The sequence below is a fragment of the Arthrobacter sp. 05L417 genome (assembly GCF_056397865.1).
Map to the genome: position 1 here is coordinate 1 of NZ_JBFTOG010000020.1, position 57,671 is coordinate 57,671.

Sequence of the window (57,671 nt, forward strand, 5' to 3'; positions counted from 1 at the left end):
GGACGCCGGCTCGCGTGCGGGTGGGTGGGTTTAAATGGTTCAGGCCCCGACGTGTGTCGGGGCCTGAACGTGAATGGTTGTCCGGCGGTGTCCTACTCTCCCACACCCTCCCGGGTGCAGTACCATCGGCGCTGTGGGTCTTAGCTTCCGGGTTCGGAATGGGACCGGGCGTTTCCCCCACGCTATGACCGCCGTAACCCTGTTACCCGTCCCCCGCACSGGGTGCGGGGTGGGAAGATACGTGGTTACAACTTGTCCGGACCCGGTGAAGGGTTCGGTGGTGTTGTTATTCAGTTGTTGGTTCCTGGGAGCAACAAGCCGTGGCGGGTTGTTGTTCGGGAACCACATAGTGGACGCAAGCAGTTGATCGTGTTTGTGTGGTGTAAGTTATCGGCCTATTAGTACCGGTCAGCTTCAACAGTCTTTAGTCCTGTCTTCCACATCCGGCCTATCAACCCAGTGGTCTGGCTGGGGGCCTCTCACACACGAGGTGTATGGAAATCTCATCTTGAAGCGAGCTTCCCGCTTAGATGCTTTCAGCGGTTATCCCWTCCGAACGTAGCTAATCAGCGGTGCACTTGGCAGTACAACTGACACACCAGAGGTTCGTCCGTCCCGGTCCTCTCGTACTAAGGACAGCCCTTCTCAAATTTCCTGCGCGCGCAGCGGATAGGGACCGAACTGTCTCACGACGTTCTAAACCCAGCTCGCGTACCGCTTTAATGGGCGAACAGCCCAACCCTTGGGACCTACTCCAGCCCCAGGATGCGACGAGCCGACATCGAGGTGCCAAACCATGCCGTCGATATGGACTCTTGGGCAAGATCAGCCTGTTATCCCCGAGGTACCTTTTATCCGTTGAGCGACGGCCATTCCACAATGTACCGCCGGATCACTAGTCCCGACTTTCGTCCCTGCTTGAGATGTCTCTCTCACAGTCAAGCTCCCTTGTGCACTTACACTCGACACCTGATTGCCAACCAGGCTGAGGGAACCTTTGGGCGCCTCCGTTACTTTTTAGGAGGCAACCGCCCCAGTTAAACTACCCATCAGGCACTGTCCCTGACCCGGATCACGGGCCGAAGTTAGATGTCCAAAGTGACCAGAGTGGTATTTCAACGATGACTCCACCCCCACTGGCGTGAGGGCTTCAACGTCTCCCACCTATCCTACACAAGCCACTCCGAACACCAATACCAAACTATAGTAAAGGTCTCGGGGTCTTTCCGTCCTGCTGCGCGTAACGAGCATCTTTACTCGTACTGCAATTTCGCCGAGTTTATGGTTGAGACAGCGGGGAAGTCGTTACTCCATTCGTGCAGGTCGGAACTTACCCGACAAGGAATTTCGCTACCTTAGGATGGTTATAGTTACCACCGCCGTTTACTGGGGCTTAAATTCTCAGCTTCGCCTTGCGGCTAACCGGTCCTCTTAACCTTCCAGCACCGGGCAGGAGTCAGTCCGTATACATCGTCTTGCGACTTCGCACGGACCTGTGTTTTTAGTAAACAGTCGCTTCCCCCTGGTCTCTGCGGCCCCGATCCCCTCCCACCAGCAAGTGGTGTTCAAGGTTGGGGCCCCCCTTCTCCCGAAGTTACGGGGGCATTTTGCCGAGTTCCTTAACCATAATTCTCTCGATCGCCTTGGTATTCTCTACCTGATCACCTGTGTCGGTTTGGGGTACGGGCGGCTGGGACCTCGCGCCGATGCTTTTCTAGGCAGCATAGGATCACCGGATCCCCCCAWGACGGGGGTCCCATCAGATCTCAGGATCGTCATCCAAGACACAGCGACGGATTTGCCTATCGCTGACCCTACATCCTTAGACCGGGGCAACCATCGCCCGGCCCGGCTACCTTCCTGCGTCACACCTGTTAATACGCTTACCTCCCGGGATCAGGTCCCGCGCTCGGCCAAAACCCGCACACCACAAGGGTGATTGGGCAGGCTCCGGGCGGTTAGTATCCCCCGCTTGGCATGGGCGGTCCTTCGCCGGTACGGGAATATCAACCCGTTGTCCATCGACTACGCCTGTCGGCCTCGCCTTAGGTCCCGACTTACCCAGGGCAGATTAGCTTGACCCTGGAACCCTTGATCATTCGGCGGACGGGTTTCTCACCCGTCTTTCGCTACTCATGCCTGCATTCTCACTCGTGTAGGCTCCACCGCTGGTTTACACCGCGACTTCACCGCCCACACGACGCTCCCCTACCACTCCAGACGACTGAACCACGAAGGCTTGTCTACTATCTGAAATCCACAACTTCGGCGGTGTACTTGAGCCCCGCTACATTGTCGGCGCGGAATCACTTGACCAGTGAGCTATTACGCACTCTTTCAAGGATGGCTGCTTCTAAGCCAACCTCCTGGTTGTCTTCGCAACTCCACATCCTTTCCCACTTAGCACACGCTTAGGGGCCTTAGTTGGTGGTCTGGGCTGTTTCCCTCTCGACTATGAAGCTTATCCCCCACAGTCTCACTGCTGCGCTCTCACTTACCGGCATTCGGAGTTTGGCTGACGTCAGTAACCTTGTAGGGCCCATCGGCCATCCAGTAGCTCTACCTCCGGCAAGAAACACGCAACGCTGCACCTAAATGCATTTCGGGGAGAACCAGCTATCACGGAGTTTGATTGGCCTTTCACCCCTACCCACAGCTCATCCCCTCCATTTTCAACTGAAGTGGGTTCGGTCCTCCACGACGTCTTACCGTCGCTTCAACCTGGCCATGGGTAGATCACTCCGCTTCGGGTCTAGATCACGCCACTACACTCGCCCTGTTCAGACTCGCTTTCGCTACGGCTACCCCACACGGGTTAACCTCGCGACGTAACACTAACTCGCAGGCTCATTCTTCAAAAGGCACGCCGTCACCAGAATCAGACTGGCTCCGACGGATTGTAAGCACACGGTTTCAGGTACTGTTTCACTCCCCTCCCGGGGTACTTTTCACCTTTCCCTCACGGTACTGGTCCGCTATCGGTCATTAGGAAGTATTTAGGCTTATCAGGTGGTCCTGACAGATTCACACGGGATTTCTCGGGCCCCGTGCTACTTGGGATCCTCTCCAGGCGGCACACAACATTACGGTTACGGGGCTAACACCCTCTCCGGCCGGCCTTTCAAGACCGTTCACCTATGCTCAYGCTCTCACCCCACCGGTCCGGCAGAACCAGTACGGAAAGTCCCACAACCCCGCCCATGCAACGCCCGCCGGCTATCACACATGGAACGGTTTAGCCTCATCCGCGTTCGCTCGCCACTACTAACGGAATCACTCTTGTTTTCTCTTCCTGCGGGTACTGAGATGTTTCACTTCCCCGCGTTCCCCCCACGCACCCTATGTGTTCAGATGCGGGTCACCAGATCACGCAAAACGCGTCTGGCGGGGTTTCCCCATTCGGACATCCTGGGATCACCGTTCGGTTATCAACTCCCCCAGGCTTATCGCAGATTCCTACGTCCTTCTTCGGCTCCTAATGCCAAGGCATCCACCGTGTGCCCTTAAAAACTTGACCACACAAGATCAAAAAACTTCTCGAGAGAACCAGACCCCCAAAAAGAGGGCCGGGTTCATAAAAAGAAATTGCTGTAAGACACGAAACAAACCCCAAGGGCCTGCCCGTGCCTAGATGCTCGCGTCCACTATGTAGTTCTCAAACAACAACCCCGTACCACACACCCCCGCACCACAACCACCCCCGAAAAGGGACAGCCRTGCACGCACGAAGACCATGCAGCCAGGAAACCAGAAACACCCAAACCCGCCAGGAAAAACCACGCAAACCACACAGGCCACGCACCCTCCCCGACGGCCCTGTTGCCTCAGGACCCAACAGTGTGCCAAACACGAAAACCGGACAACCCCCTACCCGCACCGTTCCAAAACACCCACCACAAAAGTGAAGGCATCCGTACTGGACACAGGAAAAGAACCAACCGGCCGCTATCTGCTGATATTCCACCCATGAGCACCCACCGCAGAACAGACGCCTGCGCAATGGGCTTTGCTTCCACACACCCCCAACCAACCATGCGGAAGGAAGAAGGGCGATAATGGTGCTCCTTAGAAAGGAGGTGATCCAGCCGCACCTTCCGGTACGGCTACCTTGTTACGACTTAGTCCCAATCGCCGGTCCCACCTTCGACGGCTCCCCCCACAAGGGTTAGGCCACCGGCTTCGGGTGTTACCAACTTTCGTGACTTGACGGGCGGTGTGTACAAGGCCCGGGAACGTATTCACCGCAGCGTTGCTGATCTGCGATTACTAGCGACTCCGACTTCATGGGGTCGAGTTGCAGACCCCAATCCGAACTGAGACCGGCTTTTTGGGATTAGCTCCACCTCACAGTATCGCAACCCTTTGTACCGGCCATTGTAGCATGCGTGAAGCCCAAGACATAAGGGGCATGATGATTTGACGTCGTCCCCACCTTCCTCCGAGTTGACCCCGGCAGTCTCCTATGAGTCCCCGCCATCACGCGCTGGCAACATAGAACGAGGGTTGCGCTCGTTGCGGGACTTAACCCAACATCTCACGACACGAGCTGACGACAACCATGCACCACCTGTAAACCGACCGCAAGCGGGGCACCTGTTTCCAGGCGTTACCGGTTCATGTCAAGCCTTGGTAAGGTTCTTCGCGTTGCATCGAATTAATCCGCATGCTCCGCCGCTTGTGCGGGCCCCCGTCAATTCCTTTGAGTTTTAGCCTTGCGGCCGTACTCCCCAGGCGGGGCACTTAATGCGTTAGCTACGGCGCGGAAAACGTGGAATGTCCCCCACACCTAGTGCCCAACGTTTACGGCATGGACTACCAGGGTATCTAATCCTGTTCGCTCCCCATGCTTTCGCTCCTCAGCGTCAGTTAATGCCCAGAGACCTGCCTTCGCCATCGGTGTTCCTCCTGATATCTGCGCATTTCACCGCTACACCAGGAATTCCAGTCTCCCCTACATCACTCTAGTCTGCCCGTACCCACTGCAGAACCGGAGTTGAGCCCCGGTCTTTCACAGCAGACGCGACAAACCGCCTACGAGCTCTTTACGCCCAATAATTCCGGATAACGCTTGCGCCCTACGTATTACCGCGGCTGCTGGCACGTAGTTAGCCGGCGCTTCTTCTGCAGGTACCGTCACTTTCGCTTCTTCCCTACTGAAAGAGGTTTACAACCCGAAGGCCGTCATCCCTCACGCGGCGTCGCTGCATCAGGCTTGCGCCCATTGTGCAATATTCCCCACTGCTGCCTCCCGTAGGAGTCTGGGCCGTGTCTCAGTCCCAGTGTGGCCGGTCACCCTCTCAGGCCGGCTACCCGTCGTCGCCTTGGTAGGCCATTACCCCACCAACAAGCTGATAGGCCGCGAGTCCATCCAAAACCGCAAAAGCTTTCCACCACCACCACATGCGTGGAGCGGTCGTATCCGGTATTAGACCCAGTTTCCCAGGCTTATCCCAGAGTCAAGGGCAGGTTACTCACGTGTTACTCACCCGTTCGCCACTAATCCCCCCAGCAAGCTGGAGATCATCGTTCGACTTGCATGTGTTAAGCACGCCGCCAGCGTTCATCCTGAGCCAGGATCAAACTCTCCGTTGAAGTAAAACAAAAACAGACACAACCACAACCACCGGAAATAACGGCAGAAGAGCTGCACAAAATTTGAAACCAGCACACAATCCGATTACTTCTCGGAACAAATTCAGTTGAATTCGACGTTCCGCATTTCCTCGCTGCGATGTTTCTACTTTATTTCATTCATTTCAACTTTGCAAATCCAGGATTTCTCCGGAAATTCACCCAAGCGAATCGAATTTCCCCACAGAGTCTATAAATCGTCCGATTTCCAGACTTTTGGTCTAAACCGGATTATTCACATTCAATGGGATTTTGTCGCAATTTATCCGCTTCAGCGGCAGCAACTCAGAAAACGATACACGCTCCCCCGGAGCCGCGCAAGTCGGCTTCGGAGGAGCGTGCAATAGGGCGTGCAACACTCCGTCTGGCGCGCCCACACCGGAACACGCCATGGAGCTACATAAGCGTCAGACGGTCACTTCGACAGTAGCCAGGTTCTTCTTTCCACGGCGCAGCAACAGGTAACGGCCGTGAAGCAGTTCCGCCGGGTCGATGACCGCGTCGGGGTCAGTCACCTTGCTGTTGTTCACATAGGCGCCGCCCTCCCCCACGGTACGTCGAGCAGCGGACTTGCTTTCGGAAAGTCCGGACGCAACCAAGAGGTCGATGATCCCCAGGCCATCCGCGCCGATCGAGGCAGACGGCAGCTCGGCAGTTGCGGACGCCAAGGTCATTTCGTCCAGAACCGAGAGGTCGCCGTTGCCGAACAACGCAGCCGAAGCGGCGATCACTTTTTCGGTCGCGTCCACACCGTGCACCAGCGAGGTGACCTCGAAAGCGAGCCTGCGCTGGCCTTCGCGTGCGAACGGGCGCTCGGCAACAGCGGCTGCGAGTTCCTCAATCTCGGCGCGGCTAAGGAAGGTGAAAACCTTGAGGCGGTCAACGACGTCGGCATCAGCGGTGTTGACCCAGAACTGGTAGAAGGCGTAGGGGCTGCACATGTGGGCGTCGAGCCAAATGGCGTTGCCTTCGCTCTTACCGAACTTGGTGCCGTCCGAGTTGGTGATGAGGGGCGTGCCCAGGGCGTGGACAACCTTGCCGTCGACCTTGCGGATGAGCTCCGTGCCACTCGTGAGGTTGCCCCACTGGTCCGAGCCACCCGTCTGCAGCACGCAACCGTAGTCGCGGTTGAGCTGGAGGTAGTCCATGCCCTGCAGGATCTGGTAGCTGAATTCGGTGTAGCTGATGCCCTCGTCGGAACTGAGACGGGAGGCAACTGCATCCTTGCGGAGCATGGTGCCCACGCGGAAGTGCTTGCCGATTTCGCGCAGGAAATCGATGGCGCTCAGGGGCGCGGTCCAGTCAAGGTTGTTCACCATGCGTGCGGCATTGTCGCCCTCGAAGCTGAGGAAGCGTCGGACTTGGGCCTGAAGGTAGCCGACCCACTCCGAAACGGTGTCCTTGGTGTTCAAGGTGCGTTCCGCCGTCGGGCGCGGATCGCCGATCAGTCCGGTGGAGCCGCCCACCAGGCCGAGCGGCTTGTGGCCGGCCAACTGCAGACGGCGCATGAGCAGGAGCTGGACAAGGTTGCCAAGGTGCAGTGACGGAGCCGTGGGGTCGAAGCCACAGTAATACGTGATCGGGTCCCCGGCGAGCAGCTTTTCCAGTTCCGTTTCATCAGTGGAAACGTGGATAAGGCCGCGCCATTTGAGCTCTTGCCAGATATTGGCAAAGCCCGGGTCGTTGTGCTGGGACTCGAGGTTGTTTACGTGTGACACGAGTTCTAAGTTAGCAGGATTGCCGATCAGCTTGCGTACATGGCTCAGCGCTCGATACCCGCAGGCAACGGCGCCGCGGTGATGAGGCGCAACCGCTGCGTCGGACGGGTCATGGCAACGTAGAGATCGCCCACCTTGCCGTGTTCGTGGTTCAGCATGGCAGCGGGCTCAAGGACCACCACTCCATCGAACTCCAGGCCCTTGGCTTCCCGGGGGCTGATGACCACGATGTCCTGGGAGTAGCTGCCCGCTCCAGTGCCTACGCGGTGGCCATAGACCCCACGGAGGGCTGCTGCAGCCCGAGGCAGGAGGGCGCCGTCGGCAATCACGGCGAGGAGGCCGCCGTCGATCGCTTCCAGTTCTTCCGGGAGGATCTCAACGAGCCGGTCCACCATCCCGGTTTCGTCCACGCGGTCCACGATGGGCGACCATTTGCCTTCGCGCACGGCCTTGGGAGCCGAGACAACCAGGCCCGCGCGGTTCGCCATGCGGACCGCCGCTTCGGCGATCTGCGAGGGGGTGCGGTAGTTGACGGTGAGTTCTTCGAGCTGCCAGCGGTCCCCGAACGACGGCGCGAGGGCACTGTGCCAGGAATTCGCACCGGCGGAGGAACTCGTCTGGGCGATGTCGCCAACGATGGTGAAGGACTTCAGGGGGCAGCGGCGGACCAAAAGGCGCCATTGCATGGGCGAGAGCTCCTGGGCTTCGTCCACCACGATGTGTCCGAACGCCCATGAACGGTCGCTCGTGGCACGTTCTGCCGCGGTCAGCCGTGTTTCGCGTTCCTGGTTCTGGTCCGCCAGCTCCTCGGCCGTCATCAACACGTCGACGCCCATGGCCTCCATGTTGACGAGGGTCTGCTTGGCGTTGGCGATGTCACGGGCACGGTCGTGCTCTTGTTGCGCCAGTCCCCTGCCGGCGGCAGGATCCAGCTCGCCGAGGAGCTCAGCGGCCTCGTCGAGCAGCGGAACATCGGCTTCTGTCCACGGGGCATCCGCGGGGCGAAGCAGCAGGGCCCGCTGCGACGGCGTGAGGTGCGGGGTGCAGGCCTCCAGGATGGCTGGCTTGCTGAAGAGCTCGGAAACGAGCTTCTCGGGAGTCATGGGCATCCAGCACAGGTTCAGGACGATCCTGACGTCGCGTGCCGAGCGGACGTCTTCGGCAAGGTAGGAACGGTCGGCATTGTTGCCGATGTTCGATTCCTCGACGATCTCCGTCAGCTGCTCGGTGAGCTCGCGCAGCAGGATCTTCACGAACGACACGCGTGCTTCGTTGTGCGGCTTGCCTGTGGCGCGTGCCCTGTCCCGGGCGCGGCGGACTTGCCGCACGGACAGCGTGAGCTTGCGGGAGTCAACCTCGAGGATGCGGTCCTCGGCGGGAGTCCGCTGCCGGTTGGCCACAGCGTTCGCAATCACGTCGGCCATGTTCAGCTTGCCCTTGAGCGCTGCGACATCGGGATCCTGTTCAGGCACGGCATGGATCCCGGGCATGAGGCGGCCAAGGCTCGCCATGACGACGCCGGTCTCGCCGAGGGAAGGCAGGACCCGCTCGATGTAGTGCATAAACGACGACGAGGGTCCAACGAGCAGCACGCCCGCGGACTTCAAGCGGTCGCGGTGGGTGTACAGCAGGTAGGCGGCGCGGTGGAGCGCCACGGCTGTCTTGCCGGTGCCTGGACCGCCTTGGACAACCAAGGCACCCGACATGGACGAACGGATGATCCGGTCCTGCTCGGACTGGATGGTGCCGACGATGTCCGACATGCGGCCGGTGCGCTTGGAATTCAGGGCGGCAAGGAGTGCCCCCTCACCCTGGAGCGAGGCGTTGTCCGCCAGCATGCTGGCATCCAGGACATCGTCCTCGATCGCTTTGACTTCACGGCCCTGCAGGATCAGGTGGCGACGACGGCGGACGCCCTGCCGGTCGAAGGCGGTCGCCTGGTAGAAGTGGCCGGCTTCCGGGGCGCGCCAGTCGACCATGAGCCTCTGGAGATCCGCTGTGGACAGTCCGATGCGGCCGATGTACTGCGCCTCTCCGGTGTCCAGGTCGAGGCGCCCGAACACGAGACGGTCGTCGACGGCGTCGAGCTGAGCGAGGCGGTCCTCGTACAGTGCCGCGAACGCGTCCCTTTCGGAAACGTTCTGCATGGTGCCCACCGCTCCGGCGCGCCGGACCTGCGCCAGCTGTTGGCGCTTTTCCTCCCGCAGCTCATCCAGACGCGAGTAGAGACCGGCCACGTACTCCCGTTCGTGGATCAAATCAGCGTCGTGCATCGAAACGTTCCCCTATCGAAAAAGACGGACCGTCCATTCTACAGCGGTTTTGCTTGACGTGTGTGAAACTGCCCGCACGCCGGTGCGTCACGCAATGTTCACCCTGCGCTAACCTCCTGGGCTTTTCAGTCCGGCCCCGGTGGTGCTTCAATGCTGCAATGCAGCACGACGTTGCCCTGACCCGACACGGCATCAGCCTGGTCCCGCTCTCCCCCGCACATGCCGGTCCGCTCTTCGATTTTGTGGACTCCGGGATGTGGTCCGGCATGGCCGCTGAGCAGCCCTTGAGCGCCGCGGAACTGGCCGAACTCTTCGCAGCCCGCCTCGAAGATCCGGCAACCATACCGTTTGCCGTGGTCGAACAGCGCACCGGAGCGCTGCTCGGAACCAGCTCCCTGTGCGAGTACAGTCCCCGCCAGCAGCGCCTGGAAATCGGCGGCACTTTTTACGGCCGCCCGTTCTGGGGCAGCCACGTCAATCCGGCAGCGAAGCAACTGCTGCTGGCCTACTCGTTCGATGTGCTGGACGTACACCGGGTTGCTTTCCGCTGCGATGCCCGCAATACGCGCAGCGCCTCGGCCATTCAGCGTCTCGGGGCCAGCTACGAGGGCACGCTGCGCGGGCACCGATTCGCCCCCGACGGCAGCCGCTGCGACACGGCGGTCTTCTCGATCCTGCGCGAGGAATGGCCCCGCGTGCGCGAGTCGTTGCTTGGCCGCCTGGCGCCCTTCGAGGTGCCCGACAACCACTGTGCGTATGTCGCCGAGCCTGCCCGGACCGAACACGCCGCCTGACGGATTCCTCCTGGGCTCCTACAAAGGCTTCTCGGCGGCGCGACTTCGGCCCGGCTTGTAGCGGGACACCGTGGCATCCCCGGAGAGCCAGAACCGCCATGGGTAGTCGGCGGAACCGCCGTCGCCCGATACTCCTACGCGGAGACCGCTCGCGACTGCCGATGGCGCTGCCGGGGTGACCGGAAGTTCGAGGCCGAAGGGCTCGGCCAGGGCATCCCGGCCGCTGTCCGCCGTGGTCAGCCCCAGGGCGGACGCTAGCCGGGCGGGCCCGCTGGCAAGATCGGTCAGCGATCTCGACGCCGGACGGCGGGACTGTGCCAGGGCTTGGCCGGCCACCACCTCGCCTGCCCGCAACAGCAGCGCGGACGCAACGCCGTCGGGACCGCAGACAATGTTGGCGCAATAGTGCATGCCGTACGTGAAGTAGACGTAGAGGTGGCCTGCCGGACCGAACATTGGAGCGTTCCGGGCGGTGGGTCCACCAAAGGTATGGGATCCAGGATCGGGTTGGGCCGAGCCCCGCGGACCCAGATACGCTTCCACCTCGCTGAGCCGGACGGACACCGTGCCCTCGGGTGTCCGGTGGCTCAGCACGGCGCCGAGAAGCAAGGGGGCAACGTCGCGCGGATCTCCGGAAAGGAGGCGCCGGATGGCGTCCGGGGATGCACCCTGCGTTGTCATGCCCAGACCCTAGCAAAAAACCGCCAGCTGGGCCCGTCGTCGGCAATGTCCGATTTCCGCTAGGAAGTGCTTGCCGATGCTGAAAGGATGAAGTCATGGACTTTTGGCAACGCTACCGTGCCATCGATGCGCGGGATCCCCGGTTCGACGGCCAGTTCTTCACCGCCGTCCGCTCGACGGGCATCTACTGCCGGCCGTCGTGCCCGGCACGGACACCCAAGGCCGAAAACGTCACGTTCTACGAAACCTCGGCCGCGGCGCACGAGGCGGGGTACCGCGCGTGCAAGCGCTGCCTTCCGGAGGCCGTTCCGGGCACGCCTGCGTGGAACCTGCGCTCGGACATCGCCGGCAGGGCCATGCGGCTCATCAACGACGGCGCGATCTCCCGGGTCGGCGTCGAAGGACTCGCCACCAGGCTGGGTTACTCCTCCCGCCAGCTCAATAGGATCCTGAGCCATGAACTCGGCGCCGGTCCCCTGTCCTTGGCGCGGGCCAGCCGGGCGCAGACCGCCAGGACGCTCCTGGTCTCCACCTCGATGAAACTCTCGGACGTGGCGTTCGCTGCCGGGTTCAACAGTGTCCGCCAGTTCAACGACACCATCAACGAAGTCTTCACCCTGACTCCCACAGCACTCCGGGCCACCGCGAAGCCCTTAGGCCATCAAGGCAAGCAGGGCGAGGCCACTTCGTTGACCCTCAAGCTCCCGTACCGGGAGCCTTTCGACGCGGGGATTTTCGATTTCCTCGCGGCCCGCGCGGTTCCCGGCGTCGAACTGGCGAGTTCAACAAGCTATACGCGAACCCTCCGCTTGCCCCGCGGCAATGCGGTGTTCACGGTGGAGTACGACGCCGGGGCGCGCGGCGGAGCGCTGACCCTGGCCGTCAGCACCTTGGATCTCCACGACCTTACCGTCCTGTTGAGCCGGGTGCGGCGATTGTTCGATCTCGACGCCGATCCCGTGGCCGTGGACGAGGCGTTGGCCTCCGATGCCAGGCTCGGCCCATCAGTTCGCGATACGCCCGGGATCAGGGTCCCGGGGGCCGTGGATCCCCACGAGCTGCTGATCCGGGCGATGATCGGCCAGCAAATCACGGTAGCCGCCGCCCGGACCGCTTTGACCCAACTTTCCGATGCTGGAACCCGCCTGCCGGAAGGGCACGCAGGGCACGCACTGGGCCTGGACCGTTTGTTTCCCACGGCAGAGGAAATCGCCCGCTCAGGCCGGGAATTGCTGAGGGGCCCGCAGCGCCGCATCGATTCCGTGCTGGCAGCGGCAACAGCAATGGCCAGCGGGGAACTCGACTTCGATTACGGCGACGACCCCCAAACGCTCGCTGACAAACTGTTGCCCCTGCCCGGCGTCGGACCGTGGACCGTGGGCTATATGGCGATGAGGGTCATCGGCGATCCGGACGTCTTCCTCGCCAACGATGCAGCGGTCCGGAACGGCCTCAAGAATCTAGAGGCCGCCGAAGGCCTGCCTGCCGACTTCCGCAACGTGAGCCCATGGCGTTCCTACGCCACGATGCATCTGTGGCGGGCGGCGGCAAGCACGCGCGTCAGCGCTAGTTCGCCGCGGGAACGCTCGATGGCCACGGGAGAAGCTCCGGCAAGTCAACACCGTCCGCGTCGGCGGAGGCCCGCAGGCTCCCTAGGGTAGGCGTCCGGCCGGCGAGCCAGGCCGCGATATCCGTGATCATGCCGTTGATGGCGACTGACTGCCGCCCCGAGCCGATGACCAGCTGCGGGAGGCCCAGGGGCTGAAGCACGAATTTCTGGTCTGCCGGCACGCGGGCAGAGAGGAAATCGAAGAGGTGCTCGCAGAATTGCCGGCTCCAGGTTTCCGGGCCGCGACCGATTCCCAGATCCGTGACGTGGATGACCAGTTCGCGCCAGAGCGCCAGGCCGCCGTCGAGCACTGTTCCATTCCGGAAGCTGATCCGGCTGTTCCAGCCGGACTCCACGAGCCCGTCGAAGGCCCTCAGGGCCCGCGAGAGGGCCGCTTCGGTGGCGTCACGGTGTTCAGCGAGGCTGTGGCTCGCCGCCAGCTCAATCGCCTTCGTACGGCCCTCGTAGCCGCCGTCGTAGATGTCGATGGTCTCACCGCGCGCGGCGTATTCCAGCTGCCTGGCCATGGCGTTCGAGATGCCGGCAATGTGGGCCAGTACGTGGCCGCGGGTCCACCCGGGCAGCTCGGAGGGAGCAGCAACATCGGCGTCGTCGAGTTTGGCGACAGCGTCGGTGACAGTGCCGGCTGCTTTGTGGAGCTCGGCAAGAAGCGCTGAGGTAGTGATCTCGGTCATAGCGCCATAGTATCCGACAGAGTTAACGGCTGTTAACGACCATTAACTGACAACGGCCGGCAGTTCGCGGCGGTGTCTTTCGAAAACACCGCCGCGAACTGCCGGCGTGGGGCCTTGTTGTCAGGCCGCGTACGTCCGTACTGCTGCGAGCTCCGCTTCGAGGGCAAGCAGTTGGCGTTCGACGGCGGCCGGGGCCGTTCCGCCTTGGGAGTTGCGGCTGTTGAGCGAGCCTTCGGTGCTGAGCACGGTGCGGACCTCGGGGGTCAAGTGCTCCGAAATGCCCGCGTACTCTTCGTCCGTCAGGTCCCACAACTCAACGCCGCGTCCTTCAGCCAGCTTCACCGCGGCACCGGAGAGCTCGTGTGCCTCCCGGAACGGCACCCCCTGGCGGACAAGCCACTCGGCGATGTCCGTGGCAAGCGCGAAGCCCTGCGGTGCCAACGATGCCATGCGCCCGGTATTGAAGGTGAGCGTTGCGATCATGCCCGAGACGGCGGGGAGCAGCACTTCCAAGGTGTCCGCGGCGTCGAAAACCGGTTCCTTGTCTTCCTGCAGGTCGCGGTTGTACGCGAGCGGCAGGCCCTTGAGCGTTGCCAACAGGCCGGCCAGGTTGCCGATGAGGCGCCCCGCCTTGCCGCGGGCGAGCTCGGCGACATCCGGGTTCTTCTTCTGCGGCATGATCGAAGACCCCGTGGAGTACGAATCATGGAGCGTGACGAAGGAGAACTCCTTGGTGGCCCACAGGATGACTTCCTCGGAGACGCGCGACAGGTCCACGCCGATCATCGAGCAGATCCACGCGAACTCGGCGAAAACGTCGCGCGAGGCAGTGCCGTCGATCGAATTGTGGACCGCTGAGAAGAACCCGAGGTCCGCGGCGACGGCCTCAGGATCCAGTCCAAGCGAGGAACCGGCCAAGGCGCCGGACCCGTACGGCGAGACGCCGGCCCGCTTGTCCCAGTCCTGGAACCGCTGCACGTCGCGCAACAGTGCCCAGGCGTGGGCAAGCAGGTGGTGGCTCAGCAGGACAGGCTGGGCATGCTGCAGGTGCGTCCGTCCAGGCATGGCGACGCCCTGGTGGGCCTTGGCCTGATCAACAAGGGCGTCGATCGTGGCGAGCACACCGCGGGCGATGATGCGGGCGTGGTCGCGCAGGAACATTCGGCCCAAGGTGGCCACCTGGTCGTTGCGCGAACGGCCTGCACGGAGCTTGCCGCCCAGGTGGGTTCCCGCGCGCTCAATGAGCCCGCGCTCGAGGGAACCGTGGACGTCCTCATCGCTCTCGGCAGGCTGGTAGGCGCCGCTCGCGACGTCGTCATCCAGCTGGGTGAGCGCCGCGAGCATGCCTTCTAGTTCGGCGTCGTCCAGCAGCCCCGCCTTGTGCAGCACGCGGGCATGCGCCTTGGAACCGGCGATGTCGTATCGGGCCAGCCGCCAATCAAAATGCGTGGACTTGCTCAGCGCGGCAAGCGCGTCCGCGGGGCCGCCGGCGAACCGGCCGCCCCACAGTGCGCCAGTGTTCGTTGCTTCCGATTTCGTCCCCGAACGCTCCCCAACCTCGCTGCGCTCGGCCGGGGACCCCGGCGTCCGTGGGCCCACCGACGTCATTTGCCCGAAACCCGCAGGTCGCGGCCTGCGGCGACCTTGGAGGACATTCCCCACAGCTCGATGAAGCCCTTGGCCTGCGACTGGTCGAAGGTGTCGCCGGTGTCGTAGGTGGCGAGGTCGAAGTCGTAGAGCGAGGTGTCGGAGCGGCGTCCGTTGACGATGGCCTGGCCGCCGTGCAGGACCATGCGGATGTCGCCGGAGACGTACTTCTGGGTGTCCTCGATGAAGGCGTCCAGGGAGCGCTTGAGCGGGGAGAACCACTGGCCGTCGTAGACCAGCTCGGACCAGCGCTGGCCGACGGTGGCCTTGAAGCGGGCCTGCTCGCGCTCGATGGTGACGTCCTCGAGGTGCTTGTGGGCGGTGATGAGGGCCATCGCGCCTGGAGCTTCGTAGATTTCGCGGGACTTGATGCCCACCAGGCGGTCCTCGACGACGTCGATGCGGCCAACGCCCTGGGCACCGGCGCGGCGGTTCAGTTCCTGGATGACCTGGAGCGGAGTGCGCTTGACGCCGTCGATGGCCACCGGCACGCCGGCTTCGAAGGTGATGGTGACTTCGTCCGGTGCCGGCGGGAATTCCGGGGTGGCCGTGTAGTCGTAGATGTCCTTGGTGGGAGCGTTCCAGATGTCCTCGAGGTAACCGGTTTCGACGGCGCGTCCCCAGACGTTCTGGTCGATCGAGTACGGGTTCTTCTTGGTGGTCTCGATCGGCAGTCCCTTTTCCTCGGCGAAGGCAATGGCCTTGTCGCGGGTCAGGGCGAGGTCGCGGACGGGTGCGATGCACTTCAGGTCCGGGCCCAGGGTCTGGATGCCGACCTCGAAGCGGACCTGGTCGTTGCCCTTGCCCGTGCAACCGTGCGCAACGGTGGTGGCACCGAATTCGCGGGCGGCCTTGACGAGGTGCTTGACGATCACGGGGCGCGAGATCGCCGAAACCAGCGGGTAGTGGCCCTGGTAGAGGGCGTTGGCCTTCAGCGTGGGCATCGCGTATTCGTTCGCGAATTCGTCGCGGGCGTCGGCCACGTAGGCCTCGACGGCGCCGCAGCCGAGGGCGCGCTGGCGGATGGTCTCCAGCGACTCGCCGCCCTGTCCGACGTCGACCGCCACGGCGATGACCTCGGCACCGGTGGCTTCACCGATCCAGCCGATGGCTACGGAAGTATCGAGGCCACCGGAGTAGGCCAGAACAATGCGCTCAGTCACGAGAGTGCTCCTTTGTTGTTGCTTGGTTCTTTTGAGTCAAATGCTTGGGTCGGGCCGAAGGCCCGGGTGGAATAGTGCCGGAATGGTTCAGTTGCCGGCCTGGACTAGTTTCCCGGTCCGGCTTCCTGGGCCAGCTGGAGGAATCGGGCCGCCAGTTCCGCCCCGCCGTCGGGATCCCTGGCAACCAAAAGCAAGGTGTCGTCGCCTGCGATCGTACCCAATACAGACGGCATCACCGAGTGGTCGATGGCCAGGGCGAGGAAGTTGGCGGCACCGGGCGGCGTCCGCAGCACCACGATATTGCCCGAAGCCTCGGCGGTGACCAGCAGTTCGCCGCACAGTCGGGACAGGCGCGCGTCCAGGATTTCCTGGGTGACGCCGCTTTTTGCATTGCGGTCGCCACCCTCGCCGGGAACCGCGTAGACCAGGGCACCGTCCTTGCCGCGCACGCGAACCGCCCCAAGTTCCACGAGGTCCCTGGAGAGGGTCGCCTGGGTGACTTGTACGCCGTCGTCCGCCAACAAAGCGGCCAACTCCGCCTGCGAGCGCACCGACTGACCCGTCAGGATCGCGGTGATCCGCGCTTGCCGGGCAGTCTTGGTGGCGGGGCTGGCGCCTTGCGACGCAGGATGGGTGGACACTAGAACGTGCTCTCGCCAGCGCTTTTTCCGGGAGAAACGGTGCCCCCAACGGGGGAAAGACCGTCGACGAACGCGAGTCCCGACTTGTGCATCAGCCAGGCCATGAGCGCCTTCTGGGCGTGCAACCGGTTCTCGGCTTCGTCCCACACGATGGACTGGGGCCCGTCGATAACACCTGCGGAGATTTCATAGCCTCGGTAGGCGGGCAGGCAGTGGAGCACGACGGCGTCCGGTGCGGCGTGCGCCATGGCGGCCTCGTCCACGGAGTACTCGCGGAAGAGTTGCATCCGGGCTTCTTTTTCGGCTTCCTGGCCCATGGACACCCACGTGTCGGTGGCGACGACGTCGGCGCCGCGGAGGGCTTCCGTGGCGTCGGTGGTGATGAGCACGGAACCGCCGGTCTCGGCAGCGCGCTCTTCCGCTGCCGCCACGATGTCGGCCGCTGGCAAGTAGCCTTGCGGACCCGAGATCCTGACGTGCATGCCCGCCGTGACACCGGCCAAGAGATAGGAGTTGGCCATGTTGTTCGCGGCGTCGCCCAGGTAGGCCATGGTAAGGCCCTTGAGTTCGCCCTTGTGCTCCTTGACCGCGAGGAGGTCCGCCAGCAACTGGCAGGGGTGGTAGTCATCGCACAGGGCGTTGATGACGGGAACCTTCGAGTTTTCGGCCATGGCTACGAGACCGGAGTGCGCCGAGGTGCGCCACACGATGGTGGAGACCATGCGTTCGAGGACCTTTGCGGTGTCCTCAACGGATTCCTTGTGGCCGATCTGCGCCTCGCCCGGATTGATGATGAGCGCGTTGCCGCCCATGTCGGCGATGCCGGTGGCGAAGGAGACACGGGTACGGGTGGAGGTCTTGTCGAAGATGACGGCGACGGTCTTACGACCGTTGCCGTCAGCTGCGAACGGTTGGACGCTGTACGGGGCGGCCTTCATTCGCACGGCGAGATCGAGCACTTCGGCTTGCTCGGCCGGTGTGAGGTCCGTGTCCTTGAGGAAGTGACGGGTGGTGTTCACTGTGCGTCCTTAGCGGTTTGGGCTGCGGCCTGGATGATGCCGGGCAGCGCGTCGAGGAAACGGTCGGCTTGCTCGGTGGTCAGGATGAGCGGCGGAGCCAGCCGGATGGTGCGCGGGCCGGGGCTGTTGATGATGAACCCTGCATCGAGCGCAGCAGTCACCATGGCGGGCGCGATGTCGGCGTCAAGGTCGAAACCGATCAGGAGGCCTTCGCCCCGCACTTCGGTGACGGCGTCGACGTCGGACAGGCCGGCCCGCAGCCGCGCGCCGACGGTGCGCACGTTCTCCAGCACACCCTGGCTTTCGATGGCATGCAGGGTGGCGAGGGCTGCAGCCGTGGCTACCGGGTTCCCGCCGAACGTGGTGCCGTGCTGACCGGCTGTCAGGAGCGACGACGTCGGCTCCCCGAAGGTGATGAGCGCGCCGACCGGGAAGCCGCCGCCCAGGCCCTTCGCGAGGGTCACGGCGTCGGGGACGATGCCGGCGTCTTCGCTGGCCAGCCATTTTCCTGTGCGGCCGATGCCGGTCTGGACCTCATCCAGGATCAGCAGCGCGCCGGCGGCTGTGGTGGCTTCGCGGGCGGCCCGCAGGTACTCGACGCTGAGCGGGCGGACGCCCGCTTCGCCTTGGATGGGCTCAAGGAACACGGCCGCTGTGCTTTCGTCGACGGCGGCACGGAGCGCCTCGATGTCGCCGAACGGAATGTGGACGACGCCGCCGGGCAACGGCTCGAAGGGAGCCCTGTAGGCTTCCTTGGCGGTCAAGGCCAGGGCACCCATCGTGCGGCCATGGAAGGCGCCTTCGAGGGCAATGATCTTGGTGCGCTTGCCAGAACTGTTGCGCCGCGCCAGCTTGAACGCGGCCTCGTTGGCCTCGGTGCCCGAGTTGGCGAAGAACACCTTGGAGCCGGCAGGTGCCTTGGTGATGGCCAGCAGCTTCTCGGCGAGCGCGATCTGCGTGGGGCTCGTGAAGAAATTGGAGACATGGCCCAGGGTGGCCAGCTGGCTGGCGATGACCGACGTGACGAACGGATGGGCATGGCCCAGGGCGTTCACGGCAATCCCACCCAGGAGGTCCAGGTATTCCTTGCCGTCGGCGTCCCACACAAGGGCCCCCGCACCACGGACCAGGACCCGCTGCGGGGTGCCGAAGACGCCCATGAGCGAAGAAGAATAGCGGGCAAGCCAGTCGGCTCCACTACTTACCCCAGTCATGACGGAAGCTTTGGTGCTCGATCCGGCGATAGGGGCCCGGGTGTGGTCGGGCACCGCGAAGCGGGCGGGGCCCCTATCGCCGGTCGAGCGAGAACCAACAGTTTCGTTCATGCGTTCACTTCCTCGTCGGGAACAACCTGGGTTCCGATGCCCGCGGTCGTAAAGGTTTCCAGGAGCATGGAGTGCGGCAGGCGGCCATCCACGATGTGTGCCTGCTCCACTCCTTCATCGATGGCCTTCAGGCAGGCGGCCATTTTCGGGATCATGCCGGACTCCAGGCGCGGCAGCATCTCCCGCAACTCCGTCGCCGTAAGCGAGGAGATGAGCGAGGACTTGTCCGGCCAGTTGGCGTAGAGGCCCTCGACGTCGGTCAGGATGACGAGCTTGGATGCGCCTAGTGCTGAGGCGACCGCCGCTGCGGCGGTGTCTGCGTTGACGTTGAGGACCTGGCCTGTGGTGGAGCCCGTGCCGTCGCCTTCGTCAAGGATCTCGGGGGCGACCGTGGAAATCACCGGGATGCGGCCGGCTGCGAGGATGTCCTCGATACCCGTGGGATCGACTCCCACTACTTCGCCCACCAAGCCGAGGTCCACTTCTTCGCCGTCCACCACGGTGCCGGTGCGCACGGCACGCAGAAGTCCGCCGTCCTCCCCCGACATGCCGACGGCGTAAGGCCCGTGGGAGTTGATGAGGCCTACGAGTTCGCGGCCCACTTGTCCGGTGAGCACCATGCGGACCACGTCCATGGCCTCGGGGGTGGTGACGCGCAGTCCGCCCTTGAATTCGGATTCAATGCCGAGCCGGCCCAGCATCGAGTTGATCTGCGGGCCGCCCCCGTGCACCACGACAGGGTGGATACCCACGTGGTGGAGGAAGACGACGTCCTCCGCGAAGGCACGTCGGAGTTCCTCGTTGACCATGGCATTCCCGCCGTACTTGATCACCATGGTGGTGCCGGCGAAGCGCTGGATCCACGGCAGCGCCTCGATGAGGGTCGCGGCCTTGTCCTGGGCTGTTTTTGCCGAATCGGCGCCGATCGACGTATTTTCGCGGGTGTGCGCAGTCATGGTCATCCCATCTAGCTTGAGTAGGCGCTGTTCTCATGCACGTACTCGTGCGTGAGGTCGTTGGTCCAAATGGTGGCCTCGGCGTCGCCGGCCTGCAGGTCGATTTCCACGAGCACCTCGCGGGGTTCAAGGTCCACGAGGTTGCGATCGTCACCGATGCTGCCGTTACGGCAGATCTGGATACCGTTCATGGAGACGTTGAGCTGGTCCGGCTCGAAGATCGCGTCCGTGGTGCCCACCGAGGACAGGACGCGGCCCCAATTGGGGTCCTTGCCGAAGATGGCGGTCTTGAAGAGGTTGGAGCGGGCCACGGAACGGCTCACGATTTCGGCGTCGCGCTCGCTCGCCGCATTGAACGTGCGGATGGCGATATCGTGACTGGCGCCTTCGGCGTCACCGATCAGCTTGCGGGCAAGCTCGGCGCACACCTGGGTGATTCCGGCGCCGAGCTGCTCGGCGGACGGGATGGCCTCGGAGGCTCCGGAGGCCAGCAGCACGACGGTGTCGTTGGTGGACATACAGCCGTCCGAGTCCGTGCGGTCGAAGGTGACGCGCGTGGCGTCGCGGAGCACGACGTCGAGCTCTTCCGCCGGGACCTGGGCATCAGTGGTGAGCACCACCAGCATGGTTGCGAGGCCAGGAGCCAGCATGCCGGCGCCTTTAGCGATGCCACCTACCGTGAACGTGTTGCCCTCGGCATCGGTGCCCGTGAAGACTGCTTCCTTCGCCACGCTGTCCGTGGTCATGATCGCCGTAGCGGCCGCCGGACCGCCGTTCTCGGAAAGCTCCGCGTACGCCGCGTCGATGCCCGGGATGATCTTGTCCATGGGCAGTTGCTCACCGATCAGTCCGGTGGAGCAGACCACGACGTCGGAGGCGGAGATCCCGAGGACAGCCGCCACTTTTTCGGCGGTTGCGTGGGTATTTTGGAATCCCTGCGGACCGGTGCAGGCATTGGCCCCGCCGGAATTCAGCACCACTGCGTCAACGCGCCCGTCGGAGAGAACCTGGCGGGACCAGTGCACGGGAGCCGCGGCGACGCGGTTGGAAGTGAAAACGGCCGCTGCGGCTTTGAGCGGGCCGTCGTTGACAACCAGGGCGAGGTCGGGATTGCCCGATGCTTTGATGCCTGCTTTGACGCCGGCGGCCCGGAATCCCTGGGGGGCGGTGATGGTCACGGGGCAACTCCTTGGACGTTGAGGCCGGCGGATTCGTCCAGGCCGAGGGCAATATTCATGGACTGCACAGCGCCGCCGGCGGTCCCTTTGGTCAGGTTATCGATGGCGCACGTGACAATCACACGGCCGGAATGCTCGTCGAAGGCCAACTGCAGGACGGCGTGGTTGGAACCCTGCACCGATTTGGTTGTGGGCCATTGGCCTTCGGGCAACAGGTGGACGAACGGTTCGTCGTCGTACGCTTCAGCCCAGGCAGTGCGGAGTTCGGCAGCCGTGACGCCGGCCTTGACCTTGGCTGTTGCCGTGCTCAGGATGCCGCGGCTCATGGGCGCGAGAGTGGGAGTAAAGGACACAGTGACGGGTTCACCGGCCGCATTGGAAAGTCCTTGTTCGATCTCGGGGGTGTGGCGGTGTCCGCCGCCCACGCCATAGGGACTCATGGAGCCCATGACCTCTGAACCGATGAGGTTCACTTTGGCCGCCTTGCCGGCGCCGGACGTGCCGGAGGCGGAAACTATCACCACGTCGTCGGGCTGGAGAAGCTTATTGGCGAAGCCGGGCGTGAGGGCGAGGAGGGCCGACGTCGGGTAGCAGCCGGGCACGGCAATCCGTTTCGCCCCCTTCAGGGCGTCGCGCTGGCCGGGGAGTTCCGGCAGCCCGTAGGGCCAGGTTCCGGCATGGGCCGAGCCATAGAACTTTTCCCAAGCCGCGGGGTCTTCGAGCCGATGGTCCGCGCCGGCGTCGATCACCAGCGTGCCTTCCGGCAGCTGCGCCGCGATCTCAGCCGAGGCTCCGTGCGGGAGCGCGAGGAACACGACGTCGTGGCCCGCGAGGTTCTCCACGCTGGTGTCCTCGAGAATCCGGCTGGCCAAACCATGGAGATGCGGCTGCAACTCCCCTAGTCTGGAACCGGCATTGCTGTGCGCAGTGATGGCACCAATGGTCACGTCCGGATGGCCTGCCAGGAGGCGCAGCACCTCTCCCCCGGCATAGCCGCTGGCACCGGAGACGGCAACAGAAATAGTCATGGCAAGACTATACAGCAAAACTATTCATAGTTGCCGATATTTATGCACGTCTTTTTTTGGACCCTATCGGAGCATCTCGTCTCGGCACAGCCTCTTAGGGAGCGTATGCTGAATAGAGGGTGATCTAGACCGTGCAGCCGATCGTCGGCTGCAGCGTTGCCCGTTAATGTGTTACGGGGCAACTGCATATGTCACAGACCTCCACTACGGAACGTCCTACCAAGGGCGTCCGGCCACCCAACGCCGTCGTGCTCAGCTATTCCGAACTCCTCAAGACGGTCCGCGCGGAAGGGTTATTGAAGCGCCGCGTCGGCTTCTACATCAGCGTTTTTGCTTCCCTGGTCCTCTTGCTGACCGGCACCTGGTTCGGCTTCGCGCTGATCGGCCCCAGCTGGTACCAGCTTCTCATCGCGGCGGCCCTGGGCATCCTTTGCACCCAGTTGAGCTTCCTGGCCCATGAGGCCGGCCACCGCCAGATTTTTGCCTCGCGCAGGGCCAATGACTGGTCCGCCCGCATCCTGGCCACGTCGGTTGCCGGCATCAGTTACTCCTGGTGGGAACAGAAGCACGGCGCACACCACAACAACCCGAACGTGATTTCCAAGGACCCGGACATCAAGACCGGAGCCCTGGCCTTCCATGTTGAAGCCGCCGCAGGCAGGCAGGGACGCTTCGCGTTCCTCACGCGCCGGCAAGGCTGGTTCTTCTTCCCGCTCCTCATGCTGCTGGGCATCAGCCTGCAGTGGGAGTCGTTGATGTACATCTGCCGGCCCGGAGCCATCAAGCACCGCTGGGTAGAGACGCCCATCCTCCTGGCACGGCTTCTCGCGCTGCCGGTCCTCGCCTTCACCTTCCTTCCGCTTGGGATGGCATTTGCCTTCCTGGGCGTCCAGATCATGGTGTTCGGCTTCTACATGGGTGCTTCCTTCGCCCCGAACCACAAGGGCATGCCGGTCCTCCCGGCAGACTCCCGCGTCGATTTCCTGCGTCGCCAGATCCTGACAGCCAGAAACATCTCCGGCGGCCCCTTCATGAACATCCTCCTGGGCGGCCTCAACCACCAGGCGGAGCACCACTTGTTCCCGGACATGGCCCGCCCGCACTTGCGCCGCGCCTCGGAGATCGTTCGAAGCTACTGCGAAAAGCACTCCATTCCCTACACCGAAACCACGTTGATGCAGTCGTACGCCATCGTTGTGCGGTACCTCAACGAGGTAGGACTCGCCGCGGGCCGCGGCTTTGACTGCCCCGTTGCCTCCGCGCACGGCAGGGGCTGACACGCCCGGAAGACCCAGGGCACATTACGGCGAACCACGGCGCTAAACCGCTGACTGGACACTCGACGGACTCCGCTCCCTAGGATGGTTGTGTGAATGCGGGCACGAAAGTGCCTCGACGGAGAAGGAGACACATGACGCAAGCGATCATTGCCCGGCTAGCCGGAGGACCCGAAGTCCTCGAACTCACCGAAGCAGAGGTTCCGGTTCCGGGCCCGCGACAGCTCCTCGTCAAAGTTGCAGCCGCCGGAGTGAACTTCATCGACACTTATCAGCGCAGTGGCATCTACAAGGTCGAGTATCCGTTCACCCCCGGCTCCGAGTCGGCAGGCACCGTGGAGGCCATCGGCGCAGGCGTCGAGGACTTCGCCGTCGGGGACAGGGTCGCTACCGCTGAAGGAGCCCGCAGCTACGCGGGGTACACCCTCGTAGACGCCGACAAGGCGCTTCCGGTGCCGGACGGCGTCGACGACCACACAGCGGCGGCCCTGCCGCTGCAGGGAATGACCGCGCACTACCTGATCAACTCTTCCTTCCGCGTGGAACCGGGCCAGACCGTCCTGACCCATGCCGGCGCTGGCGGCGTCGGACTCATCCTGACGCAGTTGCTCAAGGCCCGGGGCGCCCGCGTCATCACCACGGTGTCCTCGGACGAGAAGGAAGCACTTGCACGGGAAGCCGGCGCGGACGAAGTCCTGCGCTACACCGGATTTGCGGACAAGGTCCGCGAACTCACCGACGGCGAAGGCGTAAACGTGGTGTACGACGGCGTCGGCAAGGATACCTTTGACGGCTCCCTTGCGAGCCTGCGCATCCGCGGCTCGCTCGTCCTGTTCGGCGCAGCATCCGGACCGGTGCCGCCGTTTGACCCCCAGCGACTGAACGCGGGCGGATCGTTGTCCCTGACCCGCCCGACCCTTGGCCACTTCCTGCAGAACCCGCAAGAGCGGCGCTGGCGTTCGGCCGAGGTCTTCGGTGCTGCCGCCAGCGGCGCGCTCAAAGTCCGGATTGGCGGAACGTACCCGCTCGCTGAAGCCGCCCAGGCCCATCGCGACCTGGAAGGCCGCAAAACCACGGGCAAGCTACTCTTAGTCCCATAATCGAAGCAACGGCCACGCGACCGCTGACACCTTCTGTTCACCTCAATCCGAGAAGCTTCGAACGTGACCCAGGAACATGAAATCCCGGCGGACAGCCTGGAACTCCAAATGGCGCATCTGCCCCAGCTGCAAGGCTCAGCAGCAGCGCCGCCAGCGCGCACGCTCATTGAGCTCCTCGAGGACACGGCCAGGACATTCCCGGAGGCCTCTGCCCTCGATGACGGGCAAAAGTCGCTGAGTTACTCCGAGCTCATGGCCCAGGTGCGCGGTTTTGCTGCCACGCTCAACGCAGCCGGACTGGGACCCGGAGACAAGATCGGCGTGCGGGTTCCCTCCGGGTCCAACGATCTCTACATTGCCATCCTCGCAATCCTCTCGATCGCGGCCGCCTATGTGCCCGTCGACGCGGACGATCCCGAGGAACGGGCACGGCTGGTTTTCGGAGAAGCCAAAGTGTCTGCCGTCGTCACAAAGGGCCGCAGGATCGAGGTATCCGGGGAGCGCCCAACACCGCACCCGGCTCCGCGTGCCCCAGGGCTGGATGACGATTCCTGGGTCATCTTCACCTCGGGGTCCACGGGCACGCCCAAGGGCGTGGCCGTGCAGCACCGTTCGTCCGCAGCCTTTGTTGACGCCGAGGCTCGGATCTTCCTCCAGGAAGATCCGATTGGACCGCAGGACCGGGTGCTCGCAGGCCTTTCAGTGGCCTTCGACGCTTCTTGCGAAGAGATGTGGCTGGCGTGGCGGCACGGTGCCTGCCTCGTCCCGGCCCCGCGCGCTCTGGTGCGTTCCGGCATGGACCTTGGGCCCTGGCTGATCAACCACGGCATCACAGTGGTGTCTACCGTTCCCACGCTCGCGGCGCTATGGCCCGCGGAAGCCCTCGAGAACGTGCGCCTGCTCATTTTCGGCGGCGAAGCCTGCCCTCCCGAACTCGCCGAGCGCCTCGCAGTGGACGGCCGCGAAGTGTGGAACACCTATGGCCCCACCGAGGCTACCGTCGTGGCCTGCGCGGCTCCCCTGGGCGGGGACGGCCCTGTCCGGATCGGACTGCCGCTGGACGGCTGGGACCTCGCCGTCGTCGATGCCGCCGGGGCTCCGGTCGCGGAAGGCGAAACAGGCGAACTGATCATCGGCGGCGTCGGACTGGCCCGCTACCTCGATCCGGCCAAAGACGCCGAAAAGTACGCCCCCATGCCATCCCTGGGGTGGGAACGTGCCTACCGCTCCGGCGACTTGGTCCGCTACGAGGAAGCCGGCCTCATCTTCCAGGGCCGCGCGGATGAACAGGTCAAGCTTGGTGGCCGGCGCATCGAACTCGGCGAAATCGACGCCGCCCTGCAGGCCCTCCCGGGAGTCGCGGGCGCCGCCGCCGCGGTCCGCACGACGGCGGCCGGGAACCAGATACTGGTCGGTTACCTGGCTCCGGCCGGACCCGAGGACATCGACCTCGCAGCTTCCCGCGGCTTGCTCACGGAAAACCTTCCCGCTGCTTTGATCCCCCTGCTGACTGTCGTGGACTCGCTTCCGACGAAGACCAGCGGCAAAGTGGACCGGCATTCCCTTCCCTGGCCGTTGGCGGGCGCGGGCGCCGCGGATGCCGACAAGGCACCACTCAACCTGCCCGAGGACGCCCACTGGGTGGTCGAGCAATGGGAAAGGATCCTAGGTTCCAGCGTCACATCGCTCGACGCCGACTTCTTCGCCTATGGCGGCGGCTCCCTCGCCGCGGCCCAGCTCGTCTCGGCCCTGCGCGTGCGGTACCCCACCATCACCGTGGCGGAAATCTACGCGACCCCGCGAGTTGGTGCCCTGATCGATGCCGCGCGGCAGTCACTGCCGGAAGGCGGCATCCTGGGGCCGGCGGCCGAACGCACGGTTCGCCCGACCTCCCGGAAATCGCAGATCTTCCAGACCTTGATGGGGATTTTCCTCAACATCCTGGTGGGCATGCGATGGCTCACCTACCTGATGGCCGCCAATCATGTGCTGGCCGACTTCGCCGGTTTCGCAGCCGCTCCCGTGGTGTCCTGGTGGTGGATCCTGGCATCCTGGCTCGTGTTCGTCAGCCCGCCGGGACGCATGGCCATCTCGATCCTTGCCGCGAGGACCCTCTTGCGTGGAGTTCGGCCCGGAACCTACCCGCGCTCCGGCAAAGTCCACTTGAAGTTGTGGCTTGCGGAACAGATCCAGGACCTCTCGGGAGCCATCAGCCTCGCCAGCGCGCCGTGGGTTCCGTACTATGCCAAGGCACTGGGGGCGAAGATCGGGAACAACGTCCATTTGCATTCCCTGCCTCCCGTCACGGGACTGCTTTCATTGGGCAGCGGCTGCAACATCGAACCCGAAGTGGATCTCTCCGCCTGGTGGATCGACGGCGACTACGTCCACATCGGCTCCATCCATGTAGGCGCCGGCGCCACAGTGGGCTCCCGCAGCACCCTCATGCCAGGAACCAGTATCGGCGCGGGCGCACGCGTGGAGCCCGGTTCCGCGGTGTTGGGCAAGGTCAAGGCCGGGCACCTTGTTGCCGGCTCCCCCGCCGAACGCCGTGGCAAAGCCAAGAACGGGTGGCCGGAGACCCCGTCGTCGCACCATCTGATCGGCCGGCTCTGGTTCGCGGCATTTGCTTCGGCTTCAGCACTGTTGGCGCTGATCCCCTACGTCTCGGCATTCGTCGGCGCTAGCGTGGTCCTGGCCTTCATCCAAGGCAAGAATTCCCTGCAGGATGCCTTCCCGGAAATCCTGCTTGCTATACCTCCGGCAGCACTGGCCTGGTTCCTCTGTAATCTCCTGCTGATCCTGGCGACAACCCGGATGCTGGGCATCGGTCTCGCCGAGGGGTACTACCGCGTTCGCAGCCGCGTCGGTTGGCAGGTTTGGGCCACTGAACGGGTCTTGGACATGGCGCGGGATCTGCTCTTCCCCATCTACGCCAGCCTCTTCACGCCTGTGTGGCTGCGCCTGCTGGGCGCCAAAGTAGGCCGTAACGTGGAGGCCTCCACGGTCCTGCTGCTACCACGCATGACGACCATCGGCGACGGTGCATTCCTCGCCGACGACACCATGGTGGCCTCCTATGAGCTCGGCGGCGGCTGGATGAAGATCGGACCGGCCAAGATCGGCAAACGATCGTTCCTCGGCAACTCCGGCATGACCGCCGCAGGGCGCAGCGTGCCCAAGAATTCGCTGGTCGCCGTGCTGTCCGCCACGCCGGCCAAGGCCAAATCGGGCACCTCCTGGCTGGGCAGTCCGCCCGTCCGGCTGCGCCGGACCGCCGTCAACGCAGATCAGAGCCTGACCTTCAACCCGCCACTGGCACTCAAGACCAAACGGGCACTTTGGGAATTGTGCCGGCTGGTGCCGGTCATCCTGACGGTGGGGATCGCCGTCGGCATCATGCTGGTCCTCGACTGGATCGCCACCGAGACCACCTACTGGCTCGCAGCCGTCCTGGGGGGCGTCGTGGTCCTCGCGGCAGGTGCCGTGGCCGCGGCAAGTTCAGTCGCCGCGAAATGGATATTGGTAGGACGCATCAAAGAGGGCGAGCATCCCCTGTGGAGCTCGTTCATCTGGCGCAACGAAGTGGTGGACACCTTCATCGAGATGGTCAGCGCTCCGTGGTTCGCACGTTCGGCATCCGGCACGCCTGCGTTGGTGTGGTGGCTCCGGGCGCTCGGCGCGAAAATCGGCCGGGGTACCTGGTGCGAAAGCTACTGGCTACCCGAAGCGGACCTCGTCACGCTTGGCGAAAGCTCCACGGTCAACCGTGGCTGCGTGGTCCAGACACACCTCTTCCACGACCGCATCATGAGCATAGACACCGTGGTCCTCGGAGATGGCGCCACGATGGGCCCGCACGGCGTCATCCTGCCGCGCGCCAGTATCGGGGCGGGCGGAACGGTTGGACCGGCGTCGCTCGTCATGCGGGGCGAAACTGTGCCCGCGGGCACGTACTGGATGGGCAACCCCGTCAGCCCTTGGTCGGGGCCGTAGCATAGATTGGCAAGAGGGCGTGAAATATAAGCCCACAATGACAGCAGCACGCCAAGCTAGACGGAGGCAGCCAGCGCACATGAGCCGCAGCGAACCCGGAACAACCCAAGCGCAGGAAACAACCACAACTGCCGCCGATCCGTACACCTTGCACCACGGGAGCACGGCATTCCAGGTGCTGAGGTATGAGCTGGACCTGGACTACAGCCTGGGCAGCAACCGGCTCAACGGCCGCGCGCTGCTCCGGTGCGTAGCGCTGGAAGACACGGCCTCCGTGATCCTGGACCTGGTGGGCCTGAAGGCTTCCAAAATCCTTGTCGACGGCAAGAAAGTGCCGAAGTTCAGCCCGCGCGGCGAGCACCTCGTGATCACCACAAAAGAGCAGTTGCGGGCAGGCCAGCACTTCACGGTTGAGCTCCGCTACGACGGGAATCCGCAGCCGCGCCGGGGCCTGTGGGGCGAAGTCGGTTGGGAAGAGCTCGAAGACGGCGTGCTGGTTGCCGGGCAGCCGAACGGCGCGGCGTCCTGGTTCCCGTGCAACGACCATCCGCGGCACAAGTCCAGCTACTTGATCAGCATCACCACCGACGACAACTACCGCGCCATCTGCAACGGCCGCCTCGTCTCCCACAGCAGGAAATCAAGCCGCGAAACCTGGGTCTACGAACAGGGCGAGCCGATGGCAAGCTATCTCGCCACCGTACAAATCGGGCGCTACCGGCTTCACCAGCTCAGCCCCGCCCTCGGCGGATTCCGCACCGGAACGGCCCATCATGCCGAAGCCCTGCGGCAGGCTCCGGTGCCCCAATTCGTTGCTGTCTCCCCCGGTTTGTTGACTGAGGCCCGCGAAGGCCTGGCACGGCAGGCCGACATGATGCGTACCTTTGTGGAGTGTTTCGGCCCGTATCCCTTTGCGGAATACACCGCCGTCGTGACCGAGGACGAACTGGAAATCCCCCTTGAGGCCCAGACCCTCTCGATCTTCGGCCGGAACCACATGGAGCAATCGTGGGACGCACAGCGCCTCATTGCCCACGAGCTGTCCCACCAGTGGTTCGGCAACTCGCTCACCGTGAGCAGTTGGCGGGACATCTGGTTGCATGAGGGCTTCGCCTGCTACGCGGAGTGGATCTGGTCCGAGGAAGCCGGCGTCATGTCCCTCGCCAACCGCGCAAGGGCCGCGTGGCGCAAGCTCGACATGGGCGCCCAGGACCTCGTGATCGGCGACCCCGGACCGGAGCATATGTTCGATGACCGCGTCTACAAGCGCGGAGCTCTTGCCCTCCACGCCGTCCGTCGTGCGTGCGGTGACGCAGCGTTCTTCGGATTGCTGCGGCATTGGACGGAGGCCAAGCGCCACGGCTCGGTGTCCACGGCGGAATTCATCGCTACGGCCAACACTTACGTCCCGGGACTCGACGCGGCCACAGTCCTGGAACCGTGGTTGTACCAGGCAAGGCTGCCCGCTTTCGGCTGACCCTGGAATTCAGGCAATCCAAGGATTCAGCGGGACGTTACCGCGAGGGCGGCAAGCAGTCCCGGCGGAAGAGCCCGGCCGTCAACGCTGGCCGGGAGATCCAGGTCCCACAACCCTGGCCTTTCAAGCACATCGAGGGAGTCCGGGCTCACCCTGAGCCCTTCGCCCGTCATCTTCAACCATGCTTCCTTGCGTGCCCACAATCGTGCGCGCTCATGGGCCCGGCGCCCGGGTTTGAGCGCGTCGAGATGGCGGTGCTCGCGCGCGGTCAGGGCAACGTCGTCGAAGCCGGCGAACTCTGTGCCCGCCGCGTTTTCCAGGTCGACGCCCACCCGGAGCCCAGGCTCGGGATGCACGACGGCGGCAAACAGCACCCAGCCCGATGACCGTGAGGCGCTGAGCGCCAGGGGTGCGCGGACGCCGTCGAGCACGTATCCGGGCCGTCCATGCACAACGTCCGGGCCAGAGCCGCAGTCCGGGCACTCATAGGCCGCCTGGAGCTTCGAGGCGGGAACACCCAGAAGGGTGGCCGCAAAGTCTTGCTGGGCCAGCCTGGATGCCAGGAACTCGAGGCGCAGGGCCGGTGCCATGGTGTTTCCCCTAAGGGTTTCGGCCGGAGACAGCAATTCCGCCGCGATCTTTTCGATGGCGGCGGAATCGGCAGGATCCAGGGACTGGATGTGAACAGCCAGCCCCTGGATCCCCGGGTTGATACTCGTCAGCGCTGGACTGCTCCGAATCGCTCTGCGGCGACGGCGACGGCGGCCTCGCGGGCCTCCGATGCCTCGTCGGCTGTCAAGGTGCGGTCCGTGGCACGGAACCGAAGCCCGAAGGCGAGCGACTTCTTGCCGTCTTCGATGCCCTGGCCCGCGTAGACATCGAACAAGGCGACGTCTTCGAGGAGTTCGCCGGCGCCTTCCCGGAGGGCGGCCAGTACGGCGTCTGCCGGAACATCCTGCGGCACCACGAGGGCAACGTCCTGCGTGGCCACCGGGAAACCGGAGATGTGCTTGGCAACGATGACGTCCGGAGCTGCGTCGAACAGTGCGTCCGCATTGAGCTCGAGGGCCACGGAGCGTGCCGGCATGTCATGGGCTGCAAGCAGCTTGGGGTGCAATTCGCCGGCGTAGCCCACGACGTCGCCCGAGCGAAGCGCCAACTGGGCGGCACGGCCCGGGTGGAACGCCTGGTGGCTGCCTTGGCGGACCACGAGTTCCACGCCGAGGACGTCGCCGACGAGCCGGGCAATATCCAAGGCGTCGGCCCAGTCCCAGGCACGCGGAGTGTGGGCCGCGGCGGCCGGGGAATCATGGCCGGTCAAAACAGCGGCGATGTGCAGCGGCTGGTCCGGGACGCCGTCGTACAGTCCGTCAAGGACCTCGTCGGAAGGCTTGACGCCCAGCGGCGGGATGGACGCCGTACCCAGCTGACCGTCGGGAAGGAACACCGAGCCTGCCTCGAAGAGGGCGAGGTCGCGGAACCCGCGGGAGTGGTTGCGGCGGGCAACCTCGATCAGGCCGGGAAGCACCGAGGTACGAAGGTAACCGTGTTCCTCGCTGATCGGGTTGGCCAACTTGAGGGCGGTCCGTGCCGCGCCTTCCTCGGCCACGCCGAAGGTATCGTTGGCCGACTTGGAGACGAACGGATAAGAGAGGACCTCGGTGAGCCCGGCGTCGGCGAGGGCCTGGACCACACGGCGCTTTTGCTGCTGGGTACGGGTCAGGCCGCGGCCTGGAGGGGCCACGGGCAGGGTGGCCGGGATGTTGTCGTAGCCAACGAGCCTCGCGATTTCCTCGGAGAGGTCTTCCTTGGTTTCCAGGTCATTGCGCCAGCTCGGTGCCGTGACCACATAGGAGCCGCCCACTTCGTCCTTCAGGACAATGGCGCCCAGGTCCTTGAGGGAACCCGTGATCTGTTCTTCCGTGAAGTCGATCCCGATCCGGGAGGCCGCGTAGCCTGCCGGAAGCTCGATGGTCACGGCGTCGGGCGCCGTCCCGACGTCGGTACCGGCTTCGTCCGCCGTCCCGCCGGCAAGTTCAACCAGAAGGTCAACGACGCGCTGGGCAGCCACGTTGGCGACCTGCCAATCCACTCCGCGTTCGAAGCGCTTGGACGCCTCTGACGGCAGCTTGTGCCTGCGGCGCGAGCGCCCGATCGACACCTCGTCGAAGTGCGCTGCCTCGACCAGGATGTTGGTGGTCGAATCGGAAACCTCGGTGTTCGCTCCGCCCATGACGCCGGCGATGCCGATTGCGCCGGAGTCGTCGGTGATCAGGAGGTCTTCGACGTCGAGCGCACGCACTTTGTCGTCGAGGGTGGTGATCTTCTCACCCGCGACGGCGCGGCGCACCACGATGTCGCCCGAAAGCTTGTCGAGGTCGTAGCAGTGGTTCGGCTGGCCGAGTTCGAGCATCACGTAGTTGGAAATGTCCACAGGCAGCGAAATGGAGCGGATGCCCGCCAGGCGCAGCCGGGAGACCATCCACGGCGGGGTGGGGCGGGTGGCGTCCACGCCGCGGACCGTGCGGGCCACGAAGCGGTCGCAACCGGGTTTGCCGTAGATGGGAGCGTCGTCGTTGAGCTTGACGCCATAGCCGCCCGAGAGTGCCGCGGGGGCATTGACCTTGGCAGCCGGGTCCGTGAAGACGGTTCCGGTGGCGTGGGCATACTCGCGAGCCACGCCGCGGATCGAGAACGCGTAGCCGCGGTCCGGAGTGACGTTGATTTCGGCGGCTTCGTCGTAGAGGCCAAGGAGGGTCATGGCGTCGGTGCCGATTTCCGGATCGAGGCCAATGCGGGAAAGCACCAGGATGCCGTCGTGGTCCTCGCCGATGCCGAGTTCACGAACCGAGGCGATCATCCCTGCGGAAAGGTGCCCGTACGTCTTGCGCGCGGAAATATGGAAATCACCCGGGAGCACGGCGCCCGGGAGGGTCACCACAACCTTGTCTCCCTCGACGAAGTTGTGGGCGCCGCAAATGATACCCTGCACGCCGGACGGGTCGATGCCCGTGCCGGTCAGGGTCTGCTCCTGGCCTTCGGGGACCACGCGGACCTGGCACCAGTTGATGGTCTTGCCGTTGGACTGCGGTTCCTTGACGAGGCTCAGGACCTGGCCCACCACGATGGGACCCTTGAGTTCGTCCGTGGGGCGGTGGACAGCTTCTTCTTCAAAACCGACCTTGACGAGTTCCGCCATGACGTCTTCGGCCGTGGCGTCGGCCGGAACCTGCGCGAATTCACGCAGCCATGAAAGTGGGATACGCACTGTTAGATCTCCATCCCGAAGTGCTCGCTGAAACGTACATCGCCTTCGATCATGTCGCGCATGTCGCCGACCTCGTTGCGGAACATGAGCGTGCGCTCGATGCCCATGCCGAAGGCAAAGCCTGAATACTCGTCCGGGTCGATGCCGGCAGCGCGCAGGACATTGGGATTGACCATGCCGCAGCCGCCCCATTCGATCCAGCGAGGCCCGCCCTTGGCACCGGGGTGCCAAATGTCCAGCTCCGCGGAGGGCTCGGTGAACGGGAAGTAGTTGGGACGCAGGCGGATCTGTGCCTCATCACCGAACATTTGCCGGGCGAAGTGCTCCAAGGTGCCGCGCAGGTCGGCCATGCTCAGCTTCTTGTCGATGGCCAGGCCTTCGAACTGGTGGAATACGGGCGTGTGGGTGGCATCGAGTTCATCGGTGCGGAAGACCTTGCCCGGGCACAGTACATAGATGGGCACTTCGCGCTCCAGCATGGACCGGACCTGCACCGGTGATGTGTGCGTGCGCATGAGCAGGTGGGCCTCGGGAGGTTCCACGAAGAAGGTGTCCTGCATTTCGCGGGCCGGGTGGTCCGGCTTGAAGTTGAGGGCGTCGAAGTTGAACCACTCGGACTCGACCTCGGGTCCTTCGGCGATTTCCCAGCCCATCCCGACGAAGATGTCCGCCACGCGGTCCTGCAGCGTGGAGAGCGGGTGGCGGGCACCGGCGCGGCGCCGCCGCGGCGCTGCCGTGACGTCGACGGTTTCCTCCACGAGGATGCGGGCGTCGTTTTCCGCTTCGAGCACAGCGGTCCGTGCTGCGAGCGCCTGGTTGACGCGGCCACGGGAGGAACCCATGAGCTTGCCTGCGGCCGCCTTCTGCTCCTTGTGCAGGCCGCCGATTTCACGGTTGGCAAGGCTCAACGGCGACTTCTCGCCGGTGTGCGCCAAGCGGACGGCTTTGAGTTCTTCGAGGGAGGATGCAGCAGCAATCGCGGCGACGGCATCCTCAACGGCAGCGGTGATGGCGGCTTCATCCAGAGGGTTCGGGATGGCAGCGCCCGGCAAAGTGTCAGTCATCTACTGTTCTTAGCTACGAGTCGGAAATGGTCTTCACCAGGCAGGGCCATGGCAAAAGCAGGAGCAATGCTCGCTGGACGGGTCCGGCGGGCACTAACACCCAGTCTAGTAGAAGGGTCCGGCGGGGATTTAACCCGTGACACCCTTGGGCCGCCGTTCGCCGGTGCCCGGGGCTAGCATGGCCTCATGACACCGGTCCGCACCATCACTGTCACCGGAGAGGGAACCGCCGAGGCCGTTCCCGACCTTCTTACGCTCACGCTCGCAGTCGAGGTCAGGCGCGACGCCGCCGAAGCCGCCTATGGCGGCGCCGGTGAGGTCGCCTCGGCGGTGACGGAGGCCTTGCGGGGACACGGCGTGGCCGGTCTTGACCTGCGGACGAGCGGCCTCAATCTGCGTGCCGAACTCGTCTGGGCCGAAAACCAAGGGCAAAAGGTCACTGGTTATGTTGCATCAACCACCATGGTTGCCCGGTTCGGCCCGCCGTCGGCGGCCCCCGCGGCCATCTCCGCGGCGGTGGCTGCAGGCGGTGACAGCCTTCGCATCAACGGGATCGAACAAGGATTCACGGATTCCTCCACCGTCGCAGCGCGCGCACAGGAGGCGGCGTGGCGGGAGGCCGAAGCGAAGGCGGCCCGCTTTGCGTCACTTGCCGGCGGCCGCTTGGGGCGCGTGTTATCCGTCGATCAGCGGCCGGAGCACGGATCGCCGGTGCCGATGATGGGCGACATGAAGCGTGCCTCTGCGAGCGAAGGCGTGCCCATTGAAGCTGGATCCCTGGCAGTTTCCGCGAGCGTGGTGGTGCAGTGGGAGCTGGACTCGGCAGCGCCAGCCTAGTGAACAGCGCCAGCCAAGTGAACGGCGCCGGCCTAATGACCAGCGCCAGCCTAGTGAACAGCGCCGGCGGACAGCTTCGCGTCCACCTGAGTCTCGAGCGTAGTCCGCACGACGACGGCGATCCCCCGGCCCATGTCCAGCGTCGCCATGCCAGGCGCGGCACTACCCTGCGGCAGCTGGGCCTCGTCATAGGGCACGTGGATGAAGCCGCCCCGCGGGCGGGACGCAACAGCCCCGGCGAGCTCGTGCATCAGGGCATAGAACACGTGGTTGCAAACGTAGGTCCCGGCAGTCTGCGAGACTTCGGCGCGGATTCCCGCGATCTGCAGCGCCCGGAGCGCGGACTTCACCGGCAGTGTGCTGAAATACGCCGCTGGGCCCTCCGGGACCACCGGCTCGTCGATGGGCCTGTTTCCGGCGTTGTCCGGAATCCGGGCGTCATCGCAGTTGATGGCCACGCGCTCCAGGGAGAGCCGGTCCCGGCCTCCTGCGAGCCCGACGCAGATGACCAGATCCGGGCGCAGCCTCCCCATGGCCTCGCGCAGGACCGCAGCTGATTCACCGAAAACGCACGGTAGTTCGAGCGTTTCCACCCCATGCCCTTCGGAGCGCAGAATTTCCTGCGCTTCGAGGACGGCAGCCCACGAGGGATTGCTGGAATCGCCGCCAAAAGGCTCGAATCCCGTCAGCAGAATCATGAACCCACCCTAGCAACAGCTCACCCGGCTTCCGGGTTCCCCGTTCGAACTTTCAGCAGTCTTTCTTTCGACGGGCCTTGACAAGCGTTCGAACATATATTCGAATGGAGGCCATGAGATGGGACGCACAAGCAATTTCACCACAACGTGGTCCGGCACCCGGAGACAACAGCAACAGCGTTCCGTCCGGAGCCGCCCCAGCAACGGACGCACTGCTGCCGCTGGCCGGGCTTGTGCGTTCCGTCTCAACCCCCGAATTCTCCGGAGTCACCTTCCATGAGGTCACCGCCAAATCGGTGCTCAACAAGGTGGCGTCCGGTTCCCAGATGCCTTTCGAATGGACGGTCAACCCCTACCGCGGATGCAGCCACGCCTGTGTCTACTGCTTTGCGCGCAAGAGCCACACCTATCTGGAGTTCGACGCCGGACACGATTTCGATTCCCAAGTGATTGTGAAAATCAACGCGGCCGAGGTCTTGCGCAAGGAACTGTCCAAACCGTCGTGGGGCCACCATCAAGTGGCCCTCGGCACCAACACGGATCCGTACCAGCGGGCAGAGGGGCGCTACCAGCTAATGCCGGGGATCATCCGGGCCCTGGCTGATTCCGGTACTCCGTTCTCCATCCTCACCAAGGGAACCCTCCTGGGCCGCGACATCCCCCTCCTCAAGCACGCCTCCAGCCAGGTGCCCGTGGATCTGGGCATCTCGCTGGCCATGACTGACGAAGCGCTGGCCTCGGCCGTGGAACCCGGCACGCCCGCACCACGCGCCAGGCTCAAGCTCATCCGCCGGTTGCGCGAGGCCGGTCTGCCTTGTGGTGTCATGGCCATGCCCATCCTGCCGTGGCTGACGGACAGCGATGAGGCCCTGGAGTCGCTCTTTACTGCCCTGTCCGACGCTGGTGCCACTGGTGTCACCGCCGGGGCCTTGTACCTGAAACCAGGCACGCGGGAATGGTTCATGCAATGGCTAGCGGAAAACCACCCCGGCCTCGTAGGCAAATACCGGCGTCTCTACGGCCAAGGCTCGTATGCCTCGAAGGAATACCGGATGTGGCTGACTGGCCGCATCAAGTACTTCAAGGCCCGTCACGGTTTCTCCGGCAGCAGCGGCTTCAGCCACAGGAACGCCACTGCGGGCAAGGAAACGCCGGCTTCCGTTCCGCCGGCTTCCTTTCCAACTGCGGGCCAGCCCACTCTTTTCTAGCCAACGCTCTTCTAGCCGAGCAGGCCGGAGGCCACCCGTTCCAACAGTGCACGGACAATCGGCAGGTCGGCAGGAATCCACGGCAAGGTGAACGCCTCGTCCCCACTGCCAAGCGGAACCCACCGGAGTTCATCGTGGTCCTGGAGCGGACGCGGTTCGCCGTCAAGCAGCTCGGCGAACCATACCCTCATGAGGGCCCGCTCGTTCAGCGGCCAACCGGCGCCTGCGTCCGGCTCAACCTCAGACCCGAGCCGGACAGTGATCCCGAGTTCCTCAAGAAGTTCGCGGTGCAGCGCGTCTTCGAAGGATTCCCCGGCCTCCAGCTTGCCGCCGGGGAACTCCCACATTCCCGCGAATTGCGGAGGGGCGCTGCGCCTTGCGACGAGCAGCCGCTTCGGATTTTCAAGGGAATCGACGACGGCGGCGCCGGCCACGCTTATTAGTCCAGTCACCGCAACAGTCTATTGGCCCTCAGGTAACCACCCTCATCTATGGAAGTTGTCACATTCAGGGTCATTCGCCGGAGTCTCGCACTAAGCTTGAAAGTCGGCTTTGTTCCCTTCGAGTCGCCTCCCGCTCGCCCCCAAGAAACAGGACGATGACCACTACCGCTGTCAGCAAGACCTCCCAAAAGACCGGAAGCCGGCACGTTGCGCTGGCGATCTTCGCCCTTGCCATGGGCGGATTTGCCATCGGGACCACGGAGTTCACCATGATGGGCCTGCTCAAGGAGATCGAGCAAGGACTCAACATCAGCACTCCCGAGGCCGGGAACCTGATCTCCGCCTACGCTTTGGGTGTCGTGGTGGGGGCGCCTATCTTCGCGGCACTTGGCGCCCGGCTCCCCCGCAAGCAACTTGCCTTGGGACTCATGCTGTTCCTATCGATAGCAAACCTGACGTCCTTCATTGCACCGGACTACGGGACCATGGTGATCACGAGGTTTGCCTCAGGACTGCCCCATGGCGCCTTCTTCGGGATCGCCGCAGTCATCGCCGCGAGCCTGGTTGCGCCCACTAAGCGCGGCTGGGCGATTTCGATGGTCATGGGCGGTCTCACGGTCGCCAACGTCATCGGCGTTCCCGCGGCTACGTGGCTCGGCCAGACTTTCGGGTGGCGCCTGCTCTTCGTGGTTGTGGGCGTCATCGGCCTGGCCACCAGCGTGTTGCTGTGGAAGTTTGTCCCCTTTGAGCCTGCCCACCCCGAGGCAAGTATCCGCCGGGAACTTGGTGCCCTCAAGCGCATCCAGGTGTGGCTGGCGTTGCTGATCGGCGTCATCGGCTTTGGCGGCTTCTTCGCCACCTACACGTACATCTCCCACACCATGACGTCCGTGGCCGGAATCCCGCAGGCGCTGATACCCCTCGTCGTTGCCCTCTACGGACTCGGCATGGTGGCAGGCAATATCCTGGGCGGCCGCATCGCCGATAAGTCGGTCATGGGAACCATCTACCGGGTCCTGCCCCTCATCGCCTTGGCGCTGGTGGTCTACGCGGTCGCAGCCCACTGGGCGTGGTCGGCATACGTCATGGTCTTCATCGTGGGCGGCATCGGCTCCATGCTTATCCCGCCCCTGCAGACGCGCCTCCTCGACGCTTCGCCGGACGCACCTTCCCTGGCTTCCTCGCTCAACCATTCCGCACTCAACATCGCCAACGCCCTTGGCGCTTTCCTCGGCGGGGTGGTCATCGCCTGGGGTTGGGGCTACGTTGCACCAGCCCTTGTCGGGGCTGTCCTGGCAATCCTGGGGCTCGGCGTCGCGGGCATCAGCGGCTGGTTGGAACGGAAGAGGCCGCTGGCCGCATAGTGCTGCCTTCGCAATACCTGGCTACGCGACGAAAGCGCGTCATCCTCTGCATGCTCGCTCCTTCGTCGCTTAGACGCATGCTGCCGGATAACGCGCCCGCGCCGCGCTGCTACCGAGCTGGGCCTGCTTAGACCTGGACGCGTTCCACGTCCGGTTCGAGGTAGATGACCCGGGCGATCGGTACTGCCGTGCGGATCCTGAGTTCGGCGTCGTCGATCGCTTTAGCAATCGCCTGCCCGGTATCTGCCGCGCCCACGCTGATCTTCGCAGCGACAAGCAACTCTTCCGGGCCAAGGTGCATGGTCTTGAGGTGGATGATGCGCGTGCCGTCGGACTCAATGGCTTCCGTGATCCGCACGTTGTCCTCTTTGGTGGCTGATTCGCCGAGCAGCAAGGACTTGGTTTCCACCGCGAGCACCACGGCGATTGCCACAAGCAGCAGCCCAATCATTCCTGTTCCCGCCGCGTCCCACGCACCGTTCCCGGTGAGAAGGGTCAGGCTCACGCCGAACAGCGCGAAAACAAGGCCCAGGAGGGCTCCGAAGTCCTCCAGGAGGATCACGGGCAATTCCGGTTGCTTGGCGTTGCGGATGAACTTGATCCAACTCTGTTTGCCGCGCAAGGGATTGGACTCGTGGATGGCGGTCCGGAAGGAGAAGGATTCCGCCACGATGGCACCGAGCAGCACGGCCAGTGGGACCCACCAGAAATCGCCTTCGATGGCATGGGGGTGCTGGAACTTCTCCCAGGATTCATACAGTGCGAAAAGGCCACCCACGCTGAACAGCACGATCGAGACGATGAAGGCGTAAATGTAGCGCTCACGGCCATAGCCGAATGGGTGCTCGGGACTTGCGGCCCGCTGCGCCCGCTTCCCGCCAAGCAGCAGGAGCAACTGGTTGCCGGAATCGGCTACGGAGTGGATTGCCTCGGCCAACATGGACGACGACATCGTCAGGACGAATGCGACGAACTTGAGCACAGCGATCGCCAGGTTGGCGCTCAATGCCGCCACGATTGCCTTGGTACCGCCATTTGCAGCCACGGGGGCTCCACCTCTTCTTCGGTTCAGGGGATGTGAGTGAATCGGCAGGAACGGATCGTAAGGGGGTGCGTCCCTGCAAGCAATACCGTACCTGTAGCGAGAGTGTCAGGAACCTTGTTGCGAGCGTGCGCTGGCGTAAAGGCAGACCGTGGCGGCCGTGCCGAGGTTCAAGCTTTCTGCCGAGCCGTAAACGGGAACTGCGACACGATGGTCGGCAAGGGCCAGCTCGGAGTCCGAAAGTCCTTGCGCCTCGTTACCGAACAGCCAGGCGGTCGGGGCTTCGAGGGCGTAGTCGGAGGCGGCTGCCGAAGCACCCAGGCGGCGCGCCGCGTTCTCGTCCTGGAGCTTGTCCAGATTGAGGGTGCCGTAGCCGTCCGCTGCGAGGATCCCGATGCCGCGCTCCTTGCAGAGGGCCACGAGTTCCTCGACGTCCGCTCCCAGGACTACCGGCAAGTGGAAGAGTGAACCTGCCGTGGACCGCACAGCCTTCGGGTTGTAGATATCGACGCTGGAGGCAGTCAAGACCACGGCATCCGCCCCGGCCGCATCAGCGGCCCGAAGCACTGTTCCAGCGTTGCCGGGGTCCCGCACCTGGCACATGACGGCGATCAGCCGCGGCCCGGCGTCGAGCACTGATTCAAGGCTGACGTCCACAAAACTGCAGACGGCCACAATCCCCTGGGGATTGACGGTATCCGCCATGGCGGCCAGGACATCGTCATTCGCGAGCCGCAGGGCAACGCCGTCGGCGAGCTCGGCCAGTTCGGGGAGCCGGTCCAGGCAGCTTTCGCTCGCGAAGACTTCGTGTACGACGCCGGGCTCCCCCGCCGTCGTCCGCTCCCGGTGGAGTACCAGCGCCTCGCGAACAGCCTGGGGCCCTTCCGCGAGGAACCGGCCGCGCTTTAAACGGGCCGGGCGCCCTGCAAGCTTTGCGACATCCCTGACCCGATCGGCTCGGGGGTTGGACATCGGAAGTTCTTGCGGGCGCCCGGTTTCGTTCATATACAGAACTTTAGTGGCAGTTGCGACTAGTTCTTGATCTGCTGGCGGGCTTCGCCGCCGGCAGGCTCAAAGCCTGCAGCCTTTGCTGCCTCAACCGTGGAGAACCAGTATTCGGCGACAGTGACGTCGTACCAGGTGGAACCCGGAACGTGGTACTTGTTCGACTCGGCGTTGCCCTTGATGGCGTGGCCTTCCGGTGCAGCTTCGCCTTCAACGGCAACAACAGCGCCTTCGATGGCAGGCTTCTCGGAAACCGAGGCCTTGACAGCGGTAGCGGTCTTTGCAGCCGGAGCAGCCTTGGCGGCGGCCTTCGGAGCTGCCACGGCCTTGGCGGCCGGAGCGGAGGTGTCGGCAGGCAGGGAGTCCTTGGCAACCTTGACCAGCGCGGCGAAAGCGTTGGCGTCGGAGACGGCCAGCTCTGCCAGCATGCGGCGGTCAACCTCGACCTCAGCGGCCTTCAGGCCCTGGATCAGGCGGTTGTAGGTCAGGCCGTTGGCGCGGGATGCAGCGTTGATGCGCTGGATCCAGAGGCGACGGAAGTCACCCTTCTTCTTGCGGCGGTCGCCGTAGCTGTACACAAACGAGTGCAGCAGCTGCTCTTTTGCCTTGCGGTACAGGCGAGACCGCTGACCGCGGTAACCCTTGGCCCGTTCAAGGACAACCCGACGCTTCTTGTGGGCGTTTACCGCCCGCTTCACACGTGCCACGTGCGTACTCCTTCAAAATTCTTATCCCAAGCTGCTACTGCCGGGAAATCCGGCCGGCCTGAGAAGGCTTTGGTGTAGTCGGCAGCTACCGGATGGCAGCGACCAGAAAACTTGGAACTTAGACGCCGAGCATCTTCTTGATGACCTTGGCATCGCCCTTGAAGACGATCTTGTCGCCGGCAAGGCGACGGGTCAGGGTGGAGGACTTGTGCTCCAGGTAGTGGCGGCGGTTGGCCTGCTGACGCTTCAGCTTGCCGGTACCGGTCAGCTTGAAGCGCTTCTTAGCACCACTGTGGGTCTTCATCTTCGGCATGGGAACCGATCTCCTTACGTGTCCGCAGACTGGGTCTGCAGTTCTTTCGTGCAGCCATCCCATAGGGGGCGGCTGCTGCTTTCGAGCCGGGCGGAGGGGATACCTCCGGCGGCGTGACTAGTTGGTCTTGCGTGCCGCTGGCTTCGGAGCGGCCTTGGGGGCTGCCGGTCGAGCTGCAGGCTTCGGAACCGCGGGCTTCGCCATCGGTTTCGGTACTGGTGTGGCAGCAGGCTTAGGAGCAGCCGGCACAACGGGCTTCGGAGCTGCTTGCTCCGGAGCCTTTGCCGGTGCCGGTGCGGCAACCGGAGCTGCTTCAACTACGGGAGCCTTTTCGACTACCGGAGCTGCTTCAACCACGGGAGCCTCTTCGACAACAACTGCTTCCTCAGCAACCGGAACTGCTTCAACCACAGGGGCCTCGTCGGCAACCGTTTCTTCAGCGACCGGAGCCTCTTCGGTTTCAGCAACCTCCGCCTCAACGGCCTCCGGCGCGGTTTCCTCGGCCTGGGTTTCCTCAACCTGGGTCAAGAGTTCTGCCGGGAGCAAGTCCGCGAGTGACTGGGTCAAGGGAGCATCCTCGCCTGAAACGTCAATCCGACCTGCAGCCTTGGCTTCATTCTGGGCCTTGGCTTCTGCACGCTGCGCCGCGCGGCGGGCCTCGGCCTTGGCCTCGGCCTTGTTCTTCAACGGACCGATCACCATGACCATGTTGCGGCCATCGATGCGCGGGCTGGACTCAATCACGCCAACTTCGGCAACGTCCTCAGCGAAGCGCTGCAACAAGCGGATGCCCATTTCAGGGCGCTGCTGCTCACGTCCGCGGAACTGGATCATGGCCTTTACCTTGTCACCGGCGCCCAGGAAGCGAAGCGCGTGGCCGCGCTTGGTCTCGTAGTCGTGGGTGTCGATCTTCAGGCGGAAGCGGATTTCCTTGAGGACCGTGTTGGTCTGGTTCTTGCGGGCCTCACGGGCTTTAACTGCGGCTTCGTACTTGTACTTGCCGAAGTCCATCAGCTTGCACACCGGAGGCTTCGCCTGCGGTGCAACTTCAACGAGATCCAGGTCAGCCTCGGCAGCCAGACGTAGGGCGTCCTCAATACGGACGATTCCAACCTGTTCGCCGGCAGGACCGACCAAACGCACCTCGGGGACGCGGATACGCTCATTGATTCTTGGCTCGCTAATGTCAAAGCTCCTGTTGTTGTGATGAGTATTCCACCGGCAAATAGAGAAGGCCCCCAATTGCTGGCGCAATCGAAGGCCTCGAAGATCGGATACGGCCCCTCAATGGGGGCGTTCGCACCATCCAAGGCTGACCTTGAACGGTGTCCGACCAGGTACCCGGCAACTTACATCCCCGAAGGGAAACGGCTGACGCGGGTGGGAGAGAACTCCGCTTGCAAACTGAAAATCAATTCTACAGAAATCGGCAACCAACCGCACATTAACGATGGGTGGCCGAGCTCTGCGTGTGCCATGGGAAATGGCAACTTCCAGTCGGTCTGTGACAAGCTTACCAGCATGAGCACTTCAGACAGCAATTCCCTCGACCACGAGCCCAACGGCACTGACGCCGGAGTAGGCCAGCAGATCCGCGACATTTCGGAAGTTCCGGCTGTTGAGGTCATCACCACCGGCGCCGTCCACCTCATGAGCGCAGCAGCCGTCAAAGTGGGCTTGGCCGACGACCCCGAGGCCGAGGAGCTCAAGGACCTGGACGAGGCCCGCAAGCTGATCACCGCTTTGGCCGGACTGGTCACCGCCGCAGCGCCGGAAATCGGTTCGCAGCACGCCGGCCCCTTGCGCGATGGCCTCCGCTCCCTGCAGCTTGCGTTCCGGGAAGCGTCACTGATCCCGGACGAGCCGGGCAAGGGCCCGGGCGAGAAGTTCACCGGCCCGGTCAACTGACCCGGACCCACCTGTTGGACCGCGACGGCGGGCTGGCCTCTTCGGCCGGCCCGCCGTCGTCGTCTCCCGGCGGCTTGGGCGCAACTCAGTTGGCGGGGTCCCCCGCGCCGGCCTGGGTGGTGGTCATGATCCGGCGCCGACGCAGCTGGAGGAGCAGCCCGGCAAGGCACAGCAACACTCCCGCCGTCCCGATGGCGACGAAGCCGGCCCACGGCCCCACGCCGTCGATAAAGAGGCCTGCAACCGGCGAACCGAAGGCCACGCCTGCTGTGAGAGCCGAGCCATACCAGCCCATCGCCTCGCCGCGCCGCTCCTCATCCACGAGGTCGGCGACTTTTTCCGACGCCGCCGACAACACCGGCGCGCAGAGCAGGCCCGGAAGCAGGGACAACAACGCAAGGGTCCAGGTGTCCCCGGCGAAGCCCATCGGGATGGTCAGGGCCGCCATGCCAAGCAGGAGCAGGATGGGTGAGACGGGCCGGTGCATGGCACCATAGATGAGCCCGCCGACTACCGACGAGGCGCACCAGAAGAAGAAGACAATTCCGATCTGGCTCTCGTGCCCGCCGCGCTGCAACACCGCGACGATCCCGACGTCGGTGCCGCTCAGCACCATGCCGGATCCTGCGGCGACGGCGAACACAGCAGCTACCGCCGCAGTGACCCATGTGAAGTTCCTGGCCATTTTTCCCCGCAGCCCCGAAGGCTGCGAAGCCGTCGGTGCCATCTCTGAAGCTGCTTCCTGGAGATGGGCCGGCGCCGATGCCACCACTGCGGCTTCAGCCGCATGGAGCTCGTCCGCATCCCGGTCTGCCGTCTGGCCGGCATCCAGGACGCCCTCACTGCGGGTGGGCGGGTTGAACCACAGCAGGAAGAGCCCTGCGGCCGAAGTGCACACACCCACGATGGTCAGGCCGAGGACCGTGAAGCCGCTGGTAGCCACGACCGCGCCCACCGCGGGGCCGATCATGAAAACCACTTCGGTGCCAATGGAGTCCAAGGCATAGGCCGAACGCCGTTGCTCGCCGTCAACCAGCACACCGAGGGACTGCCGGATGACGCTGAAGATCGGCAGCGTCAGCAGGCCCCCGACGAAGACGAGCGGAAGGATCCATTCGTAGCTCGCATGCGGCACTACGGACCAAATCACCAACTCCGACACCACCGAAGGAATAAGCGCCTTGCGCAGGCCCACGGTGTCCACGCGCCGTCCGCGCCACGGCGCGCCAATGGCGATGCCGATGGTGAAAACCGCGGCGGCAGCGCCGGCGGCAGCATATCCCTTGCCCAAGGTCAGCACGATGTGCAAGGTGAGCAGGACTCCCGCTGCCGAGTGCGGTATGCGGGCCACCATGCCCACCAACAAGAGACGCCGCACGGACGTGATGGACAGCATCTCCCGGTAGAGAGAGAAATTCACGAGCTACATCCTCTGTTCTGCCGAGGGCAGGACAAGGACGTTCCCCCTGTGCCTTCGGCTACTGTGCCGCCCGCTGCAAGCTGACCTCGATCGAGTCAACCCGCTCGGCGAACAATTCGTTCTGCGCCCAACGCCCGTTCAGCCCGGAGACGAGATCCTGTACCGCGGCGGCGTCCAGGCCGTCTTCGAGGTACAGCACCACGCGCAATTCGGGCCCGGGTCCCCCGCCGGCCATGGCCGATCCGTCAGCCGTGCGCGAAGCCATTCCCGATCCCGGCCGCACCTCCAGGCGCCGCACGGCCGGGTACATCCCTGCCAAGGAATTGAGAGCAGACTCCAGTTCATCATCAAGGTACGACGGCGTCCAGTCGCGCTGCTGTGCCAGTGACCACATGGCAGGCCGGCGCACGACGAAGGTGACCTCCGAACCGGGATCCAGGACAAGCAGCTGGGCTCCCTCCGAGACTGCAGACAGCGCCGCCCGGGCCGCATAAACAGCGACGGGACGGGCCTGCGGATGCCAGGCTTCAAGGGCGGCAGCCGACGTGAACACAGGCATGGCCGTGCGGCCGTCCGGCGCCTTCAGGGTCACGAGCGCCATGTCGGCCTGCTTGTCCGCATGGAGTCCGTCCACGCCCTCGGCTTCCTCAGCGAGCTGGGCCACCACCGGGACAAACACCCTCGCCGTTGCCAAGGAAGCCACCACGCCCGCCTCGGTGCCGGTACCGGCGAGCAGGGCCGCGACGGCGGCGAGGTACCCGGCGTCGGCCGTTCCGTCGTCGTCCTCGAAATTATGGATCTTGGCGGCGTCGCTGCTCAGGTCGCGGCCGGCCCAGGGCTGGCCGGCAGAATCGCCTGCGCCCCCCGCACCTGCCAGGGCTGCCGCGATGTGCCCAGGCAACTGCCGTGGGGCCGGAGTCGAAGCCTTGTGGGCAGCCGGGGACTGTGGATCCTGCGACATCAGCGGCGGCCGGCGACGTCCAGGGCTTCCGGGAGCGTGAAAGCACCGGCGTACAGCGCCTTGCCGACGATCGCTCCTTCGACCCCGAGCGGTACGAGTTCCCGCAGGACGCGCAAATCTTCGAGGCTGGAGATGCCGCCCGATGCAACGACAGGCTTGCCGGTCTTTTCGACCATCTGGCGCAACAGCTCGACGTTGGGTCCCTGCAGGGTTCCGTCCTTCGTGACGTCGGTGACCACGTAGCGGGCGCAGCCGGCGTCCTCAAGGCGGGCCAGGACCTCCCAGAGATCCCCGCCCTCCTTGGTCCAGCCCCGGCCCGCGAGCGTTGTGCCGCGGACGTCGAGCCCGACGGCGATCTTGTCACCGAAGCGGTCGATGGCCCGGCGGGTCCATTCCGGGTTCTCCAACGCGGCGGTACCGAGGTTCACGCGGGCGACGCCGAGCTCAAGCGCGCGCTCGAGGGATTCGTCGTCGCGCAATCCGCCGGACAGCTCCACCTTGACGTTCAGCTGCGAGACGACCTCGCTGATGAGGTCGGCGTTGTTGCCGCGGCCGAACGCTGCGTCCAGGTCCACCATGTGCACCCACTCGGCTCCGGCGTTCTGCCAGTTAAGTGCTGCTTCGAGCGGGGTGCCGTAGCTGGTCTCGGAGCCGGCTTCTCCCTGAAGGAGGCGGACGGCCTGGCCGTCCACGATGTCGACGGCGGGCAGGAGTTCCAGAACAGGCAGTTCGGAGGCGGTGGTCATTGAAGTCCTCGGTGTTGTGGGGACGGGCGTCAATTGCCCGGCAAGTTATTTGGCAGGCGCAGTTATTTGGCAGGCAGGGTCAAGAGGTAGGCGGCCAGCAATGCCAAGCCAGCGAGTACGTAGAACGAAATGGAGACCCAGGCGGGACGCTTCTGCTGGTGGAAGGAGATTCCTCCGCCAACCAGCAGCCCGGCGGTGCCCATGAGGATAACGGACCACATACTAGGCAGCGCCTCCGGCTTCGCTCGCCTGCGGCTGGGGTTTTGCCTGCGGTCGCAAGCCCTCAACCCAGTTTCGCAGGAGCCGCGCTCCGGCGTCGCCCGACTTCTCGGGGTGGAATTGCGTGGCGCACAACGGTCCGTTTTCCACGGCGGCAATGAAGGGGGCGCCGTGTTCGGACCAGGTCACCTTCGGCGGAGCCATGCGGGGCTGGACGACATCGAATTCCCACTTCTGCACGCCGTACGAGTGCACGAAATAGAAGCGTTCGTGCTCGACGCCGGCGAACAGCTTTGAGCCTTCCGGCACGTCCACGGTGTTCCAGCCCATGTGCGGGACAACGGGCGCGGGGAGGAGCTCCACCTTGCCCGGCCACTCGCCCATCCCTTCGGCCTCGGTTCCGTGCTCCACTCCGGCCTCGAACAGCACCTGGAGCCCGACACAGATACCCAGGACGGGCCTGCCCCCGGCAACACGGCGGCCGATCATCCGGATGGCGTCGACTGCCTTGAGTTCGCGCATCACTGTTTCGAAGGCGCCGACGCCGGGCACCAGGAGCCCGTCGGCGTTCAGGACATCTTCTGGCTTGGCGCTCAAAGTGACTGCCGCGCCGGCACGCTCAAGCGCCCGGACCGCCGAGCGGACATTGCCCGAGCCATAATCAAGGACGGTCACGGTCGGCTTACCCTCAGGCGAAACGATGCGGCCGGCAGCCTTCGGATCCACCACAGCGCCATCCTTGAGGATGTGCGTACTCACAAGGCACCCTTGGTGGACGGAATGCCTTCGACGCGGGGATCCGACTCAACGGCGGAACGCAGTGCACGGGCGAATGCCTTGAACTGTGCCTCCACGATGTGGTGCGGATCCCGGCCGGCCAGGACATTCATGTGGAGGCAGATGCCGGCGTGCAGTGTGATGGCCTCAAAGACGTGACGGGTCAGCGAACCGGTGAAGTGTCCACCGATCAGGTGGTATTCCTGGCCGGCGGGCTCACCGCCGTGAACCAGATAGGGGCGTCCGGAGACGTCGACGACGGCGTGGGCCAACGCTTCATCCAACGGAACTGTGGCCTCGCCGAAGCGACGGATGCCCGCTTTGTTACCCAGGGCGGTGCGCAAGACCTCGCCGAAGGTGATGGCCACGTCCTCCACGGTGTGGTGGGCGTCGATGTGGGTGTCCCCCGTCGCCTTGACGGTCATGTCGATGAGCGAATGCTTGCAGAGCGCCGTCAGCATGTGGTCATAGAACGGCACCGAGGTGCTGATATCCGAGACTCCCGTGCCGTCGAGGTTGATTTCAACCAGGACGGAGGACTCGCTTGTGGTGCGTTCCATGCGTGCTGTCCGGGCGGCCGCCGTGCTGGCGCCGTTTTCGCTCATTGATATGTCCTTAGGAGGAAGGAGTGGTGGGGCTTGTCCAAGTCTAGGCCGGTGTGGAGGCCTGGCCGTCCAGCAAGGCTTCAAGCGCCTCAAGGAAGGCCGTGGTCTCCGGCTCCGTGCCGGCCGTGACCCGGAGGTGGCCTGGTATGCCGACGTCGCGGATCAGGACTCCGCGCTCCAGCAGGCCTTGCCACAGGGCGTGGGGGTTGTCGATTCCGCCGAAGAACACATAGTTCGAATCCGAGGCGGCCGGCTTGAAGCCCATCCGGGTCAACTCGCTGACAATGCGATCTCGTTGGACCTTGATGTCTTCGACGTCGGCCATGAGGGCTTCGCGGTGCCGGAGGGCCGCCAGCGCGGTTGCCTGCGTGATGGCGGAGAGGTGGTACGGAAGGCGGACCAAGCGGATCGCATCGGCGACCTCGGGGGCAGCTGCCATGTAGCCGATGCGTGCACCGGCAAGGGCGAACGCCTTGCTCATGGTGCGGGAGACAATAAGGCGCTCCCGGCCGGGGAGGAGCGTCAATGCGCTTGGCGTGTTGTCGTGGGCGAACTCGTGGTAGGCCTCGTCCACGATCACCATTGTCTGGCTCGCCTCGCCGGCTTCGTAGACGGCTTCGACAACGTCGAGGCCGAGTCCGGTGCCGGTGGGGTTGTTCGGAGAGCAGAGGAACACGACATTCGGCTTGAGCTCGCGGACCTGCGCGGCGGCCGAGGTTGCATCAAGTCCATAGTCTTCAGCGCGGACTCCCGCGATGTACGCGGTGTCGGTTCCGCTGGCCAGCAGGGGGTACATGGAGTACGTGGGCGGGAAACCGAGCGCGGTCCGGCCGGGGCCACCGAAAGCCTGGAGGATCTGCTGCAACACTTCATTGGAGCCGTTGGCTGCCCAGATGTTCTCGGCCGCAAGGTCGTGGCCGAGGTATTCCGCGAGGGCCTCGCGCAGTTCGGTGAACTCGCGATCCGGATAGCGGTTCAGTCCGACGGCGGCCGCCGCGACAGCTTCGGTGATGGCCGCCTGGACATCAGCTGGTACGCCATGAGTGTTTTCGTTGACGTTGAGCAAAATCGGAACATCAAGCTGCGGCGCGCCATACGGGCTCAGGCCGCGGAGGTTGGTCCGGAGGGGAAGTCGGTCAAGTCGTTCAAGCTGCTCACTCACCATGACAGTTTAAGGTGCAGCGGCGGATGCCCTGAAACTGTGACGGCCCGGGGACCGTTTCAGGCACATGCAACCCGGTCAACGTTGCTGCTAAGTGGCAGGAATGAACAGTTGCTGGCCTGGCACGATATGGCCGTCCTGGAGGTTGTTCAGCTGGATAATCTCGGCCACAACGTCGCGCGGATCCCGGGACGGTGCGGCAATTCCCGCAATCCCCCACAAAGACTGGCCCACTTGTACCGTGACGCTCGTACTGGAGGTGGGCTGCAGCTCCGCGGTGGAATCAGCAGCCTTGGCCGGCGAATTCAGGAATCCCGCCAGGCTCAGCAGGGCTGCAACCAGGAGCATTGCCGGGAAGCCGAAGAAGACCATGCGGCCCCGGCGGGTCAGGCGGAGCCGTCCAAGTGCCGCCTTGCGGCCGGGCGTGTGGGTGATGGTGATTGCGGACATGAGCTGAGCCCTTCTGAACAATGCCGCGTCCCGGAATCCCTGGTTGCGGCTGCCAATTCTTGCCTTCAGTCAGTGCTTGCAGGACGGTTGTTCGTTGTTGTCTTCGAACGATTCGAACGAACAACCGGAGCCTGCATCACTTTTATAGAACACATATTCGAACTTTGCTACGACATTTTTAGCACTTATCAACGAACGATGTCGAGACTCGCTAGAACAAATGTTTGATAAACGCCTGCGCCTGCCCTACGTTTGAGTGAAGGAACGAGCACTGAATCAGTGCAACAGGAGGGTCTGACATTTCAGGCCGCTAGTCCCGGCAAGCGCCTCAGGGCCGCACGGGTGGAACGGAAGGGCGTTGGCGAACATGGCAGCGAAAGCCACTGGCAGCGGGTCGGCCTCGGCGCGGAGCCAACAGCCGCAAAAGGCCCCCAAGAGCCTGACCGTCCGCCAGAAGAAAATCCTGGAGACCATCCAACGTTCAGTGAACGATCACGGTTATCCGCCGTCGATGCGCGAGATCGGGGACACCGTTGGCTTGGCCAGCTTGTCCAGCGTCACGCACCAGTTGTCACAGCTCGAGAAGCTCGGCTATCTTCGCCGCGATCCCAAGCGCCCTCGCGCAATGGAAGTCCTCATGCCGTTGACCCTTGACGGCGGCTCCGTCATCCCCGGCGTTGAAGCGCCGGCGAAACTCCGTAGCGCCGGCGGCCTGGCCGTCACAGAGCTCGCGAGTGCCAGTGACACGGCCATGGTTCCCCTTGTAGGGCGCATTGCCGCCGGTGGACCCATCCTGGCGGACCAGACCGTTGAAGACGTCCTGCCGCTGCCCCGGCAGTTGGTAGGACATGGCGAGCTCTTCATGCTGAAGGTCGCCGGAGATTCCATGATCGACGCCGCTATCTGCGATGGAGACTGGGTGGTGGTACGGCGGCAGAACGACGCACTCAACGGCGACATCGTGGCCGCACTCCTGGACGACGAAGCCACCGTCAAGACCTTCCGGCAGCGCGACGGCCACACGTGGCTGCTCCCCCAGAACACGCAGTACGAGCCCATCCTGGGCGACCATGCCACCATCATGGGCAAAGTCGTCTCGGTCCTGCGCTCGCTTTAGTCCGCGTTAGCTTTGACGGCGCGGTAGCTTTGACGGCACTGGGCCCGTGGCCTGCCGCCTCTCCGCCGGTGGTGGTAGTCAGGTATTCTGCTGCCAGTGATACTTCATTTTTCTCTGTGACCCACAGGCCTTTCAGCGATTCCAGGCCGCTCCTTAGCGAGCAGTGATTCCGTGCGCCCGCGAGGGGAACTCCATATGGACTTCCCCTGCTCACCGGCCCCCACCGAACTCACTCCTGGAAGATCACATGCAAACAACGTCAGCGAACCATACCGAACCCTCATCACCTTCCCTCGACCGGCAATCCCTGCGCCCTGACTGCGGAAACTGCTTTGCCCTCTGCTGCACAGCGTTCGGGTTCTCCCGCTCTGCAGATTTCGCACTCGACAAACCCGCAGGCTCTCCGTGCCAAAACCTTGCAGCTGACTTCTCCTGCACAATCCACGACAGCCTGCGCCCAAGAGGCTTTCGTGGCTGCACGGTCTTTGACTGCTTCGGGGCCGGCCAGAACGTATCGCAAGGGTTCTTCGCCGGAAAGAGCTGGCTTGCGTACCCTGATATAAAAGACGAGATGTTTTCGGCATTCAAAGCCGCCAGACGGCTTCATGAGATGCTTTGGTACCTGGCTGACGCACAGGCACGAACTTTCGATCCCGACTCCTCACATCGTGCGATACAGCTCCGGAACACGATCGAACAGGCAGTCGGCGGCGAGCTGCCGGACCTGCTTTCACTGGACATTCAAGAACTTCACTCCCAGGTGAGGTCAACGCTCATGGAAGTCAGCGAAGAAGTACGGGCCTCCTACTTCGCCGCCGGAGGCGATCATCTTGATTCCGCGCTGAAGCCGGGAGCTGATCTGATGGGCAAAAATCTCAGGTCCCGCCGGTTATGCGGGGCAAACCTCAGAGGGGCCTACCTGATTGCCGCGGATCTGCGGGACAGTGACTTATCGGGGGCCGATCTGCTCGGCGCAGACCTCAGGGATGCACGGCTTGAACGCACTGATCTATCCAAGTCAATGTATCTAACCCAGCCGCAGCTCAACGCCGCCAGAGGCAGTCGCGCAACTCTGCTGCCCTCGAATCTGGAAGTGCCCTCGCACTGGCACGACGGATGACCACCACTGGGGCTTGTTTCCAACTCCGGGCCAACCGGCTCCGGGGTCGGAAACAAGCGCCGGATTCGCGGGCCTGAGACCGCTGCTTGCTGATGCGGTCTCTTCAAGCCGACTCGGCGTAAAGCCGTTCGAGCGCACCCAGCACTACTGAACGGTCCGTGGTGGGCCAGAAGGGCGGCAACGCTGCCCGGAGGAAGTTGCCGTAGCGCTCGGTCGAAAGCCGTGAATCCAGTACTGCCACCACGCCCTTGTCCCCCGTTGAGCGGATGAGGCGGCCCGCCCCTTGTGCCAGCCGGATAGCCGCGTGCGTGGCAGACACGGCCATGAAACCATTGCCTCCGGCCTGCGCCACCGCGCGGGACCGTGCCGTCATCAGGGGATCGTCCGGACGAGGGAACGGGATCCGGTCAATCACTACCAGCCGGCATGAGCCGCCTGGAACGTCAACGCCTTGCCAGAGGGACATCGTGCCGAACAGGCACGTGTCTTCCTCCTCGGCAAACTGCCTGACCAACGCGGCCATGGTCGATTCGCCTTGGCACAGGATGTCCACGTCCAGGCGCGACCGCATCGCTTCCGCGGCGTCCTCGGCTGCGCGTCGGGACGAGAAGAGGCACAAAGCCCCGCCGTGCGAGGCCCTGATGAGCTCTTCAAGTTCGTCAAGCGCTTCGGGCGAAGTGCCGCGCCCCGGCTTGGGCAGGTGCTTGGCGACGTACAGCATGCCCTGCTTCGGGTAGTCGAAGGGCGAGCCTACATCCACGCCCGTCCAGCTGGGGGCGCCCTGGCCAGTCAGGCCCAGCCCCCCGGCGGTGGCCTCGAATGCGGAGCCGATAGCCAAAGTGGCAGAGGTCAAGACCACGGTGTGGCCCGCGAAGAGCCCTTCCCGGAGGCGTCCGGCAACGCTGAGGGGCGCGATGTTGATGAGCGCGGGCGAGTCCTCGTCGGGCGCGGTGTAGCCCTGCTGCGGATCGAAGGTACTGTTCCGGGAGAGCCACACGACTTCCCTGTTTTCCCGTGCGGAGAGCAGCCGTTCGCACAGCTCGAGGATCAGCATCAACCGTGAGCGCGCGAGCTGGCGTCCGCCGTCGACCGCGTTGGAGGAATCCCCCTTCGAATCGGAAAGCGCCGCACGGCAGGCTTCCCGGAGCTGGTCCACGCAATCAAGTTGTTCATCGTTGAGCCCGTTGGGCAGGAGGCCGGACGGCGCACCGATGATTACGAGTTCCAAGCGGTCGGCGGCCGCGTTCAGCGCGTCCACGGTGATGGCCGTGTGTTTGCGGGCGCTCGAGGCTGCGGCGTGGATCATCGCCACGGACAGCTGTCCGGACACGGCACCCGTCACGCGGTCCTGGAGTTCGTGGGCCTCGTCCACCACGACAACGTCGTATTCGGGCAGCACGGCCAGGCCTTCGAAGGCGCTGACGGCAAGCATCGCGTGGTTGGTGACCACGACGTCGGACTCCGCGGCACGGTGGCGCGCGAGCTCGCTGAAGCACTCCTCCGCCATCGGACACTTCTGGGCCCCGAGGCACTCCATTGACGTGACGGATACCTGGCGCCAGGCCCGGTCCGTCACGCCCGGCATGAGTTCGTCCCGGTCCCCCGTCGTGGTCTTCCCGGCCCACTCGCGCAGCCGCAGGACTTCCTTGCCGAGCTGCGAGGCAGGCCCGCCGATGGCTGCGGCGAGGTGCGGAACGCTGGTGTCCTCGCCGAGGGAGAACAACTGCCCCTCGGCAGGCTCCTCGCTGGGGAAACCGCCCTCCAGCTTGTGCCGGCACACATAGTTGGCCCGGCCCTTGACCAGGGCGATGCTGACCGGGCGCTCCAGCTCCGGATTGATGGTTTCCAGGAGCCTGGGCAAGTCCCGGCCCACGATCTGCGTCTGCAGGGCGAGGGTGGCCGTGGACACGAGGGTGGGCTTGTTGCACTCCATCGCGTGCGCAATCAGCGGAATCAAGTACGCGAGGGACTTGCCCGTGCCCGTGCCCGCCTGAACCAGGAGGTGTTCGCCGGTCTCGATCGCCCGCGCCACCTGCCGTGCCATCTGGTGTTGGCCCGTGCGGTTTTGCCCGCCCATACCGGCAACGGCTTTGTCCAGGAGTTCGAGGGCGGTCCGTTCCCCCACGGTTTCGCCGCGCTCCCCCGCCTCTGGATCAACCATTGCTGACGAACGACTCCAACTCGGCAGCCAGGTTCTCGTGGACCATGGCCACCACGCGGGTGCCTTCCTCCTCATGCTCAAGGCTGAGGATTTCGGCGTCGGTGTTGTGCAGCTTGTTGATGAGCTCGCCCCGGTTGTACGGAATCAGAACCTCAAGGCGCACACCGGGACGCGGAATAGCCTCGCTGATGGATCCAAGGAGTTCGGCAATGCCCTGCCCTGTGCGCGTGGACACGACGACGTGGCGGGGCTCTTTCTGCTTGAGCCGCTCAATGACAAACGGATCCGCGGCGTCCGCCTTGTTCAGGACAATGATTTCCGGGATCTTGCGGGCATCCACTTCGCTGAACACCGTGCGGACTGCCGCGATCTGGCCTTCCGGATCGGGATGCGAAACGTCCACCACGTGGAGGATCAGATCGGCGTCGGCCACCTCTTCCAGCGTGGAGCGGAAAGCCTCCACGAGCTGGGTGGGCAGCGAACGCACGAAGCCGACGGTGTCCGAGAGCGTGTAGCCGATCCCGTCGGGGGTCTGGGCCTTGCGCACCGTGGGATCCAAGGTGGCGAACAACGCGTTCTCCACGAGGACACCGGCATCCGTCAGGCGGTTGAGCAGCGACGACTTTCCGGCGTTCGTGTAACCGGCGATGGCAACCGAAGGAACGGCATTACGACGGCGGTTGGCCCGCTTGGTCTCGCGCGATGGCTTCATCGCGGCGATTTCGCGCCGTAGCTTGGCCATGCGGGTGCGGATTCGACGGCGGTCCAGTTCGATCTTGGTTTCACCAGGACCACGGGAACCCATGCCGGCACCGGCACCACCCACCTGGCCACCGGCCTGGCGGGACATGGAATCGCCCCAGCCACGCAGGCGCGGCAACAGGTATTCGAGCTGTGCCAGCTCAACCTGGGCCTTGCCCTCCCGGCTCTTGGCGTGCTGCGCGAAGATGTCGAGGATCAACGTGGTGCGGTCCACCACCTTGACCTTGACGATGTCCTCAAGGCCGCGCCGCTGGGACGGCGCCAGTTCGGCGTCGACCACCACGGTGTCCGCGCCGGTGGACATCACGATGTCCTTGAGCTCCATGGCTTTGCCCGAGCCAAGGAACGTGCCGGGGTCCGGCTTCATGCGGCGCTGGACAATGCCATCCAGGACTTCCGAGCCGGCCGTTTCGGCCAGGGCGGCAAGTTCCCGCAGGGAATTCTCGGCGTCGGCCAAGGTGCCTTCGGTCCAGAGGCCTGCCAGCACCACGCGCTCAAGGCGCAACTGCCGGTATTCGACCTCGGTGACATCTTCAAGTTCCGTGGACAGGCCCGCAGTACGGCGCAAGGCCCGGCGCTCGGCCAGATCCTCTTGATCGCCGTCGTAGATGCTGTGTTCTTCGTCCAGGCGGGAGATCGCCTGGGCCTTGCCAAACACGCCCCTCGGTTCGTCGCGGTCCTGAACTATGGCAGGTGCGTCCTTGGAGAGAATCCGGTCGATGACAGCCTGGATTTCTTCAGGACTCATGTCCTGGGCGTCGGAATCGGGTCCGGTGTTCTTCTGCGTGGTCATGGTCTCCTTTAGGGGGTTCGGCACTTCCAGAATAGTGCCGATTCGTCTCTTGTGGCGCGGAATTCGCGCAGGGCTGATGCCTGGCAAGGCTCTGCTGACTGTCTGGGGTCTCCATCCGGGACGGGCTGCGCGGATTGCGTGCACAGATCCCGGGATGGGGAGGGGACGATCTGCTGAGTGTCCAGACGTCAGGGAGCAACGACTGGAACGGACATGCCAAGGCGGAATGGCGCTGCACATGAGGCAGGCCTACGTCGCGGGCGGTGCCAGCTACTCAAAGATCAAGAACATGCGCATCAGACTATCAGACCCCGTCAAGTTCAGCCTTGCCGACCCGCGGTTTCCCTTGCCCGCTGCTGGCCACTAATCTGGCAAGCTATGGAGTCTGCTCACTATTTCAGCGCACAGCCCGCGGGGCCGTTCACCCGCAAGCCCCTCACGGTGGAACTGGCCGGCGCGACCCGCCGGCTCCAGACCTCGGGCGGCATCTTCAGCCCCGACGGGATCGACAAGGGAACCGCAATCCTTCTCTCCGAGGTTCCACCGCCGGCGCCGCAGGGAAACCTGCTGGACATCGGCTGCGGCTGGGGTCCCATTGCGTTGACCATGGGGCTCATGGCTCCGCACGCACGCGTCCACGCCGTGGATGTCAACGAGCGCTGCGTCACCTTGACGAACGAGAACGCGGCCCTGCTGGAGCTCGGGAATGTCACCGCGAGCCTGCCCGACGACGTCGACCCGGCCGTGACGTTCGACACCATCTGGTCCAACCCGCCCATCCGCATCGGCAAGGATGGACTCCACGAGCTGCTGCTCACGTGGCTGCCACGGCTTGCCCCGGGCGGAAACGCGTGGCTCGTGGTGCAGAAAAACCTCGGAGCGGACTCGCTTCAGCGCTGGCTGGCCGAGACCCTCGACGGTTCCTTCTCGGTGTCCCGGGAGAGCACGTCGAAATCGTTCCGCATCCTGCGGATCAGGAAAGCGTCCCGCTAGCGACAATCACGGCGGGCCCGCTGAGCTCAACGTGTTCGCGGCCGCTTTCTCCAGGGAAGAACCGCACGCCGACGACGCCGCCCGGCACCTTGACGCGCCACGTGTCGGGTGCGCCTTCGCCGGCCCAGTGGCGGATCGCGACGGCGGCCGCGCAGGCGCCGGTGCCGCACGATTGGGTCTCACCGACGCCGCGTTCGTGGACGCGCATCGTGATGTTTCCGACGCCTTCGTGGACGAGGGGCTCCGCAGGAACCACGAATTCGACGTTGGTGCCGTTGGCTGGCTTGGGATCGACGACGGGCGCCTTGAAGAGCTGCGTG

At 64.2% G+C, this 57,671-nt stretch carries 47 protein-coding genes and 3 rRNA genes (1 of these 50 running past the window's edge); 14 read left to right on the forward strand and 36 right to left on the reverse strand.

Going from position 1 to position 57,671, the window contains the following annotated elements:
* Positions 1–79: 79 nt before the first annotated feature.
* The 5 genes from rrf to AC1DJW_RS15025 form a co-directional block, all read right to left on the reverse strand.
* Positions 80–196, reverse strand: a 5S ribosomal RNA gene (gene rrf, locus AC1DJW_RS15005).
* Positions 197–377: 181 nt separating this feature from the next.
* Positions 378–3,517 (reverse strand): 23S ribosomal RNA (locus tag AC1DJW_RS15010).
* 552 nt (positions 3,518–4,069) lie between these two features.
* Positions 4,070–5,592, reverse strand: a 16S ribosomal RNA gene (locus tag AC1DJW_RS15015).
* Together the 16S, 23S and 5S rRNA genes form the textbook arrangement of a ribosomal RNA operon.
* Positions 5,593–6,038: 446 nt before the next feature.
* Positions 6,039–7,349 carry a tyrosine--tRNA ligase gene (tyrS, locus tag AC1DJW_RS15020; RefSeq protein ID WP_284753538.1) on the reverse strand — a complete coding sequence of 437 codons (1,311 nt, stop codon included), beginning with the start codon at positions 7,347–7,349 and terminating at the stop codon, positions 6,039–6,041.
* A gap of 44 nt (positions 7,350–7,393) precedes the next feature.
* Positions 7,394–9,622: an AAA family ATPase gene (locus AC1DJW_RS15025; RefSeq protein WP_284753539.1), complete on the reverse strand. Its 2,229-nt coding sequence runs from the start codon at positions 9,620–9,622 to the stop codon at positions 7,394–7,396.
* Between the two features lie 158 nt (positions 9,623–9,780).
* On the opposite strand from AC1DJW_RS15025, the gene AC1DJW_RS15030 reads away from it, so the two are divergent.
* Positions 9,781–10,416 carry a GNAT family N-acetyltransferase gene (locus AC1DJW_RS15030; RefSeq protein WP_284753540.1) on the forward strand — a complete coding sequence of 212 codons (636 nt, stop codon included), beginning with the start codon at positions 9,781–9,783 and terminating at the stop codon, positions 10,414–10,416.
* An 18-nt stretch (positions 10,417–10,434) separates the two neighbouring features.
* Here AC1DJW_RS15030 and AC1DJW_RS15035 read toward each other — a convergent pair whose 3' ends face one another.
* On the reverse strand, positions 10,435–11,097 hold the full coding sequence (locus AC1DJW_RS15035; RefSeq protein WP_476901769.1) for a DNA-3-methyladenine glycosylase: 663 nt from the start codon (positions 11,095–11,097) through the stop codon (positions 10,435–10,437).
* A gap of 95 nt (positions 11,098–11,192) precedes the next feature.
* Between AC1DJW_RS15035 and AC1DJW_RS15040 the strand changes: the two genes are divergently transcribed.
* A complete protein-coding gene (locus AC1DJW_RS15040) occupies positions 11,193–12,758 on the forward strand; it encodes an AlkA N-terminal domain-containing protein (RefSeq protein WP_476901770.1) in 1,566 nt (521 codons plus the stop codon).
* Here the strand turns inward: AC1DJW_RS15040 and AC1DJW_RS15045 are convergent.
* The 9 genes from AC1DJW_RS15045 to argC form a co-directional block, all read right to left on the reverse strand.
* The gene (locus AC1DJW_RS15045) at positions 12,664–13,401 is read right to left on the reverse strand and encodes a maleylpyruvate isomerase family mycothiol-dependent enzyme (protein WP_476901771.1); all 738 of its coding nucleotides are present in this window, start codon (positions 13,399–13,401) and stop codon (positions 12,664–12,666) included. The genes AC1DJW_RS15040 and AC1DJW_RS15045 overlap by 95 nt on opposite strands.
* Positions 13,402–13,521: 120 nt before the next feature.
* Complete coding sequence (gene argH / locus AC1DJW_RS15050) at positions 13,522–15,009, reverse strand: argininosuccinate lyase (RefSeq protein ID WP_476901772.1); 1,488 nt, start codon at positions 15,007–15,009, stop codon at positions 13,522–13,524.
* A complete protein-coding gene (locus tag AC1DJW_RS15055) occupies positions 15,006–16,211 on the reverse strand; it encodes an argininosuccinate synthase (protein WP_078105636.1) in 1,206 nt (401 codons plus the stop codon). The genes argH and AC1DJW_RS15055 overlap by 4 nt, the downstream gene beginning before the upstream one ends.
* 104 nt (positions 16,212–16,315) lie before the next feature.
* Positions 16,316–16,852, reverse strand: a complete 537-nt coding sequence (locus AC1DJW_RS15060; RefSeq protein ID WP_078105637.1) for an arginine repressor — start codon at positions 16,850–16,852, stop codon at positions 16,316–16,318.
* Complete coding sequence (gene argF, locus AC1DJW_RS15065; RefSeq protein WP_459340786.1) at positions 16,852–17,871, reverse strand: ornithine carbamoyltransferase; 1,020 nt, start codon at positions 17,869–17,871, stop codon at positions 16,852–16,854. Before argF ends, AC1DJW_RS15060 begins: the two co-directional genes overlap by 1 nt.
* A complete protein-coding gene (locus AC1DJW_RS15070) occupies positions 17,868–19,085 on the reverse strand; it encodes an acetylornithine transaminase (protein WP_476901773.1) in 1,218 nt (405 codons plus the stop codon). Before AC1DJW_RS15070 ends, argF begins: the two co-directional genes overlap by 4 nt.
* Before the next feature lie 107 nt (positions 19,086–19,192).
* A complete protein-coding gene (gene argB, locus AC1DJW_RS15075) occupies positions 19,193–20,152 on the reverse strand; it encodes an acetylglutamate kinase (protein ID WP_284753550.1) in 960 nt (319 codons plus the stop codon).
* Between the two features lie 11 nt (positions 20,153–20,163).
* Positions 20,164–21,330, reverse strand: a complete 1,167-nt coding sequence (argJ, locus tag AC1DJW_RS15080) for a bifunctional glutamate N-acetyltransferase/amino-acid acetyltransferase ArgJ (RefSeq protein ID WP_284753552.1) — start codon at positions 21,328–21,330, stop codon at positions 20,164–20,166.
* On the reverse strand, positions 21,327–22,358 hold the full coding sequence (gene argC / locus AC1DJW_RS15085; RefSeq protein WP_390282837.1) for an N-acetyl-gamma-glutamyl-phosphate reductase: 1,032 nt from the start codon (positions 22,356–22,358) through the stop codon (positions 21,327–21,329). The genes argJ and argC overlap by 4 nt, the downstream gene beginning before the upstream one ends.
* A 188-nt stretch (positions 22,359–22,546) precedes the next feature.
* Between argC and AC1DJW_RS15090 the strand changes: the two genes are divergently transcribed.
* From AC1DJW_RS15090 to AC1DJW_RS15105, 4 genes are all read left to right on the forward strand, one after another.
* Positions 22,547–23,635: a fatty acid desaturase family protein gene (locus tag AC1DJW_RS15090; protein ID WP_284753554.1), complete on the forward strand. Its 1,089-nt coding sequence runs from the start codon at positions 22,547–22,549 to the stop codon at positions 23,633–23,635.
* A gap of 134 nt (positions 23,636–23,769) precedes the next feature.
* On the forward strand, positions 23,770–24,735 hold the full coding sequence (locus AC1DJW_RS15095; RefSeq protein WP_459340788.1) for a quinone oxidoreductase family protein: 966 nt from the start codon (positions 23,770–23,772) through the stop codon (positions 24,733–24,735).
* 108 nt (positions 24,736–24,843) lie between these two features.
* A complete protein-coding gene (locus AC1DJW_RS15100) occupies positions 24,844–28,731 on the forward strand; it encodes a Pls/PosA family non-ribosomal peptide synthetase (protein WP_476901800.1) in 3,888 nt (1,295 codons plus the stop codon).
* Positions 28,732–28,810: 79 nt separating this feature from the next.
* Positions 28,811–30,208, forward strand: coding sequence for a M1 family metallopeptidase (locus AC1DJW_RS15105; protein ID WP_284753557.1), 1,398 nt, complete (start codon positions 28,811–28,813; stop codon positions 30,206–30,208).
* 26 nt (positions 30,209–30,234) lie between these two features.
* Here the strand turns inward: AC1DJW_RS15105 and AC1DJW_RS15110 are convergent, their stop codons facing one another.
* The 3 genes from AC1DJW_RS15110 to pheS form a co-directional block, all read right to left on the reverse strand.
* Positions 30,235–30,798 (reverse strand): 4'-phosphopantetheinyl transferase family protein, encoded by a 564-nt coding sequence (locus AC1DJW_RS15110; protein WP_390282833.1) that lies wholly within the window; start codon positions 30,796–30,798, stop codon positions 30,235–30,237.
* A gap of 128 nt (positions 30,799–30,926) precedes the next feature.
* Positions 30,927–33,476, reverse strand: a complete 2,550-nt coding sequence (gene pheT / locus AC1DJW_RS15115; protein WP_476901774.1) for a phenylalanine--tRNA ligase subunit beta — start codon at positions 33,474–33,476, stop codon at positions 30,927–30,929.
* Between the two features lie 2 nt (positions 33,477–33,478).
* Positions 33,479–34,540: a phenylalanine--tRNA ligase subunit alpha gene (pheS, locus tag AC1DJW_RS15120; RefSeq protein WP_476901775.1), complete on the reverse strand. Its 1,062-nt coding sequence runs from the start codon at positions 34,538–34,540 to the stop codon at positions 33,479–33,481.
* Between the two features lie 186 nt (positions 34,541–34,726).
* Between pheS and AC1DJW_RS15125 the strand changes: the two genes are divergently transcribed.
* On the forward strand, positions 34,727–35,377 hold the full coding sequence (locus tag AC1DJW_RS15125) for an SIMPL domain-containing protein (RefSeq protein WP_476901776.1): 651 nt from the start codon (positions 34,727–34,729) through the stop codon (positions 35,375–35,377).
* A 50-nt stretch (positions 35,378–35,427) separates the two neighbouring features.
* On the opposite strand, the gene pcp is transcribed toward AC1DJW_RS15125, so the two are convergent.
* Positions 35,428–36,075 (reverse strand): pyroglutamyl-peptidase I, encoded by a 648-nt coding sequence (pcp, locus tag AC1DJW_RS15130; protein ID WP_390282829.1) that lies wholly within the window; start codon positions 36,073–36,075, stop codon positions 35,428–35,430.
* Positions 36,076–36,188: 113 nt separating this feature from the next.
* Between pcp and AC1DJW_RS15135 the strand changes: the two genes are divergently transcribed.
* On the forward strand, positions 36,189–37,283 hold the full coding sequence (locus AC1DJW_RS15135) for an Rv2578c family radical SAM protein (RefSeq protein ID WP_476901777.1): 1,095 nt from the start codon (positions 36,189–36,191) through the stop codon (positions 37,281–37,283).
* An 11-nt stretch (positions 37,284–37,294) separates the two neighbouring features.
* Here the strand turns inward: AC1DJW_RS15135 and AC1DJW_RS15140 are convergent, their stop codons facing one another.
* Positions 37,295–37,735, reverse strand: a complete 441-nt coding sequence (locus tag AC1DJW_RS15140; RefSeq protein ID WP_476901778.1) for a (deoxy)nucleoside triphosphate pyrophosphohydrolase — start codon at positions 37,733–37,735, stop codon at positions 37,295–37,297.
* Positions 37,736–37,881: 146 nt separating this feature from the next.
* Here AC1DJW_RS15140 and AC1DJW_RS15145 point away from each other — a divergent pair, with 146 nt between their 5' ends.
* Positions 37,882–39,090 (forward strand): MFS transporter, encoded by a 1,209-nt coding sequence (locus AC1DJW_RS15145; protein ID WP_284753565.1) that lies wholly within the window; start codon positions 37,882–37,884, stop codon positions 39,088–39,090.
* A gap of 127 nt (positions 39,091–39,217) precedes the next feature.
* Here the strand turns inward: AC1DJW_RS15145 and AC1DJW_RS15150 are convergent, their stop codons facing one another.
* The 5 genes from AC1DJW_RS15150 to infC form a co-directional block, all read right to left on the reverse strand.
* A complete protein-coding gene (locus tag AC1DJW_RS15150) occupies positions 39,218–40,135 on the reverse strand; it encodes a cation diffusion facilitator family transporter (protein WP_390282827.1) in 918 nt (305 codons plus the stop codon).
* A 105-nt stretch (positions 40,136–40,240) separates the two neighbouring features.
* The gene (locus AC1DJW_RS15155) at positions 40,241–41,137 is read right to left on the reverse strand and encodes a TrmH family RNA methyltransferase (protein WP_476901779.1); all 897 of its coding nucleotides are present in this window, start codon (positions 41,135–41,137) and stop codon (positions 40,241–40,243) included.
* Positions 41,138–41,163: 26 nt separating this feature from the next.
* Positions 41,164–41,844, reverse strand: a complete 681-nt coding sequence (gene rplT / locus AC1DJW_RS15160; RefSeq protein WP_284753569.1) for a 50S ribosomal protein L20, sunset domain variant — start codon at positions 41,842–41,844, stop codon at positions 41,164–41,166.
* Between the two features lie 118 nt (positions 41,845–41,962).
* A complete protein-coding gene (gene rpmI / locus AC1DJW_RS15165) occupies positions 41,963–42,157 on the reverse strand; it encodes a 50S ribosomal protein L35 (RefSeq protein ID WP_059387794.1) in 195 nt (64 codons plus the stop codon).
* A 117-nt stretch (positions 42,158–42,274) separates the two neighbouring features.
* Positions 42,275–43,300 carry a translation initiation factor IF-3 gene (gene infC, locus AC1DJW_RS15170; RefSeq protein WP_476901780.1) on the reverse strand — a complete coding sequence of 342 codons (1,026 nt, stop codon included), beginning with the start codon at positions 43,298–43,300 and terminating at the stop codon, positions 42,275–42,277.
* 378 nt (positions 43,301–43,678) lie between these two features.
* On the opposite strand from infC, the gene AC1DJW_RS15175 reads away from it, so the two are divergent.
* A complete protein-coding gene (locus tag AC1DJW_RS15175; RefSeq protein WP_284753575.1) occupies positions 43,679–44,065 on the forward strand; it encodes a DUF1844 domain-containing protein in 387 nt (128 codons plus the stop codon).
* An 85-nt stretch (positions 44,066–44,150) separates the two neighbouring features.
* Here AC1DJW_RS15175 and AC1DJW_RS15180 read toward each other — a convergent pair whose 3' ends face one another.
* From AC1DJW_RS15180 to AC1DJW_RS15215, 8 genes are all read right to left on the reverse strand, one after another.
* On the reverse strand, positions 44,151–45,485 hold the full coding sequence (locus AC1DJW_RS15180) for an MFS transporter (RefSeq protein ID WP_476901781.1): 1,335 nt from the start codon (positions 45,483–45,485) through the stop codon (positions 44,151–44,153).
* 58 nt (positions 45,486–45,543) lie between these two features.
* A complete protein-coding gene (locus tag AC1DJW_RS15185) occupies positions 45,544–46,446 on the reverse strand; it encodes an SseB family protein (protein WP_284753579.1) in 903 nt (300 codons plus the stop codon).
* A complete protein-coding gene (priA, locus tag AC1DJW_RS15190; protein ID WP_184735761.1) occupies positions 46,446–47,192 on the reverse strand; it encodes a bifunctional 1-(5-phosphoribosyl)-5-((5-phosphoribosylamino)methylideneamino)imidazole-4-carboxamide isomerase/phosphoribosylanthranilate isomerase PriA in 747 nt (248 codons plus the stop codon). Before priA ends, AC1DJW_RS15185 begins: the two co-directional genes overlap by 1 nt.
* A 62-nt stretch (positions 47,193–47,254) precedes the next feature.
* A complete protein-coding gene (locus AC1DJW_RS15195) occupies positions 47,255–47,413 on the reverse strand; it encodes a hypothetical protein (protein WP_390282823.1) in 159 nt (52 codons plus the stop codon).
* Position 47,414: 1 nt separating this feature from the next.
* Positions 47,415–48,170: an imidazole glycerol phosphate synthase subunit HisH gene (gene hisH / locus AC1DJW_RS15200; protein WP_476901782.1), complete on the reverse strand. Its 756-nt coding sequence runs from the start codon at positions 48,168–48,170 to the stop codon at positions 47,415–47,417.
* Complete coding sequence (gene hisB / locus AC1DJW_RS15205; protein WP_234753135.1) at positions 48,167–48,793, reverse strand: imidazoleglycerol-phosphate dehydratase HisB; 627 nt, start codon at positions 48,791–48,793, stop codon at positions 48,167–48,169. The genes hisH and hisB overlap by 4 nt, the downstream gene beginning before the upstream one ends.
* Positions 48,794–48,836: 43 nt before the next feature.
* Complete coding sequence (locus AC1DJW_RS15210; protein WP_459340795.1) at positions 48,837–49,955, reverse strand: histidinol-phosphate transaminase; 1,119 nt, start codon at positions 49,953–49,955, stop codon at positions 48,837–48,839.
* A 90-nt stretch (positions 49,956–50,045) separates the two neighbouring features.
* Positions 50,046–50,405, reverse strand: coding sequence for a LysM peptidoglycan-binding domain-containing protein (locus AC1DJW_RS15215; RefSeq protein WP_476901783.1), 360 nt, complete (start codon positions 50,403–50,405; stop codon positions 50,046–50,048).
* Between the two features lie 367 nt (positions 50,406–50,772).
* On the opposite strand from AC1DJW_RS15215, the gene lexA reads away from it, so the two are divergent.
* Complete coding sequence (lexA, locus tag AC1DJW_RS15220) at positions 50,773–51,522, forward strand: transcriptional repressor LexA (protein WP_059387803.1); 750 nt, start codon at positions 50,773–50,775, stop codon at positions 51,520–51,522.
* Between the two features lie 571 nt (positions 51,523–52,093).
* Positions 52,094–52,642 (forward strand): pentapeptide repeat-containing protein, encoded by a 549-nt coding sequence (locus tag AC1DJW_RS15225; RefSeq protein ID WP_476901784.1) that lies wholly within the window; start codon positions 52,094–52,096, stop codon positions 52,640–52,642.
* A 103-nt stretch (positions 52,643–52,745) separates the two neighbouring features.
* Here the strand turns inward: AC1DJW_RS15225 and AC1DJW_RS15230 are convergent, their stop codons facing one another.
* Together AC1DJW_RS15230 and hflX are read right to left on the reverse strand one after the other, a co-directional pair.
* Positions 52,746–54,803, reverse strand: coding sequence for an ATP-dependent DNA helicase (locus AC1DJW_RS15230; RefSeq protein ID WP_476901785.1), 2,058 nt, complete (start codon positions 54,801–54,803; stop codon positions 52,746–52,748).
* Positions 54,796–56,358 (reverse strand): GTPase HflX, encoded by a 1,563-nt coding sequence (gene hflX, locus AC1DJW_RS15235; RefSeq protein WP_476901786.1) that lies wholly within the window; start codon positions 56,356–56,358, stop codon positions 54,796–54,798. Before hflX ends, AC1DJW_RS15230 begins: the two co-directional genes overlap by 8 nt.
* 226 nt (positions 56,359–56,584) lie before the next feature.
* On the opposite strand from hflX, the gene AC1DJW_RS15240 reads away from it, so the two are divergent.
* Together AC1DJW_RS15240 and AC1DJW_RS15245 are read left to right on the forward strand one after the other, a co-directional pair.
* The gene (locus AC1DJW_RS15240; protein WP_476901787.1) at positions 56,585–56,725 is read left to right on the forward strand and encodes a hypothetical protein; all 141 of its coding nucleotides are present in this window, start codon (positions 56,585–56,587) and stop codon (positions 56,723–56,725) included.
* 11 nt (positions 56,726–56,736) lie between these two features.
* The gene (locus tag AC1DJW_RS15245; protein WP_390282817.1) at positions 56,737–57,351 is read left to right on the forward strand and encodes a class I SAM-dependent methyltransferase; all 615 of its coding nucleotides are present in this window, start codon (positions 56,737–56,739) and stop codon (positions 57,349–57,351) included.
* On the opposite strand, the gene dapF is transcribed toward AC1DJW_RS15245, so the two are convergent.
* On the reverse strand, positions 57,332–57,671 hold the final stretch of the coding sequence (gene dapF, locus AC1DJW_RS15250; protein WP_284753592.1) for a diaminopimelate epimerase. 629 nt of this gene lie beyond the right edge of the window; the window shows 340 of its 969 coding nt (coding positions 630–969); its start codon lies off the right edge, out of view; its stop codon occupies positions 57,332–57,334. The two genes, AC1DJW_RS15245 and dapF, sit on opposite strands and share 20 nt — an antisense overlap.

What these genes read in the sequence shown, in the direction of transcription:
- AC1DJW_RS15025 (WP_284753539.1), bottom strand. Translation starts at nt 9,622, where the DNA reads ATGCACGACGCTGATTTGATCCACGAACGGGAGTACGTGGCCGGTCTC.
- AC1DJW_RS15030 (WP_284753540.1), top strand. Translation starts at nt 9,781, where the DNA reads ATGCAGCACGACGTTGCCCTGACCCGACACGGCATCAGCCTGGTCCCG.
- AC1DJW_RS15035 (WP_476901769.1), bottom strand. Translation starts at nt 11,097, where the DNA reads ATGACAACGCAGGGTGCATCCCCGGACGCCATCCGGCGCCTCCTTTCC.
- AC1DJW_RS15040 (WP_476901770.1), top strand. Translation starts at nt 11,193, where the DNA reads ATGGACTTTTGGCAACGCTACCGTGCCATCGATGCGCGGGATCCCCGG.
- AC1DJW_RS15045 (WP_476901771.1), bottom strand. Translation starts at nt 13,401, where the DNA reads ATGACCGAGATCACTACCTCAGCGCTTCTTGCCGAGCTCCACAAAGCA.
- argH (WP_476901772.1), bottom strand. Translation starts at nt 15,009, where the DNA reads ATGACGTCGGTGGGCCCACGGACGCCGGGGTCCCCGGCCGAGCGCAGC.
- AC1DJW_RS15070 (WP_476901773.1), bottom strand. Translation starts at nt 19,085, where the DNA reads ATGACTGGGGTAAGTAGTGGAGCCGACTGGCTTGCCCGCTATTCTTCT.
- argB (WP_284753550.1), bottom strand. Translation starts at nt 20,152, where the DNA reads ATGACTGCGCACACCCGCGAAAATACGTCGATCGGCGCCGATTCGGCA.
- argC (WP_390282837.1), bottom strand. Translation starts at nt 22,358, where the DNA reads ATGACTATTTCTGTTGCCGTCTCCGGTGCCAGCGGCTATGCCGGGGGA.
- AC1DJW_RS15090 (WP_284753554.1), top strand. Translation starts at nt 22,547, where the DNA reads ATGTCACAGACCTCCACTACGGAACGTCCTACCAAGGGCGTCCGGCCA.
- AC1DJW_RS15095 (WP_459340788.1), top strand. Translation starts at nt 23,770, where the DNA reads ATGACGCAAGCGATCATTGCCCGGCTAGCCGGAGGACCCGAAGTCCTC.
- AC1DJW_RS15100 (WP_476901800.1), top strand. Translation starts at nt 24,844, where the DNA reads ATGGCGCATCTGCCCCAGCTGCAAGGCTCAGCAGCAGCGCCGCCAGCG.
- AC1DJW_RS15105 (WP_284753557.1), top strand. Translation starts at nt 28,811, where the DNA reads ATGAGCCGCAGCGAACCCGGAACAACCCAAGCGCAGGAAACAACCACA.
- AC1DJW_RS15110 (WP_390282833.1), bottom strand. Translation starts at nt 30,798, where the DNA reads ATGGCACCGGCCCTGCGCCTCGAGTTCCTGGCATCCAGGCTGGCCCAG.
- pheS (WP_476901775.1), bottom strand. Translation starts at nt 34,540, where the DNA reads ATGACTGACACTTTGCCGGGCGCTGCCATCCCGAACCCTCTGGATGAA.
- AC1DJW_RS15125 (WP_476901776.1), top strand. Translation starts at nt 34,727, where the DNA reads ATGACACCGGTCCGCACCATCACTGTCACCGGAGAGGGAACCGCCGAG.
- pcp (WP_390282829.1), bottom strand. Translation starts at nt 36,075, where the DNA reads ATGATTCTGCTGACGGGATTCGAGCCTTTTGGCGGCGATTCCAGCAAT.
- AC1DJW_RS15135 (WP_476901777.1), top strand. Translation starts at nt 36,189, where the DNA reads ATGAGATGGGACGCACAAGCAATTTCACCACAACGTGGTCCGGCACCC.
- AC1DJW_RS15145 (WP_284753565.1), top strand. Translation starts at nt 37,882, where the DNA reads ATGACCACTACCGCTGTCAGCAAGACCTCCCAAAAGACCGGAAGCCGG.
- AC1DJW_RS15155 (WP_476901779.1), bottom strand. Translation starts at nt 41,137, where the DNA reads ATGAACGAAACCGGGCGCCCGCAAGAACTTCCGATGTCCAACCCCCGA.
- rpmI (WP_059387794.1), bottom strand. Translation starts at nt 42,157, where the DNA reads ATGCCGAAGATGAAGACCCACAGTGGTGCTAAGAAGCGCTTCAAGCTG.
- AC1DJW_RS15175 (WP_284753575.1), top strand. Translation starts at nt 43,679, where the DNA reads ATGAGCACTTCAGACAGCAATTCCCTCGACCACGAGCCCAACGGCACT.
- AC1DJW_RS15185 (WP_284753579.1), bottom strand. Translation starts at nt 46,446, where the DNA reads ATGTCGCAGGATCCACAGTCCCCGGCTGCCCACAAGGCTTCGACTCCG.
- priA (WP_184735761.1), bottom strand. Translation starts at nt 47,192, where the DNA reads ATGACCACCGCCTCCGAACTGCCTGTTCTGGAACTCCTGCCCGCCGTC.
- AC1DJW_RS15195 (WP_390282823.1), bottom strand. Translation starts at nt 47,413, where the DNA reads ATGTGGTCCGTTATCCTCATGGGCACCGCCGGGCTGCTGGTTGGCGGA.
- hisB (WP_234753135.1), bottom strand. Translation starts at nt 48,793, where the DNA reads ATGAGCGAAAACGGCGCCAGCACGGCGGCCGCCCGGACAGCACGCATG.
- AC1DJW_RS15215 (WP_476901783.1), bottom strand. Translation starts at nt 50,405, where the DNA reads ATGTCCGCAATCACCATCACCCACACGCCCGGCCGCAAGGCGGCACTT.
- lexA (WP_059387803.1), top strand. Translation starts at nt 50,773, where the DNA reads ATGGCAGCGAAAGCCACTGGCAGCGGGTCGGCCTCGGCGCGGAGCCAA.
- AC1DJW_RS15225 (WP_476901784.1), top strand. Translation starts at nt 52,094, where the DNA reads ATGTTTTCGGCATTCAAAGCCGCCAGACGGCTTCATGAGATGCTTTGG.
- AC1DJW_RS15230 (WP_476901785.1), bottom strand. Translation starts at nt 54,803, where the DNA reads ATGGTTGATCCAGAGGCGGGGGAGCGCGGCGAAACCGTGGGGGAACGG.
- hflX (WP_476901786.1), bottom strand. Translation starts at nt 56,358, where the DNA reads ATGACCACGCAGAAGAACACCGGACCCGATTCCGACGCCCAGGACATG.
- AC1DJW_RS15240 (WP_476901787.1), top strand. Translation starts at nt 56,585, where the DNA reads ATGGCGCTGCACATGAGGCAGGCCTACGTCGCGGGCGGTGCCAGCTAC.
- AC1DJW_RS15245 (WP_390282817.1), top strand. Translation starts at nt 56,737, where the DNA reads ATGGAGTCTGCTCACTATTTCAGCGCACAGCCCGCGGGGCCGTTCACC.